Origin of the sequence: Azospirillum sp. B4 (assembly GCF_000333275.1) — a bacterium.
GTDB lineage: Bacteria > Pseudomonadota > Alphaproteobacteria > Azospirillales > Azospirillaceae > Nitrospirillum.
Genome location: NZ_BACU01000637.1, coordinates 1 through 57671 on the forward strand (window position 1 = coordinate 1; position 57671 = coordinate 57671).

The following is a 57671-nucleotide window of genomic DNA, read 5'->3' on the forward strand; positions in this document are numbered from 1 at the left end:
ACATCTATGGGCGAGACGCCCGCGAGCTGGCCGCCCTGAACGGCCCCCGCACGTGCAAGCCGGTGGTGCCCGCCGCCACCCAGCCGGCAGCCCACACGCCGGGCAGTGCGCCCAATGCCGCCCCGGCCGCCCCCGCGACGGCGGCTTCTGGCGGCGCGACCAAAGCGCCTGAGACTCCAAAGCCTTCGGCGCAGGAACAACACGGCGGGGCCGCCTCCACCCCAGCCCCCACCCAGGCCCCCTCTGGTCCGGTGGCCCCGACGCCAGCGGCGGCGACTACCAACCAAACGCGTTGACCGAAGGACGGACCGTCGCCGGGGATGAACGGATTGTGACCGTTTCGAAAGCGGTTGCAAAGGCGCCACGCCACGCTTCGCCCCGGTAGCGGTCACAGGTTCATCAAATTTTTGCCTCATTTCAGGCTTGCTTATTCATACCCCGTTGTCACAGACTGCAGCCCAGCCCTGCTAGTGACGCGGGTCTTCGGCAAGACAGATGGGGACATCCGGAATGGACGAACGGCACGCCGCGGCGCGTTTGCCTATTATTGGCTGCGACACCCCCACCGTCCCTGACGCGTCCCCCGTCGCCTCCACCGTCGCTGTCCCCACCCGCCGTGGCCTTCTGGCCGGGTTCGCCAAGCTGGCCGCCGGCGCCGCCCTGGTGGGGGGCGTGGTCGATCCGCTGCCCGCCCTGGCCAAGGCCGTTTCCAAGAACCACCACACCGGCCACGGCCACAGCGCCGCCCACGGCAACCTGATGCATGGTGACTGGTCCAACGCCCGCGCCGCCACCCGCGCCGGGTCCGACAACCGCCGTGTGCTGGCGTTCAACCATCTGCACACTGGGGAGAAGCTGAAGGTCACCTACTGGTCTGACGGCAAGTACCTGCCGACCGCGCTGCACGACGTGAACGCCATCCTGCGCGACTGGCGGACCAACCAGACCATCGCCATGGACCCGAAGCTGCTGGACCTGATGTTCCAGATGCAGCGCCGCCTGCACAGCAACGACACCATCCAGGTCATCTGCGGCTACCGCTGCCCCAAGACCAACGCCATGCTGGCCGCCAACAGCGAAGGTGTCGCCAGCCACAGCATGCACATGGAAGGCAAGGCCATCGACCTGGACCTGGCCAGCAAGCCCCTGGCCCGCATCCGCCAGGTGGCGGTGGAACTGAAGCAGGGCGGCGTCGGCTATTATCCCAAGTCCCACTTCGTCCACGTCGACACCGGCCGCGTCCGCCAGTGGGCGTGAAAGCCGGGGCGTAATGGCCGGGGGCGTAATGGCCGGGATGTAATCTCCTTCCATAGGCGGGCTTGATCGCGCTCGCGACCGCATGAGACAACCCGGCCACAATTGGACGGGGATATTTCCGATATGCGGCAGTTTCTTGGGGTGGCGTATGCCGCCGTTTCGCTTTTCCTGACACCGACGGCCCTCGCCCAGACACCGGTGCCCTTCACCGGTCGCGACCTCAGCGGCACCTATGCCTGCACGGGCGTGGACGGGCACGAGGGGCCCTACACCTCCACCGTGACGCTGGAGATGGACAAGGCGCAATCCCACGGGGTACGCGCCGGCTATCACTTCAAGATGGAGGTGCCGAACTACGGCACTTATCGCGGCGTGGCCACCGCCGACGGCGACGTCATGGCCATCACCTTCGCGCACGAGGACCCGGCCACCCAGGACTACGGCACCGGCATCGCCAAGGTGGCCAAAACCAAGGACGGCAAGCTCCGCTTCGACAAGTTCTACTATGAGGAAGCCTACAAGGGCGGGAACACCGGCACGGAAAGCTGCATTCGCGACTGACGCCCCCTCCCCAAAAAGCAAACAGGCCCCGGATCGTCGAGCCGGGGCCTGTTTCATTCACAGCATGGTGTCTTGATATCATCCGCTCCAGGAAGCGGACCGGACGACGCGGGATGTCAGGCCGCTGTTGGCCCGGCCGCCAGTTCGGCATGCAGGCGCTTTTCGTCCAGCTCCTTTTCCCACTTGCTGACGGCGACGGTGGCGACGCCATTGCCCACCAGGTTGGTCAGGGCGCGGCATTCGCTCATGAAGCGGTCGATGCCCACCAGCAGGGTCAGCGAGGCGATGGGAATGTCCGGCACCACCGCCAGCGTGGCGGCCAGCGTGATGAAGCCGGCGCCCGTGACGCCGCTGGCGCCCTTGGAGGTCAGCATGGCCACCAGCAGGATGGTGATCAGATGGCCGAAGGTCAGGTGGGTGCCGGTCGCCTGGGCCAGGAACAGGGTGGCCAGGGTCATGTAGATGTTGGTGCCGTCCAGGTTGAAGCTGTAGCCGGACGGGATGACCAGGCCGACCACGGGCCGGGCGCAGCCCAGACGCTCCATCTTCTCCATCATCTGCGGCAGCACCGTCTCGGACGAGGACGTGCCCAGGACGATCAGCAGTTCCGCCTTGATGTAGTTGATGAAGCGCAGGATGGAGAAGCCGCACAGCCAGGCGACGGTGCCCAGCACCACCAGCACGAACAGCAGGCTGGTCAGATAGAAGCTGCCGATCAGCATGCCGAGGTTGATCAGCGCGGCGACGCCGTACTTGCCGATGGTGAAGGCCATGGCGCCGAAGGCGCCGATGGGGGCCAGGCGCACCACCATGTGGATGATGCGGAAGAAGATCTTCGACAGGCGCTCGATGACCACCGTGGCCGGCTTGCCATAGTCACCCAGGTGGGCGATGGCGAACCCGGTCAGGATGGCGATCAGCAGGACCTGCAGCAGGTCGCCGCCGCCCAGCGCGCCCAGATAGGTGTCGGGGATGATGCCCAGGATGTGGTCGGCCACCGTATCCTTCGCCGCCTTGTCCACATACGTGGCCACCGACTTGGCGTCCAGGGTGTGGGGGTCGACATTCATGCCGTTGCCGGGACGCACGAACTCACCCACCAGCAGGCCGATGACCAGGGCGAAGGTGGAGATGACCTCGAAATAAATCAGCGCCTTGCCGCCCACGCGGCCAACCTTCTTCATGTCGGTCATGGCGGAGATGCCGCTGACCACCGTGCAGAAGATGACAGGCGCGATCATCATCTTCACCAACTTGATGAAGCCATCCCCAAGGGGCTTCAGCGACGCGCCGAAGGACGGCCAGACATAGCCGACGATGATGCCCAGGACGATGGCGATCAGGACTTGGAAGTATAGAACCGAGTACCAGGGCTTTTTAACTTGTTCCATGGGCACTTCTCCCTTGACCCCGTGCGGCGGGGCGTGTTGCCGGGCCCCCATCCCCGATGCCCCGGGGACCCCGCGGCCGATGCGCGGCCGTTAGGTGCGACAAGAAAGCAATTAGCGCGGAAGATCAAGGCTTAAGGCAGCATCGCGCCGGCCCGCGCTGATGAAATTTTTTGACCGATGCGCCCCGGAAACAGCACGGTGTGGCCCCAGCACCCCGCCGTGAGCGGCACAGACGTACAAGACAGGGCGGACGAGTTCTTGGGGCCGTCACTCTTCCCAAGACTTGAAGGGCCCGATCGTCAGAACACGGTCAGCTGCGGTGGCGCGGTCTTCAGCAGGTTTTCCAGCCGCTGCACCACCTCTTCCATGTTGACACGCACACGGTCCAGCTCATCCGCCGTCTTGTCGTCGATACCGGCCTCGAACAGCATCATGTCGTAGTCGGTCAGCACCTTGGTGAAGGCCTCCCGCTCATGCTGCAGGATCTCGTAGGCGCCCAGGGCGTGGACCAGCAGCTGCGGCGGATTGCGGAAGAAGGCCAGGCTGACTCGGGTGAAGGCGGCGATGGACCGCAGGCGCATGCGGATCAGCCACGACTTCAGCTCCCGCGGGGCGTCGTTGGGCCGGCTGTCGGCCTTGTCGCCGATGGTGAAGATCATCGCCTGGATTTCGTGATAGACGCTGCGCGCCTTCTTGTAATCCGGGAAGGACTGGGCCGGGCGCGCGGACATCTGTTCGAAGGACGTCACCGTCGACGACAGCGACCCCGCCAGCTCACGCAGCAGGGCACCGTGATTGACCTCCTTCTTCATGCGCATTGGGGTGGTCCCTGAAAGCGGCTCCTGGCCCTTAGCTTAACGCGCCATCCCCGTCCCCACCAGGGTATCAGGTGTATGGGGTGCCCCATCGGTGGCGGCGCCATCCGGGGCGCTACCATCCGGCGCCTCCGCATCACCATCCACCCCGTCCCGCGGGTCGTCGCTCAGGCCCAGGTCCCGGGCCGCCAGATCGGGCAGCACCAAGGTGAAGCGGGTGCCGGCCCCGGCCTCGCTGGCGGCGCGTACCGTGCCCTTCAGGCGGTGCGTCACCAGGTTGTAGACGATGTTGAGGCCCAGGCCGGTGCCGCCGGCCCCCCGCCGCGTGGTGAAGAACGGATCGAAGATGCGTGGCAGGATGGCCGCCGGTATGCCCCGGCCATCGTCCTGGTAGACCACCTCCGCCCCACCGGCGCCATCCCCCTCCGGCGCCAGCCGGCGGGCGGTCAGGGTGATGCGGCCGCGCACGCCAGCGTCGTACCCGTGCAGGATGGAATTGGAAACGAAGTTGGTCAGCACCTGGGCCAACAGGCCCGGATAGGTTTCCAGCTCCACCGGCCCTTGGCAGACCACCTCCGCCATGTGGCCATGGCGCCGCAGGTTGGGACCCAGGCTGGCCACCACCTCTTCCATATAGGCGCACAGCTCCACCCGCCGCCGTTCCTCGGAACTCTGGTCGGCCGACACCTGCTTGAAACTCTGGATCAGGGTGGCGGCGCGGCCGATATTGGCCAACATCAGACGGGCGGATTCCGTCAGTTCCCCCATGAAGTCCATCAGGTCGCTGCGGCGCAGGCGGCCGTCGCGCACCAGATGGTCGATGGCCGTCACCCGTTCGGAAACATGGGATGCCGTGGTCAGGGTCACGCCGATGGGGGTGTTGATCTCATGCGCCACGCCCGCCACCAGTTGACCCAGCGAGGCCAGCTTCTCCGACTGCACCAGGGCGTCCTGCGAGCGCTTCAGCTTTTCCAGGCTGTCGCTCAGCTCCGCCGTGCGGGTGCGAACCCTGTCCTCCAGCTCGTCGTTGGCGCGGCGCAGGGCCGCCTCGCTGGCTTCCAAGGCACGTTCCCGCTCCTCCCGCTCCTTGCCGATACGGTAGGCCACGCCGAAGGTCAGCAGCACCAGGCCGATGGCGTTGGGGGCGTAGAGCGCCGCCTCGGTCCAGATGGCGGCCGGCAGCACGCCGCCGGCGCGCAGCGACCATACGACCGCCACCCCCATGATGGGCAGGAAGCCCAGCAGGAAGAAGCGGGCGTTCACGGACCGGCGCAGATCCCGCACCGCCGCCGTCAGCGCCAACGCCGACCCCATCAGCGCCAGCACCTGGGCGATGCCGGAGCCGCGGGCGGGATCCAGGTAATGCACGGGCGTGTCCAGGATCAGCAGGCCGGTGGAGAGCAACAGCAGCCGGGCGATCCAGGGTTGGCGCCGCCGCAGATCCAGGAACTGCACGGCGAATATCTGGCCCACGGCCACGGGCAGGGTGCCCACCACCTCGCGATAATAGTGGCTGGCCAGGTCCGCCGGCAGGTGTTCCCAGGGATAACCCAGTTGGCCGTAGATGTAGGCGAGCGTGATCAGGGCGTAGAACAGCAGCGTCACCCCCACCTCCACCCCCGCCATCACCACCAGGGCGAACTGATAGGCGGCGGCAATGATGAGGACGCCGAAGGTCAGGCCATGCAGCAGGATGTCGCGCCGGTCCACCTGCGCCTGGGCGTCGCTGGTGCGCAGGTAGAGCGCGAAGGAGGCGAAGTAGTGCTCCACCCTCAGGTACAGCACCGTCCGCCCCGGCGGCAGCGTCAGCGTGAAGACGGGATAGCGGTGGGGGATGTCGGTGCCGCGCACCGCCGCGCCCTCGGCCACATGGCGCTGTTCCGCCGGCTCCAGCCCGTCGCCGGAAAAGGCGTAGAGGTCCAGCGCCCGGTAGTAGGGATAGGCGAAGACCAGCAGGCGGTTCAGGGGGGCATCGGTGGGATTGTCCAGGGTGACGCGCGCCCAGTAGGCGGAGCGCGTGCGGGCGAAGCCGGGCGTGTCCCGCGTGGCGGGAACGAAGTGCCGCGCCGCCGGGCCTGACATCACGTCCGCCAGGGTCAGCGCCCGGCCGGGATCCTCCAGGATGTCGAGATGCCCGCCTAGCGACAGATCCGGGCCGGTGACCGCCACCTCGCCCGCACGGGCGGCGGAGGTGCCCAGAACCGCTGCCACGACCAGCAACAGCAGGGTCGAGAGCAGCACCAGGACGCGGCGGGGACCGGCCGCCACCCGCGTTCCACCGTGATCCCGCCCATCGCCGCCGCGCACGCCCATCGTCCGTCCGATACATCGTGATTGGCGCCAACCATGCCCTATCCGAACGGGAAAGGCACGCCTTGCGTGTCCTGGCGCACACCGGCACGCGCGAACCGTCAAAGGACCCCCTCCCGCCACGCGCCACCCGGCACCACCCTGTTCCCGGCCATCAATTGCCACGTCCGCGGCCCCATGATAAGCGTCCGGAAGGACGGGCCACCTCCTATCCCGCGCGATCGGGAAAGGCGGGGCCGAACAGGCGGCGGGGCGCCCTTGGGCACGGGATATCGGAACGGGGGGGCCATGAAACGGCTGGCGGAATGGATAAAATCCATTGGCCCGGGCCGCCTGATCAATATGTCGCTGGCCGCCGGCATCATCCTGTCGCTGGTGTTCGTGCACGCCGAGTTCACCCGGGGCCTGAATTCCCGCCGCGCCGAGATCCGGCAGGAGATGGATATCCAGGCCATCGCCCTGGACGGCACGCTGTCGGCCATTTCCGGCCGGATCAACCGCCTGCGCGAAGGGACGCGACGGTCGCTACGGCCCCCGCCCCCGACCGACTCCGGCTTCGTGCCCAGCTTCCTCGACGCGGTCGCCCAGGCGGGTGAGGGGGAGGTGACGGTCCTGGATCATACCGGCCAGCCGGGCACCCCCGCCGACGTCCTGGGTGGTCCCCCCGCGGCGGCCGTGCTGGCCCTTTCGGACCGGGCGGTGTCCCATCGCGAAGGCCTGTCGCGGCCCGACCATGCCCACTGGCGGACGGACATCGCCGCCACCGTGGCGCTGGCCCAGCAGTTGGCCCTGGACGTCCGCACCCAGCCGGGCATCACCCGGGGCTATTTCATCGCCACATCGGGTTTGGTGGCGGTGGCGCCCTGGCGCGCGACGGACAACGCCCGTGAACTGATGGCCACCGCCTTCGATCGTGGCGCCTACCGCCTGTCCACCCAGGCGGCCAACCCAGCCGGCCGCATCCTGTGGACGGAGACGTCGGCGGCGCAGGCCGCCGTCGCCGCCCCCATCGACGATCAGGGCCGTTTCCTGGGCGTGGTCGCCTTCGACCTGGATCCCGCCCTGCTGGCCCTGCCGCTGAACACCGCCGGCGGCGCCGTCCTGCTGCTGGGATCCGATGACCGCGTGCTGTCCTCCACGGGCAGCCCGCCGGCCGATCTGTTCCAGCCGGGCGGCCCCACGCCTTTGGGCCCGACGGCCACGATGACCAAGGAGGCGACCACCACCGAGCACGCGGGCTACATCGTCACCGTCCGCCCCCTGGCCAACGCCCCCTGGCGCCTGGTGCACGTGGCCCCCCGTTCCGCCCTGACCTGGTCGCTGGTCCTGCATACCGCCGGTTCCATGGCGGGCTTCTCCAGCGTGCTGCTGGCGGTGGTGCTGCTGTTCAACATGGTGGTGCGCCGCATGGTGCGCTCGCAGGAACGGTCGGCCGCGGCGGAGCGCGAGGCGCGGTCGGCCACGGAGCAGGCGTTGGCCGAACTGCGCGCCGCCCATGACGAGCTGGACTTCCTGAACCGGGAAAAGACGCGCTTCTTCTCCCTGATCTCCCACGACCTGCGCGGACCGTTCAACGTGCTGCTGGGCATGACCAAGGAACTGGCGGACCATGGCACACGCATGGCGCCGGCGGACGTGGCCGACTTCGCCGCATCCGTGCACCAGAGCGCCGTCACCGCCCACACCCTGCTGGACAACCTGCTGAACTGGTCCCGGGTGCAGATGTCGGGCACGCCCTTCAGCCCGTCCGTCATGCCGCTGGGTGAGGTGGTGGCCGCCGCAATCCACGACCTGGGCCCCACGGCGGACGCGAAGGGCATCCGCATCCTGGACGCCTCGGGCGACCGCCACATCCTGGCCGACCGCACCATGGTGCTGGCCATCCTGCGCAACCTGCTGGCCAACGCCATCAAGTTCAGCCACCCCAACCAGGGCGTCCAGGTGACCTCCCGCGCACTGGGTGACCGGCTGGAGATCGCGGTCAGCGACCGGGGCATCGGCATGGACCCTGAGCACCTGGACCAGCTATACCGCCGCGAGGCGCAGGACAGCCGCCCCGGGACCCTGGGCGAGGTGGGCACCGGCCTGGGCCTGACCCTGGTGCGCGACCTGGTGGCCCGCCACGGCGGCGTGCTGGCCATCAACAGCCAGCCCGGCGCCGGCACCACCGTCAGCTTCACCGTGCCGTTGGCGGCCGCGCCGCGTTGAGCTTGTTCCTCATTGGCCGGGCGCCAAGCTTCCGCCGCAATTCATAGGCACTTCAGTACGATCAGAGTACTTCCGCCAGCCGTTCCACCGGCCGGCAGAGCACGGCGCCCTTGGGGCTGCGGGCGATGGGGCGCTCGATCAGGATGGGATGTTGCGCCATGAGGTCCAGCAGGGCGTCGTCGCCATAGCCGCCGGCTGGTTCGCCGGCCAGCAGCTCGTCATTGCCCCGCCGGCGCAGGATGTCCGCCGGGCGTGCCTTCATGGCCGTGAGCATGTCGGCCAGGGCGGCGCGGTCCGGCGGCGTCTTCAGGTATTCCACCACCCGGACATCGTGCCCGCCGGCCTGAAGGTCGGCCAGCACCCGGCGGGAGGTGGAGCATTTGGGATTGTGCCACAGGGTGATGGTCATGCGGATCGTTCCGGGGTCGGAGGTCGGGGCCAGGCGGGCACCATAGCGGTCCGACCGCCGTGAAGCCACCCCACCCGCGATCGTACCAGGAATGGCCGACACCGCATGTGTAACGTTACGTTTTCCGCCTTCCGCCCCGGGCCCGGCCTGGACTATGACTGCGGTCTGTTTCGAGTGAGGTGAAAGATGTGCGGCATCGCCGGTTTCCTGGGTAATCGCAACTGGACCCGTACGGCGGACCTGTCCTGGCTGAAGGCCGTGGCCGATGATCTGGCCGCCGATCGTTTGGACAGCGCCAACGCGCCCGCCGCCATCGATGCCGCGCTGGACGGGCTGGTGGCGCGCTTCACCGCGCTGATGTCCTTCCCCACCCACATGGCCGCCGTGGCCGATCCCACCACCGCCGCCCTGCTGACGGCCGTGGCCGACCGTGTCGACGCGCTGGAGGCGGCGCTGCGGTCCGGCGACGCCGCGCGCGACGTGGCGGTGGAACGCACGGCCGAGCGCCTGCGCGACTATTCCTGGCAGCTGCGCACCGAGGTGCTGGGCAACATCGGCCGCACCCTGGCCCTGCTGCCGGAGGGCGCGGCCTCCACCCGGCCTCAGCACGCCGTCGCCTGGGCCGCGGAACAGGTGCTGGAGAACCTGGACCGGCTGGAGGTGCGCGGCCGCGACAGCGCCGGCATCGCCCTGCAGATCACCATCGACCACCGCTACACCCTGGACGACCTGCCCGCCGCCCTGCGGGCGGCCGCGACCGAGCGCCTGGCCGTGGGCGACCGGCATGAGGGCCTGGCGCTGCACGCCCTGCCCGACGGCCGCACCACCGTGCGCTTCACCTACAAGGTGGCGACCCTGATCGGCCGCCTGGGCGACAACGGCGCCTTCCTGCGCGGCCGCATGCGCGCCGACGCCGTGCTGTGGGAGGTGGCGCGCCACGCCGCCAGCTTCAGCGCCATCGCCCACACCCGCTGGGCCTCGCATGGCGCCATCAGCCTGGCCAACTGCCACCCCATGAACGCCCGCCTGCTCAACGAAGATGGCGCGGGCAAAGGCGTCACGGCGCTGAGCCCCGATGCCGACGCCATGGTGGCGCTGAACGGCGACATCGACAACTACCGGGCCCTGACCGAGACCGCCATCGAGGGCACGGGCCACAGCCTGCCCACCGAGGTGACCACTGACACCAAGGTCATCCCCGTGCTGTTCCGCCTGGAGGGCGCGACGGGCAATGGCGGCGGCAACGCCGACCGCTTCCTGACCACCATCCGGCGGCTGGACGGGTCCATGGCCGTCATCCTGCAGCACCCCACCGATCCGGAACGGCTGCAGCTGGGCCAGAAGGGCAGCGGCCAGAGCCTGTTCGTGGCCGAGGTCGACGACGGCCTGATCGTGGCGTCGGAGAACTACGGCCTGGCACCCCGGGCCCGCCGCTCCATCCCCCTGGCGCAGGTGGAGCGCGGGGGCCTGGCCGTCACCCTGTCGGTCAAGGCGGGTGAGCCGGCGCTGGCCGCCCGCACGGTGGACGACGGTACCGCCGCGCCGCTGAAGGCCGACCCCATCGAGATCTTCTCCCGCGACATCTTCCGCGGCCGGCACGACCATTTCTTCGAGAAGGAAGTGCATGAGGCGCCGGCCAGCGTGCGCAAGACCCTGGCCGGCCGCTACCGCCGTCAGGACCGCCGCGTCAGCTTCGACCTGGCCGCCGCCAGCGGGCACGACACCGGTCCCTGGACGGCCTTGCGTGCCCGCCTGGCCGACCCGGCGAAGCCGCCCATCCGCCGCATCCTGGTGACCGGCCAGGGCACCGCCGCCATCGCCGCCATGGGCATCGAGCACCTGATCCGCCTGGCGCTGGACAAGGCCCCGGTGACCGTGACCAGTGCCAAGGCCTCGGAACTGTCCACCAACCTGGACGGCAGAAACCTGGACGACGCCCTGGTCATCGCCATCAGCCAGAGCGGCACCACCACCGACACCAACCGCACGGTGGACCTGGCCCGGGCCGCCGGCGCGTGGATCCATGCCATCGTCAACCGCCGCAACAGCCCCCTGGTGCGCAAGTCGGACAGCCATCTGTTCACCAGCGACGGCCGCGACATCGAGATGGCGGTGGCCTCCACCAAGGCCTTCTACAGCCAAGTGGCGGCCGGCAAGCTGACCGCGCTGTGCCTGGCCGATGCGCTGGGCACCCTGCCGGCCCAGCAGATCCATGACGAGATGGTGGCGCTGGAGTCCCTGCCCCAGCGCATCCAGGAGGTGCTGGACGACGAAGGCGCCATCGCCGCCTGCGCCAGGGCCTACGCCCCGCGCAACCGATACTGGGCGGTGGTGGGCAACGGCGCCAACAAGGTGGCGGCGGAGGAGATCCGCATCAAGCTGTCGGAGCTCTGCTACAAGTCCATCCCGGTCGACTATACCGAGGACAAGAAGCACATCGACCTGTCGACCGAGCCCCTGACCCTGGTGGTGGCCAACGATCTGGCGCCGCTGCTGGCCCAGGACACAGCCAAGGAAGTGGCCATCTTCAAGGCGCACAACGGCAAGCCCATCGTCTTCGCCGCCAAGGGCGAAACCTGCTTCGCCCCCTATGCCGAGGCGGTGGTCCACCTGCCGTCGGCCGGCGCCGGGCTGGACTTCATCATGGCCACGGTGGCCGGCCACCTGTGGGGCTTCCACGCCGCGCTGGCCATCGATGCCGAATCCCGCCCCTTCCGCGAGGTGTCGGCCGCCCTGGACCAGGCGCTGGCCGATCCGGATCGGCCGGTGACGCCGGTGGCCACCAGCCTGGCCACCATCATCGACCGCATCGCCGACGGGCACCTGGACGCGGCCCTGCCCGCCAGCTACGCCGCACGGCTGGCCAAACTGACCTCGGCCTTGCCCATGCTGGACACGCCCGGTGGCAAACCGGAGCGGGCGGCCCTGATCACCCGCGGCCAGGACCTGCTGCGCGTGGTGTTCGAGGAGACGTCACGTCCCATCGACACCATCCGCCACCAGGCCAAGACGGTGACCGTCGGCATTTCCCGTCCTGGCCGGGAGATCAGCCCGCTGCTGCTGGGGGCCTTGGCCGACCTGGGCGCCGCCCCCGCCGATCTGGCGGAGCCGGAGCGCCAACTGCTGATCGCCCTGTCCACCCTGGTCATCGGGGTGGAGGGCGGCGTGCGCTACCACCCGGCGGGTGGCCCGGGGGATGGCGCCGACGGCACGCCGCTGCTGCGCGCGGTGGAGCGCAGCGGCCGCGCCAAGGGCGTGCCCTCCCGCCACGACAGTCCGGCGCCGGCCACGGGTGGCAAGCGCCGTGTCCTGCGCCTGGGCCGGGGCATGCTGTCGGGGGGCGCCAACGGGACCGAAACCCTGGTGCTGCTGCCCTTGATGCGGGAGCCCAACTGGACGCCCAACGGCCTGTTGCTGATGCACCTGGCCCTGGTCAGCCAAGCATCGCTCCAGCAAAAGATTGCAATATTGAAAGATTTGCGCCTGTATGAGGACCTGTTCGACGCTTATCATGAGGCACAGGCGGGGGGTGCCGGGGACGGGTCTGGAACTGGGCAGACCGGTGGCTTCGCCGCCTTCCTGGAAAAGCTTCCCCCGCGTGATCTTATTCTTTCCACGCCAGCGGACCTGATCCGCCGGTCTTGAACCTGGACTTGGGGACGGTGATGCAGCGGGCGGGGCGTTTGGCGGACCGGACGGCGGTGGTGACGGGGGCGGCGGCCGGACTGGGCCGCGCCATCGCCGTCGCCCTGGCACAGGAGGGCGCGAACGTCGTCCTGCACCACCTGCTGCCGGAGGAGGCGCCGGCCGCCACCGAAACGGCCCGCCAGATCCAGGCGCTGGCTCGCACCGCCATCGTCGTGCAGGCCGACATCACCCAGCCCTCCGGCGCCTACACCGTGGCGGAGACGGCCATCGCCGCCTTCGACCATGTTGACATCCTGGTCAACAACGCCGGCTTCCGCCTGCGTCAGCCCTTCGACGGCATGACGTTGGAGTTGTTCGAGGCCACCATGGCGGCCAACATGGGCAGCACCTTCCTGATGGTGCGCCATTTGCTTCCCCTGATGCGGGCGCGCGGCTACGGCCGCATCGTCACCACGGTGGACAGCACCGCCATGGAAGGTGCCCGGGGCATGACGGCCTATGGCGCGGCCGCGTCCGCCCTGCTGGGATTCACCCGCAGCCTGGTGCATGAGTTCGGCGAACACGACATCGCCGCCAACTGCGTCTGCCCCGGCCACATGCCGGCCGACGCGAATGGCGAGGAAGAGGACTGGGCCGGCATCACCCCGGCCTACGTCTTCCTCGCCAGCGACGACGCCTACGCCATGATCGGCCAGACCCTGCGCCCCAGTCCTTAGGGGCTAAGCAGACTTTCCGAACTCCGCCCACACATGGGCGGGCTCGGAAATCTGCTGAACCATAGAGTCTGCAGGTTTCTCCAGGCCGGGCCATGTGTGGCCCGATCTGGAGGAACCTGCTTAGGCCGCCTGACGGCCCACGGTGAACACCCTGTCACCCGGCTGGATCTGGTCCGCCGGCAGGTCCGGCAAGGCGGACAGCTTGGCGTAAAGCGGGACGAAATCCCGCGCCGTGGCCTGGAACAGCTGGTCGAAGCTGTCCAGGACGAAGTAGGTTTCCTGGTAGTCGTCGATGCGGTAGCGGGTGCGCATCACCCGTTCCAGGTCGAAGGCCACGCGCTTTGGCTCCGGGCTTTCGATGCAGTACTGCGTCTCCCCGCGCGACGAGAGCATGCCGGCGCCATAGGCGCGCAGGCCCTGGGGCGTGTTGATCAGGCCGAATTCCACCATGTACCAGTAGAGGCGCGCCAGACGCTCCAGCCCGCCGTGGGCCGTGGCCTCCGCCCCCTTGGCGCCATAAGCTTGCAGATAGTCGGCGAAGACCGGGTGCATCAGCAGGGGCACGTGGCCGAAGAAGTCGTGGAACACATCCGGTTCCACCAGATAATCCATCTCGTCGGCGTTGCGGATCCAGTTGGTCACCGGGAAGCGCTTCTCCGCCAGGTGATTGAAAAAGACATCGTTGGGCAGCAGGCCGGGCACCGCCACCAGTGACCAGCCCGTGGCTTTGCCCAGCAGCCCACTGGCGCGGTCGAAATGGGGAACGCCGTCGCGGGCGTTCAGCCGCTCCAGGCTCTGCAGGAACTCCGGTGCCGCATAGCGGGGCAGCAGGGCCGACTGCCGGTCATACAGCGTGCGCCAGCGGGCGTGCTCCTCCACCGTTATCTTTTCCCAGCCCTGGGGCACGGTGTAGTCGGCGGCCATGGCGCTGTAGTCGCCCCGCAACGGGGTGTCGGACTTGCCGGCGGTGTCGACGGGCGTGCTGCTGTTCATGGCCCCTGCTCCCTGGCTGGTTGTCTGGAACCATTTTATCGCCGGATCAGCACCATTTTCTTGCGATCATGCCCTACCGTATAGGCACGCCGGCAACTTCATGCCGTTTTAAAGTTTCTCTTGGCAACGATGTGCTTTGGTCTATTTTCAGTCCCGCGCCAAGTCGGCGGCGGACGGCAGGGGCACGGCGGTGGAGTGCTTGACCACATCCAGCACGAAACTGGAACGCACGTCCTTCACCCCTGGGATCTGCAGCAGCTTCTTCATCGACACCTCGGCGAAGGCCTCCAAATCGCTCACCACCACCTGCACCAGATAGTCCATGGTGCCGGTCATGACGAAGCAGGACACCACCTCCGGTATCTGGCTGACCAGGCGGCGGAACACGGCGTCGCCTTCCGCGTTCTGGTCGATCTTGACCTCGACGAAGGCAACGACCCCCAGGCCCAGGCGGCGGCGATCCAACAGGGCGGCGTAGCCCTGGATATAACCCTGGTCCTCCAGATCCTTCACCCGGCGCAGACAGGGGGACGGCGACAAGCCCACGGCCTCCGCCAGGTCGACATTGGACAGGCGCCCATTGCGCTGCAGCGTATCCAGGATGCGTAGATCTGCCGCGTCCAGCGTGGATTTACCCATAGTGATGCCGCCTTAAGTGTTTCTTGAGCACAAGATTGCCCAATCCTGGCCAAACGCGGCAGACTTCGCAAGGAAATGCCGGGCCACCCGGCGTATCATCGACGGGAATGTTGCTTCAAACAGGGAGAGCGACCCGCATGTCCACCCCGACCGACACCACCCCCTCCTCGCCCGTCGCCGAGGCCGTCGCCGGCGGCGATCTGTGGGAGAACACGCTGGGTACCGATGGCTTCGAGTTCGTGGAATACACGGCGGAGGACACGGAGGCCCTGGGCCGGCTGTTCGAGGCCATGGGCTTCACCAAGGTCGCCCGCCACCGTTCCAAGAACGTGTCGCTGTACCGCCAGGGCGGCATCAACTTCATCGTGAACGCCGAACCGGACAGCATGGCCCAGCGCTTCGCCCGTGAACACGGCCCCAGCGCCTGCGCCATGGCCTTCCGCGTGAAGGACGCGGCCCAGGCCCTGAAGCATGCCGTGGCCCAGGGTGCCAAGGAAGTGAAGGGCACCGTCGGTCCGATGGAGCTGAACATCCCGGCCATCGAAGGCATTGGCGGCAGCCTGCTGTATCTGGTGGACCGCTACACCAGCCCCAGCATCTACGATATCGACTTCGTGCCCGTCGACGGGGCCAACCAGAACCCGGTGGGCGCCGGGCTGACGGTCATCGACCACCTGACGCACAACGTGCGCAAGGGCCGCATGGACCCGATCTCGGAGTTTTATGGCAAGATCTTCGGCTTCCGCCAGATCCGCTACTTCGACATCACGGGTGAGTACACCGGCCTGACCAGCCGGGCGCTGACCGCGCCCTGCGGCAAGATCCGCATCCCGATCAACGAGTCGAAGTCGGAGCAGGGCGCCGACAAGCTGGACCAGATCCAGGAGTTCATCGAGGCCTACAAGGGCGAGGGCATCCAGCACATCGCCCTGCTGACCGATGACATCATCGCCACCTGGGACAAGCTGAAGGAAGCGGGCGTGAAGTTCATGACCCCGCCGCCCGACACCTACTACGAAATGCTGGAAGAGCGCCTGCCCGGCCACGGCCAGCCGGTGGAGGAGTTGAAGAGGCGCGGCATCCTGCTGGACGGCAAGGACAACCGCTATCTGCTGCAGATCTTCACCGAGACGGCCATCGGCCCGATCTTCTTCGAGATCATTCAGCGCAAGGGCGACGAGGGCTTCGGCGAAGGCAACTTCCGCGCCCTGTTCGTCAGCATGGAGCGCGACCAGATCCGCCGCGGCGTGCTGAAGGTCGCCGAGTAAGCACTGTTCCGGTATCGGAATGAAGGGCGGCATCCTTACGGGTGCCGCCCTTTTTGTTTGGCCGCACGCAGGCGTATCGACATTGTCGACACATCGCTTTACCTTTACCCAACGCCGGAATGACAGGAGGCCGTGGATGCGCGTGACCGTGAAGAAGTGGGGAAACAGCGCCTCCGTCCGCATCCCCGTCGCCGTAATGGAAGCGGTGGGTCTGGAAATCGACGCCACCGTCGACATCCGGGAAGAGGATGGGCGCATCGTCATCGAACCGGTGCGGAAGGATGATTACGACATCGCCGACCTTGTTGCCGGCATCACGCCGGAAAACCTTCATGCCGAAGTCGCGTTCGGCCCGATGGTCGGCAAGGAAACCCTTTGATGACCTATGTTCCGGACGCCGGGGACATCGTCTGGCTGCAATTCAACCCGCAGGCGGGGCATGAGCAAGCGGGACACCGGCCAGCCGTAGTGCTGAGCCCGGCCAGCTATAATCGGCGTACCAGCCTGATGCTCTGCTGCCCGATGACGACGCAGATCAAGGGCTATCCGTTCGAGGTCCTGATCGGCTCCCAGCAGGATCAGGCCGTCCTGGCGGATCAGGTGAAAAGCCTGGACTGGCAGGTGCGGAGAGCAGAACTCAAGGGCAAGCTGACCGCAGCGGAATTATCCGAGATCCGTCGGAAAGCGACAGCCCTCATCGGCAAACCCTGACAGGTCACGGCCCCTCGAACCCCCGGTCGTGCAGCAGGCTGGGCACCATGCCGCGGGCCTCGTCCACCTTGGACAGGTCCAGGTCGGCCACGATGACGCCCGGGGCCTCGCCGCCGGCGTCGGCCACCACCTCGCCCCAGGGGCTGACGATCAGGGCATGGCCATAGGTCAGGCGGCCGCCGTCATGGGTGCCGACCTGGGCGGGGGCCAGGATCCAGCAGCCGGTTTCGATGGCCCGCGCGCGCAGCAGCACGTGCCAGTGGGCGCGCCCCGTGGGCACGGTGAAGGCGGAAGGCACGGTGATGATGCGGGCCCCACCCTTGGCCAAGGCCCGGTACAGCTGGGGGAAGCGCATGTCGTAACAGATGGTCAGGCCCAGGACACCCCAGGGGGTGTCGACCACGCGGGCGGCGTCGCCGGGGCGGAAGGTGGCGCTTTCGCGATAGCGCTCCCCATTCGCCAGTTCCACGTCGAACATGTGCAGCTTGTCGTACCGCGCCAGCACCTGGCCGGCCGGATCGATGACGAAGCAGCGGTTGGCCGCCCGGCCATCCTCGGTCAGGCAGGCCAGGGTCCCGGTCATGAGCCACAAGCCCGTCTCGGCCGCCAGGTCGCGGAAGCGGCTGAGCGCCGGGTGCGTCCCTTCCTCAAAGGCGCCGGCCAGCACCCGCTCCCGCCCCTGGACCATGCGGGCCACGTTCTCCGGCAGGGTGGCCAGCTGCGCCCCCTGGTCCCTGGCCTGGCGCAGCAGCACCGCCGCCGCGTCCATGTTGGCCGCGATCTCGGGCCCGGCGGTCATCTGCAGGACCGCCGCGCGCAGGGTGCCGGTGGAGGGCGCCGGCGCCACGGTCAGGCGGCCCCTGCCGCGGAACCGAGGCCCAGCTTCGCGTTCAGCGCGCCGGCGCGGTCCAGCGCATGGATGTCATCACAGCCGCCCAGCCCTTCGTCATCCACGAAAATCTGGGGCACGGTGGTGCGGCCGTCGGCGCGCTGGATCATCTCCGGCTTGCGCGACGGGTTGGCGATGACGTCGATCTCCTCATACTGCACGCCCTTGGCATCCAGCAGCCGCTTGGCGCGGTGGCAGTACGGGCAATAGGGGCTGGTATAGATCTCAACGCGGGGCATGGGCCCGAACTCCTGTTGCGAGGTCTTGCACATGATATTGGCGCAATCGTCGGCCAGCGCCAAGGATGGGTGCGCAACCCTGCCCTGATTTTAGAGGGATTCTAAATCATCTCCTCCTTCAACACCCGGGCCAGGGCCAGGACGTCCACCCGCACGGCGCCGGCCCGCGTAAGGACCCGGGCGCATTCCGCCGCCGTGGCGCCCGTGGTGTAGACGTCGTCCACCAGCACCACCCGCAGGCCCGCCACCGGGCGGCCGGGGCGAAGGGCGAAGGCGCCGGCCACGTTGCGCGCCCGCCCCTGCCGCGACAAGCTGCCCTGGCTGGGGGTGCGACGGCGGCGCACCAACAGGTCGGGCACCGCCCCCACCCCCGTCAGCCGCCCCAGCCGCAGGGCCAGCAGGGCCGCCTGGTTGTAGCGACGGGCGAACAGGCGCCAGCGGTGCAGCGGCACGGGCGCGATGACATCGGCCTCGGCCAGCAGGTCGGCCCCCGCCCTGGCCATCCAGCTGGCCAGCAGGGGGGCAGCCTCCGTCCGGTCGCCGTGCTTGAAGCCCAGGATCAGGGGGCGGCTGGCATCATCGTAAAGCACGGCGGCGCGCAGGCGGCCGAAGGCCAGCGGCGCCGCGACACAGATGGCGCAGAGGGCGCCGTCCCCCATGTCGTGGGGAAACGGCCGGCCGCAGCCGGCGCACTGTGGCGCCGTGATGAAGGTGACGCCCCGCCAGCAGGTGCCGCACAGGGTGCCGGCCGCCGCCACCGCCTCGCCGCACCCCAGGCAGCGGGGCGGCAGGATCAGATCCAGCAGGCGCATCCCCGCCCCCTGTGCCGCGGCCCCCATCCGTCCCAGCCAGCCGACCCTACCCAATCCCCCCATGCGCGCATATCCCCCGCCGATCGCGCGTCATGATAGCGCAAAGCCGACACACCCCCGCAGATTCCTGTTGCTCCGGTCCACGAAGGGCCTATACCGGCCCCATGAGCGATGCCGACAGCATGACCGTCTTCGACCGCCGCCGCGTGCGGGCCCACCGCGACCGGGCAGCATCCGGGTGGAGCGGCTTCGATTTCCTGAAAACCGAGGTGGTCGGACGCCTGGTGGAACGCCTGGGCGACATCAAGCGCGATTTCCGCGTGGCCCTGGACCTGGGCTGCCATGGCGGCGAGGCGGCGCAGGCCCTGGCGGCGGTGCCCAGCATCGCCCAGGTGGTGGCCGCCGACCTGTCCCCCCGTTTCGCGGCCGAAGCGGCCCGGCGCATGCCGGGACTGCCCACGGTGGCGGCGGACGAGGAGTTCCTGCCCTTCGCCGAGGGCAGCTTCGACCTGGTGGTCAGCGCGCTGAGCCTGCACTGGGTGAACGACCTGCCAGGCGCGCTGATCCAGATCCGCCGGGCGCTGAAGCCCGACGGCCTGTTCCTGGGCGCCATCCTGGGCGGCGAGACGCTGTTCGAACTGCGCCGCAGCCTGATGGAGGCGGAGGTGGGCCTGATGGGCGGCCTGTCGCCCCGGGTCAGCCCCATGGCCGAGGTGCGCGACGCCGGCGGCCTGCTGCAACGCGCGGGCTTCGCCCTGCCGGTGGTGGACAGCGACATGCTGACCGTCAGCTATCCCCACGCCTTCCGTCTGATCCAGGACCTGCGCGGCATGGGTGAGACCAACGCCGTGCTGGCGGGGCGCAAGGCCATGAGCCCCAGTACCCTGTTCACGCAGGCGGCGGAGCGCTACCAGGAACTCTACCCCGACGGCGATGGCGGCATTTCCGCCAGCTTCCAGGTGCTGTACCTGGCCGGCTGGGCGCCGGACGCCAGCCAGCAGCAGCCCCTGCGCCGGGGCAGCGCCAAACTGCGCCTGGCCGACGCCCTGGGCACGGAAGAGATCAACCCGCTGCGTGGCGGCAACTGACGCTGGCGGGTCCGCCCGCGAGATGGGCCCGCGAGACGGGCCCGGCACCCCATCCTTTTGAACCACGCCCACTAACGGCGCATTAACCAATGGACGCGACCCTATGAAGGCGTCGCGGAGCCCCTGCATCAGCAGTGATCGGCCTTTCGCGACGGTGACCACGAACCTTGGTCAAATGTTGGGAGAAACGTCATGGATCGCCTGGGCATTCGTCAGAAAATCCTCGTCCTGGTGGCGATGCTGGTTGGCGCCAGCCTCGCGGTCGGGGCGATCGGGGCCTGGTCGCTGAGCCACTTCCGTGACCGTCTGGCGGCCATGGACAACGCCTCGGCCCGGGCCCTGGTGGCCGAGAAGATCAACGCGACCATCCTGGCCATCGTCATGGACTCCCGCGGGGTCTACATGGCGCGCACCCCGCAGGACGCCGAGAAATTCGCCAAGCCCATGCAGGCCAACCTGGACCGCCTGGCGCAGCTGGCGGCGGACTGGCGCCAGGCCCTGCCGCCGGCGCGGCGCGCGGAACTGGACGACGCAGACGCCCAGTTGGCCGTGTTCCAGGGGGTGCGCAAGGAAATCATCCGGCTGGGCCGCGAAGCCAGCCCAGGCCAGGCGCGGGAGTACGGCGACAACGATGCCAACCGCAAGACGCGCCAGCAGTTGAACGCCGCCATCGAAAAATTGACCGCGGCCACGGCGAAGGAGGTGTCCGACACCAACGACGCGCTGCAGGCGACCTACCGCTTCAGCCTGGCGTTGATCGCCGGCGTCGCGCTGGCCGGCATCGTGCTGACGGTGCTGGCCAGCCAATGGATCGCCGGCCGTCAGATCAGCACGCCACTGCTGGCCCTGGTGGAGGCGACCGGTCGGATGGCGACCGGGCAGCGGGCGCTGGACATTCCGCACCAGGCCAAGCGGGATGAGATCGGGGAGATGGCCCGGGCCATTGACATCTTCCGCCGCACCCTGATCACCGCCGATGAGGCCGCGGCGGCGCAAAGCCAGGAACAGGCGGAAAAGGTGCGCCGCGCGGCCACCATCGACACCCTGCTGCGCGATTTCGACCGCGCGGCATCGATGGCCTTGGGAACCGTTTCATCGGCGGCGCAGGGCCTGGGCCTGACGGCGCAGGAAATGGCCAGCCTGGTGGAGGAAACCAATGGACAGGCCGCCGCCACCGCATCCGCCGCCGGCCACACCTCCGCCAACGTGCAGACGGTGGCGGCCGCGACGGAGGAAATGGTCGCCTCGATCCAGGAGATCAGCCGGCAGGTCAACCGGTCGGCCGATGTGGCGGCGGCGGCCGTGTCGCAGGCGGCGCAAACAGGATCGACCATCGCCGGCCTGTCGGACGCCGTGCAGCGCATCGGCCAGGTGGTGGCCATGATCCAGGACATCGCCAGCCAGACCAACCTGTTGGCGCTGAACGCCACCATCGAGGCGGCGCGCGCCGGGGAGGCCGGCAAGGGCTTCGCCGTCGTCGCCAGCGAGGTCAAGGCCCTCGCGACCCAAACCGCCAAGGCGACGGAGGACATCACCCGGCAGATCACCGCCGTTCAGGAGGCGACCGACAGCACGGTCAGCGCCATGGGCGACATCAGCCTGACCATCGGATCGATCAACGAGATCTCCGCCGCCATCGCCGCCGCCATCGAGGAACAGAGCGCGACCACGGGTGAGATCACCCGCAACGTGCAGGCGGCCGCCAACGGCACGCAGCAGGTCAGCGAGAACATCTGCCAGGTCAGCGACGTGGCGCACCAGACGGGCGATGCCGCCGGCCGGGTCCTGAAGTCGTCCGAGGCCCTGACCAACCAGAGCGAGGTGTTGCGTAACGAGGTGGAGCTGTTCCTGCGCCGCATCCGCGCGGCCTGAGGCTTGGTCGCGGGCCCTACAGCAGGTCCCGCAACATGGCCACCAGGGGCACATCGGCCGGGGGCATGGGATAGTCGCCCATGCGCTCCGGCCGAACCCACGCCAGAACCTGCCCCTCCAACGGGGCCGGCGTGCCCTGCCAGACGCGGCAAACGTAAAGCGGCATCAGCAGATGGAAGGTTTCGTATCGGTGGCTGGCGAAGGTGAACGGCGCCAGGCAGCTGGCGCGGGTATCGATGCCCAGTTCTTCCCGCAGCTCACGGACCAGCGCCACCTCCGGCGTCTCGCCCGCGTCGACCTTGCCGCCGGGGAACTCCCAGAGGCCGGCCAGGGTCTTGCCCGGCGGCCGCTGGGCCAGCAGCACCCGCCCGTCCGCGTCTACCAGGGCCACGGCGGCGACCAGGACGGTGCGGACCGGGTCCGTGGACTCCGGCTGCCCATTCCAGCAGGGGGTCATCTCATCGGCCATGGCATTCCCTCCAAACTAAGTCGGCGGCATGATTCCTCATGCCGCTGTAGGCCGCGACTGCGGCCGCCGGAGATTTTCGGGGAACGCAGTGGACTGAAAATCGAGGACAGGCAAGCGGGCGGATGCCCGCGCCCGCCGCCTGAGGGCCCCCTTAACTCCGGTAACTGCCGTTGATGTCGATGTAGCCGTGGGTCAGGTCGCAGGTCCAAACGGTGGCCTTGCCGCGCCCCAGGCCCAGGTCGACCTGGATGTCGATCTCCTGACCCTTCATGTGGGCGGCCACCGGCGCCTCGTCATAGCCCGGGACCTCCATCCCGTTGGCGCAAATCTGCACGCCACCGATGCTGATGACCAGCCTGTCGCGGTCGGCCTTCTCACCGGCGCGCCCCACGGCGGCGACGATGCGGCCCCAGTTGGCGTCCTCACCCGCCACGGCGGTCTTCACCAGGGGGGAGTTGGCGACGGTCAGGGCGATGCGCTTGGCCGCCTGGTTGCTGGTGGCACCGGTCACGGTCAGGGTCACGAATTTGGTGGCGCCCTCGCCATCGCGCACGATCTGCTGGGCCAAGTCCAGGCAGACGGCGTCCAGCGCCTTGGCGAAGGGGCGCAGGCGGGCGTCGTTGACGTCGGTGATGGGGGCGTTGCCGGCCTGGCCCGTGGCCACCAGGATCACCGTGTCGCTAGTGGAGGTGTCGCCGTCCACGGTCACGCAGTTGAAGCTACGGTCGGTGGCACGGGACAGCAGCTTCTGCAGCACCGGGGCCGCGACGGCGGCGTCGGTGAACAGGAAGCCCAGCATGGTCGCCATGTCGGGGGCGATCATGCCGCTGCCCTTGGCGAAGCCGTTGAGGGTCACCGTCTTGCCGTCGATGACGCAGGTGGCCACCGCCCCCTTGGGGAAGGTGTCGGTGGTCATGATGGCGCGGGCGGCGGGGTCCCAGTTGGCCTCGTCCAGCTTGGTCCAGGCCGCCCCCAGGTGCTGGGAGATCATGTCGGCCGCCAGGGGCTGGCCGATGACACCGGTGGAGGCGACGAACACCTCCTCCGGCTTGCAGCCCACCAGTTGGGCCGCCGTGGCCACCGTCTGGGTCACCAGCGACTCGCCAGCCGCACCAGTGAAGGCGTTGGAGTTGCCGGAGTTCACCACCAGGGCGCGGGCGCTGCCGCCGGCCAGGCCCTTGCGGCACCAGTGCACGGGCGCGCTGGCGGTCAGCGAGCGGGTCAGCACGCCGGCCACCGTCGTCCCCGGCGCCAGTTCCGCCACCATCAGGTCGTCCCGGCCCTTGTAGCGGATGCCGCAGTTGTAGGCCGCCAGCCGGACGCCGGCCACGGGGGACAGGGTGGGGAAAGCGTCGGGCGCCAGGGGGGAGACCTTGAGGGCCATGGGGATCGCTCCGTGTGAGGCGGACGGGGGCAGGGCGGATGGGAATGGATGGCAGCCCGGAAGGGCTGGGCAAACGGCGCAGAAAATAGGCCGAAATCCGTGACGAATAAAATCTAAAACGGGCGCCTGCCCTCCGAACGGATCCACGCACGCGGCGGCGGACAGCAAAAGGGCGCAAGACCGCCATGGCGATGCTTGCGCCCTTCGCTCGGGTCATCCCATGGGGAACCGGGTCCCCATGGGCGTTCGCGGGCTTACTGCTTGGCCGGGGCGGCCGGCTTGGCGGCGGCCGGCGGCGGGGTCAGGGAGATGGCCTGCTTGCCGGTGATGTCGAAGGCTTCGACCTTGGCGCCCTTGCGCAGATCTTCCACCACCTGGGCGGCCAGGTCCTGGGCCTCGGCCTGGGCGACCTGTTCCTTCACCTGCTCGAACGGCGGGGCCTGGCGCTTGCGGCGATCCTCAACCTTGATCACGTGCCAGCCGAAGTCGGTCTTCACCGGGGTCTTGCTGACCTCGCCCGGCTTCATGGCGAAGGCCGCGTCGGCGAAGGGGCCGACCATGTCGCCCTTCACGAAGTAGCCCAGGTCGCCGGCGGAGGCGGCCGAGTTCTTGTCGATCTGCTGTTCGGAGGCCAGCTTGGCGAAGTCGGCGCCGCCGTTGATCTGCTTGATCAGGGCCTCGGCCTCTTCCTTGGTCTTCACCAGGATGTGACGGGCGCGGACCTCGTCCTCGGCCGGCATGGCCTTGACCATCTCATCGTACTTCTTCTTCAGCAGGGCCTCATTCATGCGGGAGTCGACCTGCTTGCGGATGTAGGCCTGCTGCACGAAACGCTCTTCGGCGCGCTTCAGCTCGGCCTTCACGTCCTTGCTGTCCTGCAGCTTTTCCTTGTAGCCGGCGTCGCTCAGCAGCTTGGCGGTCACCAGGTTTTCCAGGACGCGCGGGTAGGCCTCGTTCAGATGGACCTGCTGCTGGGTCTGGGCGGGCAGCTGCTGATAGGCCATCAGCACTTCCGACCGGCGGATTTCCTTGCCGTTGACGCGGGCCACGACGGGGTCATCCACGGCCTGGGCCGGGGCGCCGGCCGCCGGTGCGGCGGGGGCGGCAGCCTTGGCGGGGGTGTCGGCGGCCATCGCGGTGCCGGCCAGAGACCCGAAAGCCGCGGTCAGCAGCGCGGCACGCAACATCTTCACATACATGGAGCTGAATTCCTCGAGGACATGGGGCTGCATCAAAAAACGGCGCGACGGCAGGGACCAGTGACGGCCACGCCGTAGCACTGCCGGGCCCTTCTTCGGCTGTCGCGCCATAAAACACGGGCCGGCCCCCCATCGCAAGGTGCGACAGCGACCGATATGGCACCCGGACGTGTCCAGATGCCGCACCCGGCGCGCGTCGGCGACCGTCCCGGGATACCGCGCCCCGAGGGTGGTCAAAGGCCCCATCAAAGCGGTTGGAAAGCAGGCGGATCATGCTATGGTCCAGCCCCGCGCGTGGGGGATCTGTCGCGGCGGGTGGGACCGGTATCGCGGTACCGGAAACGACGGGGCTTCATTGACCGTCGGGACCCGCCACCTTATCTCACAAGCGCACAGGTTGCCTTCAGTACCCGGACGGCCGGGCTGGATAACCCGGCCGGCTGTCTTCCCGTATTCGCTGTCCTTCGAGGTTTTCATGTTCGGTTCCATCGCCCGCAAACTGTTCGGCAGCGCCAACGAGCGCGTTGTCAAAAGCTTGCGGAAGGACGTCGACGCCATCAACGCGCTGGAGCCGAAGCTGGTCTCGCTGTCCGATGACGAGCTGAAGATGCGCACCGACTGGCTGCGCGACCGGCTGGCCAAGGGCGAGACGCTGGACGACATCCTGCCCGACGCCTTCGCCACCGTGCGCGAGGCGGCCAAGCGCACCATCGGCCAGCGCCACTTCGACGTGCAGCTGATGGGCGGCATGGTCCTGCACCGCGGCCGCATCGCCGAGATGCGCACCGGCGAAGGCAAGACCCTGGTGGCGACCCTGGCCGTCTACCTGAACGCCCTGGAAGGCAAGGGCGTGCACGTCGTGACGGTGAACGACTACCTGGCCAAGCGCGACAGCGGCTGGATGAGCCGCATCTATGGCTTCCTGGGCCTGACCACCGACTGCATCGTCCACGGCCTGGACGATGACGAGCGCCGCCGCGCCTATGCCGCCGACATCACCTACGGCACCAACAACGAGTTCGGCTTCGACTACCTGCGCGACAACATGAAGTTCCGCCTGGATGACATGGTCCAGCGGCCCTTCAACTTCGCCGTGGTCGACGAGGTGGACAGCGTGCTGGTGGACGAGGCGCGCACGCCGCTGATCATCTCCGGCCCGTCCACCGACGGTTCCGAACTGTATGCCGCCGTGGACACGGTCATCCTGCGCCTGGCCGACACCGATTATGAGAAGGATGAGAAGGCCAAGTCCGTCAACCTGACGGAAGAGGGCACCGAGAAGGTCGCCCAGATCCTGGCCGAGATGGACCTGTTGAAGCAGGGCGACCTGTACGACATCCACAACATCACCCTGGTCCACCACGTGAACCAGGCGCTGCGCGCCCACAAGCTGTTCACCCGCGACGTGGACTACATCGTGAAGGACGACAAGGTCGTCATCATCGACGAGTTCACCGGCCGCATGATGGACGGTCGCCGCTATTCCGAAGGCCTGCACCAGGCCCTGGAGGCGAAGGAGCACGTGACCATCCAGCGCGAGAACCAGACGCTGGCCTCCATCACCTTCCAGAACTATTTCCGCCTGTACCCCAAGCTGGCCGGCATGACCGGCACGGCCATGACCGAGGCGGCGGAGTTCGCGGAGATCTATAACCTGGAGGTGGTCGACATGCCGACCAACCTGCCGGTCAAACGCATCGACTATGACGACGAGGTCTACCGCACGGCCCGCGAAAAGCATGACGCCATCGTCAAGCTGGTGCAGGAGTGCCGGGAACGGCAGCAGCCCATCCTGGTCGGCACCATCTCCATCGAGAAGTCGGAGCTGCTGTCCGACCTGCTGAAGAAGCAGGGCATCCCGCACAACGTGCTGAACGCCCGCTATCACGAGCAGGAGGCCTACATCGTCTCCCAGGCCGGCCGCCCGGGTGCCGTCACCATCGCCACCAACATGGCGGGCCGCGGCACCGACATCAAGCTGGGCGGCAACGTCGAGATGCGGGTGGAATACGAACTGGCCGAGGTCACGGACGAGGCCGAGCGCGCCCGGCGCATCCAGCAGATCGAGGAAGAGGTGGCGGCCGCCAAGGACGTGGCGCTGGCCGCCGGCGGCCTCTACGTCGTGGGTACCGAACGGCATGAGAGCCGGCGCATCGACAACCAGCTGCGTGGCCGTTCCGGTCGCCAGGGCGACCCCGGCGCCTCGAAGTTCTTCCTGTCGCTGGAAGACGACCTGATGCGCATCTTCGGGTCGCAGCGCATGGACACCATGCTGCAGCGCCTGGGCCTGCAGGAGGGTGAGGCCATCATCCACAGCTGGATCAACAAGGCGCTGGAGAAGGCCCAGAGCCGGGTCGAGGCCCACAACTTCGAGATCCGCAAGAACCTGCTGAAGTACGACAACGTCATGAACGACCAGCGCAAGGTCGTCTATGAACAGCGTCGCGAGATCATGGCCGTCGACGACATCAAGGAAACCGTCGAGGACATGCGCCAGGACACGGTCAACACCCTGGNTGGCNAGGCCATCCCCCCCAATTCCTATGCCGAGCAGTGGAACATGGACCAGCTGCACGAGGACGTGATGCGCGTCCTGGCGCTGGACCTGCCGGTGCAGGAATGGGGCAAGGAAGAAGGGATCGCCGAGGTCGAGATCGAGCAGCGCCTGATGGCGGCGGCCAACGAGGCCTACGCGGCCAAGGAGGCCGCCTATGGGCCGGAAATCATGCGCTCCATCGAGCGCAGCCTGCTGCTGCAGCTGCTGGACCAGTCGTGGAAGGACCACCTGCTGTCGCTGGACCACCTGCGCCAGGGCATCAACCTGCGGGCCTACGGCCAGCGCGATCCGCTGAACGAATACAAGCGCGAGGCCTTCAACCTGTTCGAGGAGCTGCTGGACAGCCTGCGCGAGCAGGTGACCCAGGTGCTGATGCGCGTGCAGCTGCAGATGGCCCAGCCCGAGCTGGATCCGAACAATTTCCCGCCGCAGGAGATGCAGGAGACCCGCGTCGACCCGGCGCTGCCCCCCTCTGGCCTCCCCCCGGCCGAGGAGCCCCTGCCCCCCGGCATGGCCCGCGCCAGCGCCGGCCTGGCCTATGGTGCCGTCAACATGCCGCAGTCGACGCAGGTGGGTGGCCAGGATCCGGCCACCTGGATGAACACCCCCCGTAATTCCGCCTGCCCCTGCGGCAGCGGCCTGAAGTACAAGCATTGCCATGGCCGCGCCCCCTGAGGGGCGCGCCTGACGACGCTGTTCGAGCAGGAAGAGGAGGCATGATTCCATGCCGGTTGCCGACGATATGACGCCGGAAGAGGCCGCCCGCCCGGCCCCGCCCGCCAACGAGGACATTGTGGAACGGTTGCGCCGCCGTGCCGAGCGCGCCCGTGACCGCTACCCCGACCATGCCGAAGATCCCGGCACCCTGGTTGGCGGCCTGATCGAGGACTACGAGGCCGCGGCGCAGGAGATCGAACGCCTGCGCGCCGCCCTGAAGGACATCGCCCGGCGGTCGCTGGCCGCCATGCGGCCCGATCTGTAATACCAGCGGCACGAGATTATGATTCGTGCCGCTGTAGGACGCGACTGCGTCCGCCGGAGCGAGCACCGCAGGGCGCAGCGAGGAAGCCCCAAGACACGCATAGGGGCCACGGATGTGGCCGCCCGGCGATTGAGGGGCATTTGAGCGGTCACGATCAAATGCCGTTGGTATAAAAGGAATGCCCATGCGCACCGCCGCCCTGCTGGTTTCCTGCCTGGTGGCGGTCATGCTGGTGATTCCGGAGGCGACCATGGCCAGTTCGCCGCGCCCACCCCAATCGATCGTCGAGGGGCTGTACCAGCCCTATTTGTCCGGCCCGCACGCGGACAAGCTGGGCGGCCCGGATGCCCTGGCGCTGATCCGACCCCACGCCAGCCCGGCCCTGGCCCGCCTGCTGGACCAGGAGAAGGCCTGCGCCGTCCGCACACGCCAAATCTGCGCGCTTGATTTTGACGTCATCATCGCCGGCCAGGACTGGAACCTGTCCGGCTTCGGGCTGCAATACCGGCTGGATGGCCAGGTGGGCATCGTGACCGCCCGATTCGTCAACGGCGTCCCCTGCGCCATCGACTACCGCACGATCCTGGTCAATGGCCGGTGGGTGATCGACGATGTCATCATCCGGCAGGCCGACGGGATACCCCCCGACCAGCCCTGGTCGCTGCGGGGCGCACTGGAAGAGGCCTACGCCCACCCCCGCAAGTGATGGCGGGGTGCGTCAGTCCGGATATCGGATCTCCAGGATCTCAACCTCTTCCGGGCCCTTGGGCGTGCGCACGGTGACGACGTCACCGACCTTGGCCTTCATCAGGGCCCGCGCCACCGGTGATACCCAGCTTATGCGGTGGCGGTCCATGTCCACCTCATCCCGGCCGACGATGGTGACGGTCATGCGGCCATCGTCCACATCGGCATAGGTGACGGTGGCGCCGAAGAAGACCTGGGTGCGGTTCTTCTGCAGCTGCGGGTCCACCACCTCGGCGCTTTCGATGCGCTTGGTCAGGAAGCGGATACGGCGGTCGATCTCCCGCAGGCGCTTCTTGCCGTAGAGATAGTCACCATTTTCCGACCGGTCGCCGTTGCCCGCGGCCCAGGACACCACCTCCACCACCTTGGGCCGTTCCACCCGCAGCAGTTGATGGCGTTCGTCCCGCATGCGGTTGAAGCCTTCGGGCGTCATGTAATTCTTGGCCCCCGCCGGCAGGGGCGGCAGGTCGTCATCGTCATCGTCGTCCCCAGCGGGAGACAGGTCGGGCGTGGTGTTCATGGGGTCACTTCGCTAGTCACCCCCGCCCTCTAGCGCACCCGGAGCGTAGCGACAAGACCCCGGAGCGTAGCGATACGACCCCGGAGCGTGGCGATAAGACCACAGTCGCGGGCCACAGCGGCGCGAGTCTCCATCTCGTGCCGCTGGACCAAGGCGAACGCGAGCCTCCTCACATCTCCCGCAACGCCTTCATGAAGCCCACCACCGCGTCGTTCAGGCGGCCGGCCTCCCGCGTCAGGCTGCCGGCGGTGTCCAGCACCTCGCCCGCCGTGCTGCCGGCGACGCCGGTGGCGTCGGTCAGCGAGGACAGGGTGCGGGAGACGTGATCGGTCCCGGTGGCGGCCTCCGCCACGTTGCGGGCGATCTCCCGCGTGGCGGCGCCCTGCTCCTCCACGGCGGCGGCGATGGCGGACGCCACCTCGTTCACCTCATGAATGGTGACGCCGATGCGTTCCATGGCCGCGACGCTGAGGCCGGTGCGCTGGCCGATGTCCTGGACGTAGCGGGCGATCTCCTCCGTCGCCTTGGCGGTCTGGCCGGCCAGGGCCTTGACCTCGCTGGCGACGACGGCGAAGCCCTTGCCGGCCTCTCCCGCCCGCGCCGCCTCAATGGTGGCGTTCAGGGCCAGCAGGTTGGTCTGCCCGGCGATGTCGTTGATCATCTGCACCACGGCACCGATCCGCTCCGACGCCTCGGCAAGGCCGCCGATGGTGTCGCCTGTGGCCGTGGCCTCCGCCACCGCGCGGGCGGCGATGGACCGGGAGCGCTCGACCTGACGCCCCACCTCATCCACCGAGGCCGCCAGCTCCTGCGCGGCGGCGGCCACCGTCTGCACGTTGGAGGAGGTCTGGCTGGCGGCCGCCTGCACGCCCTGGGCCTGCAGGCTGGCGCTGCCGGTGTTGTCGGTCAGGGTGCGGGCGTCCCCCTCCAGCGTGTGGGCGGCGCTGGTGACGGCGGCGGCCACGCCGTGCACGTCCGTCTCGAACGCCGCGGCCAGACGGGCCTGCCGCGTCACCACCGACCAGGTCATCATCGGACCGACATAACGGCCATCGGTATCCCGCACGGCGGCCACGCGCAGCTCCAGCTCCTCGTTTTCGCCAGTGGCGTTCTTGAGGCTGAGGCGGCCTTGCCAGGGCAGCCGGGCGGGGTTCTTCACCACATCCAGCAGCGGGGCGGGATCGGCATGGAACAGGCCGATTCCGGCGCCCACCGGCGTGCCCCCGGCCAGCGGCCGCGGCAGGGGGGCGGCCAGCGTCTTGAGGGTGTCCAGGCTGGCGGCGTTGGCATAGGTGATGCGGAAATCCTGGTCGGCGTCGGCCAGCAGGACGTTCAGCGGCATGTCGTCCACCATCTGCTTCAAGCGGAAGACGTCGGCCACCACGCCGCGCAGGGCACCGGCGGCGCGCAGCATGCGCCCGATCTCATCCCGGCGCTGGGTGGGGCGGATCTCCACCGTCGTGTCGTTGGCCGCCAGACGTTCCAGCAGGCGGGCGACCAGCAGGGCGGGACGGCCCACCCAGCGGCTGGCCAGCCACCAGGCCGCCAGGCCCAGCACCACGGCCAGGGTGACGCTGGCCACCAGGATGCTGGTCTTCAGATGCTCCACCGCCTCGGCAAAGACGCGTTTCTGGATGCCGGTATACAGAACGCCCACGGTACGGCCGCCGGCGTCCTTGATGGGGTCGTAGGCGGTGTAGAAGGGCACGCCCAGGATGTCGGCCTCGCCCCGATAGGCCTCGCCACGACCGACGACGGCGTCATAGACGGCGTTGCGGGCCAGCGCGGTGCCGATGGCGCGGCTGCCGTCCGGCTTCATGACATTGGTGGCGATGCGCACCATCTCGCCGTCCTTGGCGGCGAAGATGGTGGCGGTACCACCCACCAGGCGCTTCACCGTGTCGACGGCGGCATCGTTGTTCTCCAGCGCGGTGTCGCCGGCATAGAGATGCCCGTCCTTGAGGCTGTAGCCCTTGCCGTAGCCTTCCAGCACATGCCAGGCCACCTGCATGTTGGCGTCCTGCCGGTCCTTGGCCAATTCCATGGTGAAGCCCGCCAGCAACACGTGGCTGATGCCCAGGCTGACCACCGTCAGCAGGGTCACGGCCCCCACGATCAACAGGGCGATACGCGCCGCCACCGACACTTCGAAGCGCTTGCGGGCTTTGGCGGAAGGGGATGGGGCGCCGGCGGCGCCCGTCGAGGGCTTGAACTGCGCGGACTGGGTTTGGAACATGGCGATACTTCCCAAATGCGGCGCCCTCAGGGGCGCCGGAGGGGGCGCACGGGCGACAACGACAGCGAAATATGAAATGCCCGCTAGGGCGGCCCTCGACCGGCCCGCGCACCGCGGAGCTGTCTTTCGGAAGGCAGCGTTCAATATAGACCGCCAATGGCTTGGTCCAGGGACAAGCCTATGCGAATTTTGAAGACTAGACCATCAGGCATGATCGTCAAGCAATCCGGATGCCTTTGAATTTTCCTTTACATGGTCTCCAGCTTCATCACCACCATCTGGTCATGTCGGGGTTTTTCTATCAAATCCCCGTCGAACGTGCCCTTCTCTGTTAAGTATTACTTCCACCGTTGGCAGAAAATCGGTTATCCAGCCAAACTAATTGGGTCCCGGATTTGGCCTTCATGGAAGATGAGGTTGACTTGTCATCTTCCGGTCCTCGCTAAATCCCGTCCTGGGAGCAACAGGCCGGAGCCAAGAAGTGGTATCGGTGGATGAGGGGGCTCCGCCAAACCCGCGTTCTTCTGTCGCGCCCCCCGGAAAGCGGCCGGCACGACCCTGTGATTTTAATGCGGGGACAGCGCTTACCTTGAGCCGCAGCCGGATATAGTATCCTGACGGCATCCCCTTTCCGCCCCGCCACCTTTGGCAAGGAACATGCCTATCGGCCAGGAAGTCCGCAATTGAACTGTCCAGTGGACACAGGCACACTTCGGCCCCAACGAAAAGCGCCCCGCAGTGGCGCCATCAATACAAGAGTAGGAGCGGCTGCATGCCCTTGCCCTCGATCAGTTTTATCCCGCGCTCTTTAAAGGGCGCCCTCAAAACTGTTCTGGCGACGAGTGCGGCTTTATGTCTCAGCGCGCCGGTTTGTCTGGCCGGCAACGGGCGGCTGCCAGACAGTATTTCGCCGCTGCGCTATGACCTGACGGTCATCCCCAACATCGACGCCGGTACATTCGCCGGTGAGGTGCACATCGACATCGACGTGGCCACGGCCACGCCCGCGGTGGTGCTGAATACGGAAAGCCTGACGCTGGACCGCGTCACCATCGACGGCAATCCCGCCACCAGCGTCACCCAGGACAAGGACACCCAGACCGCCACGCTGGGCGCCGCCGGCCGCTGGCGCCTGGGGCACACACGGTGGACATCAGCTATCGCGGCGTGATCGAGAAGACGGCGCGCGGCCTGTTCCAGCTGGACTACACGGGCGCCGACGCCAAAGGGGGGGCCGCGGCACCCGCCCGCATGCTGCTGACCCAGTTCGAGGCAGGCGACGCCCGCCGCTTCCTGCCCTGCTGGGACGAGCCCTCGGCCAAGGCGACCTTCACCCTGTCGGTCATGGCGCCGGCCGGGCAGATGGCCGTGTCCAACATGCCGGTGAAGGCGGAGGAGGCCATGGCCGACGGCCGCCACCTGGTGCATTTCCAGCCCACGCCGCGCATGTCCAGCTACCTGCTGTTCCTGGGCGTGGGCGATGTGGAGCGCGCCACCGCCCAGGCCGGCGACGTGGAGATCGGCGTGGTGGTGCGGCGCGGGTCGGTGGACAAGGCGCGCTTCGCGCTGGAGACGGCGACGGCCATCCTGGCCCGCTACAACGATTATTTCGGCGTTCCCTACCCCCTGCCCAAGCTGGATTTCATCGCCGCCCCCGGCGCCGGCGGTTTCGGCGCCATGGAGAACTGGGGCGCCATCATGGCCTTTGAGAAGGACGTGCTGCTGGACCCGGCGCTGGCCAACGAGGCCGCCCGCCAGCGTGTGTTCCAGGTGGTGGCGCATGAGATGGCGCACCAATGGTTCGGCGACCTGGTCACCATGGCTTGGTGGGATGACCTGTGGCTGAACGAAGGCTTCGCCTCATGGATGGAAGCCAAGGCCATGGCGGCCCTGCATCCGGACTGGTCGCCCTGGCTGGTGGCCATGCCGGCGATGGAGCGGGCCAAGCGCCTGGACGCGCGGGCCGCCACCCACCCGGTGGTCCAGCCCGTCAATTCCGTGGCGGAGGCGGACGAGGCCTTCGACGACATCACCTATGACAAGGGCCAGGCGGTCATCCGCATGGTGGAGGCGACCGTGGGCGAGACCGCCTTCCGCGACGGCGTGCGCCGCTACATGAAGCGCAACGCCTATGGCAACGCCACCACCCGCGACCTGTTCAAGGCGGTGGAGGACGCCGGCGCCAAGGACGCCCTGCGCATCGCCACCGATTTCGTCAGCAAGCCCGGCATCCCCCTGGTGACGGTCAACGCCACCTGCGGCGCGGGTGCCGCCCCCAAGGCGAAGGCCAAGGGCAAGGACAGGAAGGGCGCGCCGGCCACCCCGGCGGCCGTCGGCGCCACCACGGAGGTGAGCCTGCGCCAGGCGCGCTTCGCCACCGAACCCGTGACCATCCCCGACCAGTACCACCTGAGCGACCGCCTATGGCCCATCCCCGTGCCCCTGGCCACGGTGGGCACGGGCGGCAGCGGACGCACGCTGCTGACGGCCATCACCGGCAAGGCCGCCGTGCCCGGCTGCGGCCCCCTGCTGGCCAACGCCGGCCAGACGGGGTATTTCCGCGTCGCCTATGCCGAGCCGGCGTTCAAGGCCCTGGTCGACCATGTCGACCAGCTGGCGGCCATCGACCAGTTGGGCCTGCTGTACGACAGCGCCGCCCTGGGCGAGGCCGGGCAGATGGCCATGAGCGACAGCCTGGCCCTGATCCGCGCCCTGCGGCCCGACGCCGACCCGGCGGTATGGCAGCAGGCGGCCGACTACCTCCGCGACGTCGACGCCTACTATACCGGCCGGGCCCCGGGCGTGGGTCAGGGCCAGGCGGCCTTCCGGGCCTACGCCCGGGGGGTGCTGGCACCCGTGCTGTCCGCCATCGGCTGGGATCCGCAGCCGGGCCAGGGCGACAAGGTGGGGCTGGCGCGCACCGCCCTGATCCGCGCGCTGGGGACGTTCGACGCCACCGACACGGTGACGGAGGCCCAGCGCCGCCTGGCGGCCGACGCCACCGACGCCACCGCGCTGCCCCCCGGCATCCGCCTGCCCGTCATCACCGTGGTGGCCCAGCATGCCGATGCCGCCACCTTCCAGCGCCTGCACGCGCTGGCATCCGCCACCACCGACGCCCTGGCCCGGCGCCAGCTGTATGTCGCGCTGGGCGCGGTGCGCGATCCGGCGCTGGCGCAACAGGTGCTGGACATGACGCTGACGCCGGAGGTGGAGACCACCACCGCCCCGTCCGTCATCCGCGCCGTGGCGGAATCCAACCCCGACTTGGCCTGGCGCTTCATCACCACCCATGTCGACGCGGTGGAGGGCAAGCTGGACCAGATGCAGCGCTATGAGTTCTTCGCCGACATCGCCCGCCAGTCGTCCGACCTGTCGCGAATCGGCGACCTAACCGCCTATGCCGAAGGGCACGTGCCGGCCAGCGGCCGCCAGGGCATCGCCAAGGCGACGGGCGAAATCGCCTACCGCGCCAAGGTGGCCCAGGACCGCCTGCCCCAGCTAGACGCCTGGCTGGCCACCCTGCCGGCGGCGCGGTGACAGCGCCACCCACGCCGCCGATCTAAACGCCTGTACTGACCGAACGCACTGGTGGCGTCCCCCGCTTCCCGGGCGTAAGCTTCCCGTAACAAGCGGGGAGGCGCCCAGGTGCTGGTGGTGACGACCGAGGCCGTGTCAGGCCATCGCGTGCTGGCCGTGAAGGGCCAGGTGTTCGGCGTGGTCGTGCGCAGCCGGGGCCTGGCCGGCAACATCGTCGCCGCGCTGCGCACCCTGATCGGCGGCGAGATTCACGAATACACCCAGATGCTGGAGGAAGGCCGCCGCCAGGCCATCGACCGCATGGTGGCCAACGCGGGCGCCATGGGCGCCAACGCCATCGTGATGATGCGCTTCGACAGCTCGGAAATCGGCCAGACGATGAGTGAGATCGTCGCCTACGGCACCGCCGTGGTGCTGGACCCCCCGCCTTAGAGTGAAGAGGAGAGTGAAGAGGACCGCCTTAACCCAACCCTGAGACCGATCATCGGACAGAGGGCCTGAAAGCCAAGGCCCATGCCCCGGATAAGGAGACCAGCGCCATGTCCGTCCTGCATGTCCATTTCGGGTCCGGCCCGTCCCGACCCGGCGTTGACACCACCCCGATCCGGCAGCCCGCCTGCACCTGGCTGATGATCGGCTGCGCCATCGCCTTCGCCGCCATCATGGCGGTGTGGCTGATGGACATGGTCAGCGTCTTCCCCATCGGCCTGTTGGTCGGCACGGGCTTCCTCTGCCTGGCGGCCCTGGTGGAACGGGTGAACTACAAGCCCCTGGTCAACGGGCTGCCCGGCCCCGGCTGGCAGGACACGGGCGAGCGCTTCGCCGATCCCGCCACCGGCGCCCTGGTGGCCGTCTATTTCAATCCCGCCCGCCTGGAGCGACGCTACATCCGCCTGGACCGGGAACCCTGACGGCGGTCTGGCCTGGCGGCGCGCGGCCCACCATGGGTTTTCGCCCCACCATAGGGTTTGCATTGCCCGGAACTTGCCTGTATGGTGCGCGCCGCGCCGCCGGGAACCCGGCGTGCCGCCCGGCATGGACCCGTAGCTCAGCTGGATAGAGCGCTGCCCTCCGAAGGCAGAGGTCGTACGTTCGAATCGTATCGGGTCCGCCACCTTCCATTTCCACCTTGGTCTTGATCGGTCGACGCCGTCGATCGGCCGCCGCTGTGTCATCCTGCCGCCAGGACCGCCTCTTCCAGGGCCGTGCGCACCTGGCGCAGCGGGGTTCGCCAGTCCCCGGGGGCGGCTTGGCGGAACAGACGCATGGTGGGGTACCAGGGGGTATCCGTCCGCTCCAGGAACCAGCGCCAGCAGGAGTCGAAACGGTTCATCAGCCAGACCGGGCGGCCCAGCGCGCCAGCCAGATGCGCGACGGCGGTGTCGACACTGATCACCAGGTCCAGATTGGCCACCAGCGCCGCCGTGTCGGCAAAGTCGCGCACCCCCGCCATGAGGTCGATGATGGGGAGGCCGTCAGGAACGGCCGCATCCTTCTGAAGACTGAAGAAGGCCACCCCCGGCACGTCCATCAGCGGCGCCAGCAGCCGGGCGTCCAGCGACCGGCGGCTGTTGACGGCCACCATTTCCGGCAGGTCCATGCGGGAGTTGCCCACCCACACCAATCCCACCCTCAGCCGCGTGCCGGCGGGACACGACACCGCCACCCGATCCCGCCAGGCGATCGCGTCGGCGGGATCAGCCGCCAGGTAGGCCGGCGGGGCGGGAATGGTGTCGGGCCGGGTGCCGAAGGCCAGGGGCAGGCTCATCAGCGGGCTGTGCGTATCGAAGGGCGGCAGGGGATCACCCTCGGCGACGACCTGGGCCGCGCCCGCAAGACTGCGCATCAGCCGGACGAGCGGCGGCCGCACCTCCAGCACGACGCGGAAGCCCAGGGCCGCCGCCAGCGGAGCGTAGCGGCAGAATTGCAGGCTGTCGCCGAAGCCCTGCTCGGAATGCAGCAGCAGGGTGCGGCCTGCCGCGGGCTCACCTCGCCACTGGGGTTGTGGAAAGTTCCGCTTGGCCGGCGCCATCTGCCCGGTCTGCCAGCGCGCCTCGTAGTCCCGCCAGCCCAAGGCGAAGTCGCCCAGCAGCAGGCGGGTCAGGGACCGGGCCCAGATGATGTCAGCCGATGCGCCTGGCAGGGCCAGGGCCCGCTCAAAATAATCCAGCGCCTCCGCTGGCCTGCCCTGGCCGGACAGGAGCATGGCCACGTTGCCATGGGCGGTGGCGTTGTCGGGCGCCAGGCGCGCGGCCTCAAGGGCCCGGTCCAGCGCGGCGGTCAAGTCGCCCGCCGCCATCAGCACGGCGCCCAGGGCCATGTGGCCTTCGGCGTTGCCGGGCCGAAGCTGGACGGCCCGTTCCGCATGCGGTCGCGCGGCGTCCCACCGGCCTTGCGCCACCAGCACATAGGCCAAGTTGGCGTGGGCGTCCGCCAAGTCGGGCTGGATGTCCAGCGCCCGGCGCAGCAGGTCGGACGCCTCCTCCCGCCGCGTCTTGTCCCTCATCAGCACGCTGCCGAGGTTGTTGAGCACGTCGGCACGCGTCGGGGTCAGGGCGCGGGCCCGGGCCAGCCGCGCCTCCGCCTCGTCTGGCCGGTTCAGCCCGTGCAGGGCGACACCCAGGTTCATCAACGCGTCGACATGATCGGGCACGGCGGCCAGCAGGGCGCGATAAAGCGGTTCCGCCTCCGCCGGCCGCCGGTCCGCCAACAGCAGGTTCGCCAGGTTGTACAACGCCCCCCGGTGATTCGGGTCGAGGGCCAGGGCCTGGCGATAGGCCGGCGCCGCCTCCGCCCGCCCCAGGTCGCGCAGCGCGTTGGCCCGGTTGTAGTGGACATCCGCCCTGCCGGGGGTCAGCTCCGCCGCCCGTTCGAACGAGACCAACGCCTCGGCCGGGCGGCCCAGCGCCATCAGGGCGCCGCCCAAATTGTTGTGCGCGTTGGCGTCGGTGGGGTTGAGGCCCAGGGCGTGGGTATAGGCGGCCACGGCGTCCTCCAGCCGCCCCTGCCCCTGCCGGATGTCACCCAGGCCGACATGGGCCGCGACGCTGCCGGCGTCCAGGCTGAGCGCCCGCTGGAAACAGGCGGCGGCGGCGTCCGGCTGTCCCTGGTCGTCCAGCACCTTGCCCAGGTTGGTGTAGAAGAAGGCCACGTCCCCCCGGACGGCGATGGCCTGGCGGATGAGGTCGGCCGCCGGCCCCAAATGGCCGGTCTGATAGGCGATCACGCCCAGCAGGTGCAGGCTGTCGGCGTGGCGGGGCTGGGCCGCCAGCACCTGGCGGTAGACGGCCTCCGCCTCCGCCAGGCGTCCGGCGGCATGGTGCCGCGTCCCTTGCGCGAACAGCGCCGCCAGGGCCTGGGCTTCCTGCTGGTCCTGATCGGTGGTCACGAAACATCCTCACCTGTTGGCCGCCGCCGTCATTAGAGAGGGTGCCGGCAAAGATGCAAAGGGAAGATCGACCCTGGCCGCCGCCTCGGCTTGGCCCCCGGCCCAGCCCTGGGCTGGTCACCCTCGACAGCCCCGCCCCAATCGGCCATGGTGCGGTCCCGGGACACCGGCGCCCATGAGCGCCCCCCTTCCCTTCCGTCGCACCGTCTGAAGATGCCCGCCATGGCCGATACCCCCGCCCCCATCCCCGTTCCGCCGGACGCGCCCACGCCCGTCACCGGCGTCCCCGCCCTGCCGGGCGAGGTCAAGGAAACGCTGTACCTGGTGGACGGCTCCGGCTTCATCTTCCGGGCCTATCACGCCCTGCCGCCGCTGAACCGGCCGGACGGCACGCCGGTGAACGCCGTGCTGGGTTTCACCAACATGCTGATGAAGCTGCTGGCCGACGTGAAGGTGCATTCCGTCGCCGTCATCTTCGACAGCAAGCGGGAGAATTTCCGCAACGCCATCTATCCGGACTACAAGGCCCACCGGCCGCCGCCGCCGGAAGACCTGATCCCGCAGTTCGACCTGATTCGCCAGGCGGTGGACGCCTTCAACCTGCCCTGCCTGCACCTGGAGGGGTATGAGGCCGACGATTTGATCGCCACATACGCCCGCCTGGCGCGGGAAGCGGGGCGTGACTGCGTCATCGTCTCCTCCGACAAGGACCTGATGCAGCTGATCACCGACGGCGTCGGCCTGCTGGACCCGATGAAGAACAAGACCATCGGGCGCGACGAGGTGATGGAGAAGTTCGGCGTGGCGCCGGACCGGGTGGTGGACGTGCAGTCCCTGGCCGGCGACAGCGTGGACAACGTGCCGGGCGTGCCCGGCATCGGCATCAAGACCGCCGCCCAGCTGATCACCGAATATGGCGACCTGGACGCCCTGCTGGAGCGCGCCCACGAGATCAAGCAGCCCAAGCGGCGCGAGGCCCTGACCGTACATGCCGAGATGGCGCGCATCTCCCGCCAGCTGGTGAAGCTGGAGGCCCATGTGCCGGTACCCGAGCCGTTGGAGAACTTGACGGCGCGCAAGCCCGACCCCGACCGGCTGATCGGCTGGTTGCGTGAGCAGGGCTTCCGCTCCGCCATCCAGAAGGTGGAAAACGACATCCTGAAGGCCAGCGGCAACGGCAATGGCGCCGCCGCGGCACCGGCGCTGACGCTGACGCTGACCGCCACGCCCGCGAGCGGCGGCGGGGCGGAGCAGCGCACCGACGCCGTGCGCGCCGCCTACAACAGCCGCTTCTACAGCACCGAGGCCGCCCCCATCGGCGAGCCCACCATCCCCGCCCCGACCGAAATCGTGTATGAGCTGGTGCGGGACGCCGCCGCGCTGAAGCGGTGGATCGAGGGGGCGACGCTGGCCGGCACGGTGGCCATCGATACCGAGACCGACGGCCTGTACCCTGACCGGGCCAGGCTGGTGGGCTTTTCCCTGTCCCACACGCCGGGCCGCGCCTGTTACGTGCCCCTGGCCCACGTCAACCCGGACGCCCCGAAGGAGCAGATCGGCGGCCTCGATTTCGGCGAGGCCCCGCCCCCGCCGCCGCAGATCCCCCTGGAGGAGGCGCGCGCCCTGCTGGCGCCCCTACTGGCCGACCCGGCGGTGCTGAAGGTGGGCCATAACCTGAAGTTCGACATCCGGGTGCTGGCCCGCCATGGCTTCGCCCCCAGCCCGGCGGCCATCGCCCCGGTGGACGACACCATGCTGCTGTCCTACGCGCTGGGCGCCGGTGCCCACGGCCACGGCATGGATGAGCTGGCGCAGCGCCACCTGGGCCACACCTGCATCACCTTCGACGAAGTGACCGGGACCGGCAAGAACCGCATCACCTTCGACCGCGTGCCCCTGGACCGCGCCTGCGCCTACGCGGCGGAGGACGCGGACATCACCCTGCGCCTGCACCAGGTGCTGAAGGCCGACGTGCTGCGCCGCCACCTGGTGACAGTGTACGAGACGCTGGACCGCCCCCTGACGCCCGTGGTGGCGACCATGGAGCAGGCCGGCATCCTGGTGGACCGGACCATGCTGGCGGAACTGTCGCGCGATTTCGCCGGCCGCCTGGCGGCGCTGGAGCAGGAGATCCACACCCTGGTGGGCCATCCCTTCAACGTCGCCAGCCCCAAGCAGCTGGGCGAGGTGCTGTTCGACGAGATGGGCCTGCCCGGCGGCAAGAAGGGCAAGACCGGCGCCTATTCCACCGACAGCAGCGTGCTGGAGCCCCTGGCCGAGCAGGGGGTGGAGGTGGCGCAGAAGGTGCTGGACCATCGCCAGCTGGCCAAGCTGAAGTCCACCTACACCGACGCCCTGCAGCAGGAGATCAACGCCGGCACCGGCCGGGTCCACACCTGCTTCGCCCTGGCCGCCACCGCCACCGGCCGCCTCAGCTCCACCGACCCCAACCTGCAGAACATCCCCATCCGCACGGAGGAGGGACGCAAGATCCGCCGTGCCTTCGTGGCGCCGGAGGGCCATGTGCTGCTGTCCGTGGACTACAGCCAGATCGAACTGCGCCTGGTGGCGGAGATCGCCGGCGTGCCGGCCCTGAAGCAGGCCTTCACCGAGGGCATCGACATTCACGCCATGACGGCATCCCAAGTGTTCGGCGTGCCGCTGGACCAGATGACGTCGGAGATCCGCCGCAAGGCCAAGGCCATCAACTTCGGCATCATCTACGGCATCTCCGGCTTTGGCCTGGGCCGCCAGCTGGGCATCGGCGCGGGTGAGGCGGGGGCCTTCATCAAGCAGTACTTCGAACGCTTCCCCGAGCTGGCGGGCTATTTCGAGAAGACCAAGGCCGAAGCCAAGGAAAAGGGCTACGTCACCACCCTGTTCGGCCGCCAGTGCTGGATCCAGGGCATCAAGGAGAGCAACGCCGCCCGCCGCGCTTTCGCCGAGCGGCAAGCCATCAACGCCCCCATCCAGGGCACGGCCGCCGACATCATCCGCCGCGCCATGGCGCGCATGCCGGCCGCCCTGACCGGCGCCGGCCTGACGGGCCGCATGCTGCTGCAGGTGCACGACGAACTGCTGTTCGAGGTGCCGGTGGCGGAGGTGGACGCCACCATCCCCGTGGTTCGCCGCGTGATGGAAGGGGCCGCCAGCTTGAGCGTCCCCCTGGTGGCCGAGGCCGGCACGGGCCATAGCTGGGGCGAGGCGCACTGAGCGGGCTTCAGACAACCGGGGGCGGCCCAACCCCACCGCTTGGCAAAGCCGGGACGCACTATCAAATAGGAGGGGCGATGCCATGGTCGGAAGATTGGACTATCATCGCCCCATGCTCGACCCTGTCGCCCGGAGTCTCTGATGGCAAACTCCACCGTTGGCACCCTTCGCCGCGACGAATTGCCGGCCAGCCTGGCGAAAGGCCTGGACGCCGGAAAGGCGACCGACCTGTATCGGGTGGAGGTACGCCGCATCGATCCACGTGAGGCTGAGCAAATCGAACGATTGCGCCAATCCAGTCAGGCGGCCATCAATCAGCTTGATGCCGGATTGGGTACTGAGGAAGCCCGGGAATCGCTGAAGGCCGAGTTTCGCGCCCGTCGCGGCTCTTGATGGCAAAGGTCGTCTTCTCTCCTCTTTCGAAAGAGGACCTTCATGAGATCTGGGCGCACATCTACGCGGAAAATCCGAAAGCCGCAGACGACGTCATCGATGCCGTTTTCGACTTCGCGGAAAAGCTGGCGGAGTTCCCGAAGCTGGGACGGGATTTGGGGGAAATCGCCGCCGGATTGCGGAGTTTCTCCGTCCATAAATCCTACGTCGTCCTTTATCGCTTGACGGGCCGCGCCGTGGAAATTGTCCGCGTCCTTCATGGGCGCCGGGATTTCGATGCGATCTTCACCCAGATAACCGACTAGGCACCCCACGCCGCCAGCAGGGCGCGCACCACGGCGCCGGGGTCGCTTGCGCGCATCACGGTGCCCATGACGGCCAGGCCGGCGGCCCCGGCCGCGCGGGCTTGCGCCGCGTTGGCGGGGGTGATGCCGCCCAGAGCCAAGGCGCCGGGCAGGCGGGACAGCGCCTCGGGCCCCAGCGCGGGGCCATAGCCGGGTTTGGACGGCGTCTCATAAATGGGGCTGAGGGTGGCGTAGTCGGCGCCGCCCAGGCCCGCGTTCGGATGGTGGCGGGAGAGGCCGACCAAAGCCTGGGGGCCCAGGCGGGCGCGGGCGGCCGCCACATCGCCCCCGGCACCCAGGTGCACGCCATCGCACAGCACCGCCGCCGTCAGGTCGCCGTGCACCGTCAGCAGGGCGCCATGATGCCGGGCGATGGGCCGCAGCTGGCGCACCAGATCCAGCCGGTCGCTGGGGGCCAAATCCTTCTCCCGCACGCTGGCCCAGCGGCAACCGGCAGCGAACACCTGGTCCAGCAGTTGGGGCAGTGGCAGGGTCGCCTGGCGACGGTCGGTGATGACCAGCAGGGGTGGGGCGGGTAGAGGCGGCATGGGCTTCATGCCGCCTTAGGACGCGACCGCGTCCGCCGCAGCGTTTCGGGAAGCGGAGCGGACCGAAACGCGAGGAAGCCCAGCCGGCGGATGCCGGCGCCCGGCGATTGAGGGAATTGGAACACGCCTAACCGCCGATCAGCCCCAGCTCGGGGCTGGAGGCCTCCGCCCGCAGACGCTTGGGGATGCGGCCGGCCAGGCGGGCCAGACGTCCCCCGGCCACGGCGTGGCCCATGGCGGCCGCCATGCGCACGGGGTCGGTGCTTTTCGACACGGCGGTGTTCAGCAGCACGGCGTCGCAGCCCAGTTCCATGGCCAGGGCGGCATCAGAGGCGGTGCCGACGCCGGCGTCCAGGATGACCGGCACCGTGCTGCGCGCGCAGATCATTTCGATGTTGTAAGGATTGAGGATGCCCAGGCCCGTGCCAATGGGCGCGCCCAGCGGCATGACGGCGGCGCAGCCGACGTCGGCCAGGCGGCGGCAGACGATGGGATCGTCGGTACAATAGGGCAGGACGGTGAAGCCGTCATCCACCAGCTGGGCGGCGGCGGCCACCAGTTGCTCCACGTCCGGGTACAGCGTCTCCCGGTCGCCGATCAGTTCCAGCTTGATCCAGCTGGTGTCCAGGGCCTCGCGCGCCAGCTGGGCGGTCAGCACGGCGTCCTTCACCGTGGCGCAGCCGGCGGTGTTGGGCAACAGCCACGCGCGGTCGCGCACCAGGTCCAGGATGCCTTCCGCCCCGCCCCCCATGTCCACCCGGCGAATGGAGACGGTGACCACCTCGGCTCCGGAGGCCATCAGGCTATCCAGGAACACCTGCTGGTTGGGATAGCCCGCCGTGCCTAAGAACAGGAGGTAGGTGAACTGCTCTTGCCGGCGATGCGGAACAGGTCTTCAGCCACCTTGCAGCACCTTCACGATTTCTATGGCGTCGCCGTCGGCGACGGCGCGCTCCACCCAGCGGGCGCGCGGCACCACGGTGCCGTTGATGGCCACGGCGATGCCGCGGGCGCCCAGCTCCACACCGGCCTCGCCCAGCACGGCCGGCAGATCCAGGCCGTCCGCGTGGTCACGGGTCTTGCCGTTCACGGTGATCATGCCCTTACCCTCTGGTCGATTGCCCTCTGGTCCGTTCCCCGCTGGTCCGTTCCATTCTGGGGGCGCGGTCCTTGGAAACGCCCGATCCCGAAGGGCGCCAGCAGCGGGTCCACCCGGCCCGTCAGGATGTGGTCGGCCACCAGGTCGGCCGTGCCGGGGGTCAGCAGGATGCCGTTGCGGTGGTGGCCGGTGGCCATGACCAGGCCATCCACGTCCGGCACAGGCCCCAGGATGGGCGCGTCGTCGCGGCTGCCGGGGCGGAAGCCGGTCCACATCTCCTCGATAGGCAGCTCCTCCACCCCCGGCAGGGCCCGCCATGCGGCCTCAAGCAGGGCCAGCACGCCGCCGGCGGTCAGCCGGTCGTCCCAGCCCTTCTCTTCCGTCGTGGCGCCCACGATCAGCCGGCCGTCCAGCCGCGGCACCAGATAGCATTTGGGCGGCCACACCACGTGGCGCAACAGCGGCTGGGCCGCGTCCATGCGCAGGGCCAGCATCTGGCCCTTCACCGGACGCACCGGCGGCACCGCGGCATCGGGCAGGCCGGCCAGCTGGCGCGACCAGGCGCCGGCCGCCAGCACCACGACGTCGGCCGCCCTCAGCACGCCCCCCACCACCACGCCATCGGCCCGGCCACCGCTGACGGACAGGGCCTGCACCGCGCTATGCTCATGCAGGCGGGCGCCGGCCTTCAGGGCCGCAGCCTTCAGCGCCACGGCCAGCTTGCGGTTATCCACCTGGCCGTCGTCCGCACCCAGCACGCCGGCGGCGGCGCGGGGGTTCAGCCATGGCTCCCGTTCCTTCACCTGGGCGCCGGACAGCCACTTGAGGTTCAGGCCCAGGCCGCGCTGGAACTCATAGCCGGCCCGCAGCACCTCGACATCGTCGCGGGTCAGCGCCACCTGCATCGTGCCGTCGGCGCGCAGGTCGACAGGCAGACCGGTATAGGCCTCCAGCTCGGCGGCGAAGGCGGGCCAGCGGCGCTGGCTGTCCAGCGTCAGGGGCAGCAGGGGCTGTTCCCCCGGTTCCGTTTCCACCGCGGCGGCCAGCATGCCGGCGGCGGCGTGGGTCGCGCCCAGGCCGGCGGCGCCCTGGTCATGGACGTCGACGGTGCAGCCGGCCGAGGCCAGCCGCCAGGCCAGCGACAGGCCGATGCAGCCGGCACCTATGATGACCACCCGGGGAAGGGCGGCTGGCTTACGGGAAGAAATGCCCGAAGGCGGAATATGGGTCACGGTCTTGCGATCTCCCTTCGCCGGCATGATCCGGAGCAGGTTCCATGGGTCTGATCTCAGCCGCGGGCCTGAACGGGTCAGGCGGGCGGCACCCCAGTCGATGGCGGGAACCATGGCGGACGGAGCGCCGGAATTCAAGCGCCTTGGCGCCGGCGCCTGGGTGGCATGCTCACCCGCCCCGGGCGCCGACACGGCGCCGGCCCTACCCCATCAGAGATTTGACAAGTAGGCCGATTGTCTGGACTCTGCCTATCTTAGGGGTCCAGCTATCAAGGTTCACACATGTTTGCCGCCATCGGCCTGCTCGGCGTGTTCATCTGCGTGTTCGGGTCGTTCGTGATCTTCGGCGGCAAGATCGGCATCATCCTTGAGGCGCTGCCGGGCGAGTTCATGACCATTGGCGGCGCCGCCATCTGCGGCTTCATGGTCGCGAACAGCACGCATGTGATCAAACAGTCCCTGGGCGCGGTGAAACGCATCTTTCCGGGCGCGCGGTTCCACAAGAAGGAATACATGGAGCTTCTGTCGCTGCTCTATCAAATCCTGAAGACGATGAAGACCAAGGGCGTGCTGGCCATCGAGCAGCACATTGAAAAGCCCCTGGAAAGCAACATCTTCAACGCCTACCCCTCGATCATGAAGGACCCCTTCACGGTCAAGTTCATCGCGGACTATCTGCGCATGTTCTCCATCGGCGTGGACAACCCGCATGAACTGGAGGCCCTGATGGAGCAGGAGATCGACAAGGCCAAGCACGAGGACCTGCACTCCAGCCACGCCTTCCAGACCATGGCCGACGCCATGCCGGCGCTGGGCATCGTCGCCGCCGTGCTGGGCGTCATCAAGACCATGGCGTCCATCACCGAACCGCCCGAGGTGCTGGGCAAGCTGATCGGTGGCGCCCTGGTCGGCACCTTCATGGGCATCTTCCTGTCCTACTGCATCCTTGCCCCCATCGCCTCGCGCCTGAAGGGCGTGGCGGAGGAGGAAAACCAGTTCTACCACGTCATCCGCGCGGCCATCACGGCCCACCTGGCGGGCTATGCGCCCCAGGTGTCCATCGAGGCGGCGCGAAAAAAGGTGCCCACGGAATACATGCCGGACTTCAATGAGCTGGAAGAGGCGCTGTCGGCCATCAGTTAGTCGCCCTCAAGCGCCGGCGGCCCCAGTGGCATGAGCCGCTTCCCGCGCCGCTGACGAAGTCGCTGGGTTTGGGGCAAGGCGCCCGCGCCCATGCCATCCGCCGGCGGCGGACCCGCAACCCAGCCATGCCGCACCGCACCCCCGATTCGGTCTTAATGCGATTGACCTGGGGCGCCGGAGAGGCCAACTACGATGCCATGCGAATAGAGCGTCATCCCACCGGCCCGGCATGCATCACGACAGCCGCCCACGCCTGACGCTTTGCCATGGCCGCCTGTTCCTGGGCGGCCATTTTCACGAGGCAGCATCCATCGCGCCTTGCCAACGGCGCCGTCCCCTGGGGAACGGCGACGGGCGGGTGTCGGGCCGCCGAAACAACATAGGAGACGTAATTTGACCGATCAGCCGCTCGCCGGAAAAGCCGTTGCCATCCTCATCGCCAACGGCTTCGAAGAAGTGGAAATGACTGAAGCGCAGCGCGCCCTGCTGCGCGCCGGCGCCGCGCCCAAGATCATCTCGCCCGAGCAGGGCCTGGTGAACGGCTGGCACGGCACCTCCTGGGGCCACTACTTCCCCACGGACAAGCAGATTGGCGAAGTGCTGGCCGCCGACTTCGACCTGCTGGTCCTGCCGGGTGGTGAGCGCAGCGTGACCAAGCTGTCCGGCAATCCGCACACCCGCCGCATCATCGGCAGCTTCATGGACGCCGGCAAGGGCGTGGCCGCCATCAACCACGGTGTCCAGCTGCTGGCCGTGGCCCAGCGCCTGAAGGGCCGCACCGTGACTGGCAACGACGCGATCCGCGAGACCGTCGAGGCCGCCGGCGCCACCTGGGTGGCCGAGGAAGGCCAGAACATGAACATCGACCGCCAGCTGCTGACCGCCCGCGGTCCGGAAGAGGTGGTGCCGGAGTTCATCGAGACCATGCTGCGCGTCTTCGCCGACGCCATCGAGTACCGCCGCCAGCTGCAGGCCGAGAAGGCCGCCGCCGCCTAAGGTTGGGCTTTACCTGATTGAAAGAAGGGCGCGCGGCACCGGCCTCGCGCCCTTTTTTATTTCCTCAAGCGCCGGCAGGTCCATCCGGACCTTTGGCTATCCTCGTTTTGCAGTCCGCCTTCGGCTCCCTACAAACCTCGGCGGACGCGGTCGCGTCCTATTCAATTTTTTGGGTTTCCTAACCCCGCCGGTATTCCATCACCGCCCAGGTGAACAGGCCCAGCAGGACCAGCGCCCCCGCCTGGTGGGTGGCGGCCACATGCACGGGCACGAACAGAAGCAGGGTGGTGATGCCCAGGCTGATCTGCACCAGCACCATGACGGCCACGGCGATGGCCAGGCCGCGCGCCCGGCCCTGGACGCCCACGTTCAGGGCGCGGAAGGCGTAGGACCAGACCACCAGGCCGGTCAGGATGGCCAGCCAGCGGTGGGTGAACTGCACGGCGGCCGTGTTTTCCAGCAGGTTCAGCCAGGCGGGGCTGAGGTTCCACATCTCCTCCGGCGCCAGGGTGCCGTTCATCAGCGGCCAGGTGTTGTAGGCCTGGCCGGCGTCCAGGCCGGCGGTGAAGGCGCCCCACACCATGGTGACGGCCACCAGCGCCATGGCGATGCCGGCATGGCGGCGCAGGCTGGCGCGGGCGGCGTGCGCGGCGCCGCTGGCGGCCGGGAGCAGCAGCGGCAGGGCCGTTGCCAGCATGGCGACATAGATCAGCACCGCCAGCGACAGGTGGGCCGCCAGGCGGTAATGGCTGACATCCGGCCGGTTCACCAGCCCGCTTTTCACCATGTACCAGCCCAACGCCCCCTGCAGCCCGCCCAGCACGAACAGGCCCACCAGACGCGGCACCAGGCTGCGCGGAACGCGGCGGGTGAAGGCGAAGAACAGGAAGGGCAGCAGGAAGACGACGCCGATCAAGCGCCCCACCAGGCGGTGGAACCATTCCCAGAAGAAGATGCCCTTGAACTGGGCCAGGTCCATGCCGTTGTGCTTCAGCGCGTATTCCGGCGTCGCCTGGTACTTGGCGAATTCCTCCACCCAGGCGGACTCCGACAGGGGCGGCAGGGCGCCCGTCACCGGCTTCCACTCGGTGATCGACAGGCCGCTTTCCGTCAGGCGGGTGATGGCGCCGATGACCGCCATGGCGAACACCATGGCGGCGCACACCAGCAGCCAGATGCCGATGGCGCGGTAGGGCGCACGGTGAGCGGCGGCCCGGACATGGGCGGTGGGGAAAGGCGTGACGGTCACGGTGCAACGGTCCCGGTACAGGAATGACTGGGGCGGACTATAAGCCCGCCCCAGCGCCGGAACAAACCCGGCCTTACAGCCCCTTCCCGAAGGCCCGCAGCAGGAAGGCCTGGGTCAGCGCCACTTCCTTCAGCTTGTCGAAGCGGCCGGCGGCACCGGCATGGCCGGCGCCCATCTCTGTGCGCGACAGCAGGACGTGGTCATCCGTTTTCAGCGTGCGCAGCCTGGCCGCCCATTTGGCCGGTTCCCAATAGGTCACCCGCGGGTCGCTGAGGCCCGCCGTGATCAGCAGGTGGGGATAGGCCTTGGCCGCGACGTTGTCATAGGGGCTGTAGGCCTTCAGCCGCTGGTAGACCTCCGGCTCGTTGGGGTTGCCCCACTCGTCATACTCGATGACCGTCAGGGGCAGGCTGTCGTCCAGCATGGTGTTGACCACGTCGACGAAGGGAACCTGGGCCACGATGGCGCGGAACAGGCCTTCCGGCGCCATGTTGGCCACGCCACCCATCAACAGGCCGCCGGCGCTGCCGCCCTCGGCCGAGATGTTGCCCGCCTTGACGTAGCCTTGGGCCGCCAGGAACTGGGCGGCGTCGATGAAGTCGGTGAAGCTGTTGATCTTGTTCTCCAGCTTGCCGTCCTCGTACCAGCCGCGCCCCAGCTCGTCACCGCCCCGGATGTGGGCGATGGCGAAGGCGAAGCCGCGATCCAGCAGGCCCAGGCGGTTGGCGGAGAAGTAGGGGTCGATACCGTGGCCGTAGGCGCCATAGGCGTAGAGGTGAAGGGCGCCCGAGCCGTCCTTGGGAAAGTCGCGGCGGTGGACGATGGACACGGGGATCAGCGTGCCATCGCGCGCCGGGGCCAGCAGGCGGGCGCTGACATACTGGTCGGCGTCATAGCCGCTGGGGATCTCCTGGACCTTGCGGATGGCCAGGGTGCGGTCCTTCAGGTCGTAATCGTAGACCGTGGGGGGCGTCACCAGCGACTGGTAGCGCAGGCGCAGCAGGCCGCCGTCATAGTCGAAATTGGCACCGGGCCCGACCTCGAACGCCGCGTCGGGAAAGGCGATGTCGTGGGCATCGCCGTTCTTGTCCAGCACCCGCACCACCTGGGCGCCATCCACCCGGGCATAGATCACCAGCCAGTCGCGGAAGGCCATGTGGCCGGTCAGGTAGGTGCGGTCGGCGGGGGCGATCACCTCCACCCAGTTGGCCTCGGCCGTATCGGCCAGGGGGGCCTTCACCAGGCGGAAGTTGCGGTGGGTGTCGTTGGTGATGATCCAGGCGGTGTCGCCCTGGTCCTCCACATTGTACTCATGCCCCTGGCGGCGGGGCAGGACCAGGCGCGGCGCCGCCTCCGGCTGGGTGGCGTCCAGCAGGCGCACCTCGGTCGAGATGTTGTTGTGGGCGACGATGCGCAGGAAACGGCCGGACAGCGTCAGGTCCAGGCTGACCATCCAGGCGGGGTCCGCCTCCTCATACACCAGCGCGTCCTCCGACACGGCCGTGCCCAGGCGATGCCGCCATACGGTCTTGGGGCGCTGGAATTCATCCTGGCGGACATAGAACAGGTGCTGGCCATCGGCCGCCCACGCGACGCCGGGCGTGGCGTCGGCCACGCCCTCCAGCACCATCTCGCCCGTGCCCAGGTCCTTCACCCGCACGCCATAGCGTTCCGAACCGTCGGTGTCGGCGGTGTAGGCCAGGTAGCGGCCGTCGCGCGTCGTCTCGAAGTCCGCGACGCGCATGAAGTCGTGCTGGGCGGCCAGGACGTTGACGTCCAGCACCAGTTCCTCATCCGCGCTGCCGGCGGCCCAGCGCACGAAGACCGGGTAGTTCTGCCCGGCGGCGAAGCGCGACTGGTAAAAATAGCCGTCGCGGCGATAGGGGACGCCGGTGTCGTCCTCCTTGATGCGGGCGCGCAGTTCGGCCACCAGGGCCGGACGCAAGTCGCCCTCCCCGCCCAGCACCTGGTCGATGTAAGCGTTCTCCGCGTTCAGGTGGGCCAGGATGTCCGGGTCCTTGACCTCGGGGAAGGCCGGGTCGCGCAGCCAGTCGTAAGGGTCGACGCGAACCTCGCCATGCGCTGTCTTTTCAACCGGCCAGACCCGGGCAACGGGCGGCTTGGCGAAGGCGGACTGGCGGAAGGGACGGTCGGCGACGGACATGGATGGAGGCACCTGGGCTGCGCCCGTACGGGCAGAACAATGGAGCGCAACGATATGGTTAGGGCATCGCACCCGGCAAGCCGGCCCGAGCGGGAGGGTGCCATGCCCGTTATGCCGTCCCTTGGTTGCGGGCAATGACCCGTATTTCACACGCAAACGTTTATCGAGATGGAAGGGAGCTGCCATGCCGCCCCGGCGCTGGCGGCGGCCGGCGCGGCGCGCTATCCCAGGATCCACACCACCTCTGTATTTCCACACAGCATCCAGGGCAGGACATGTCGTTTCCCCATGCCATCCAGGCCGCCGTCTTCGACATGGACGGCCTGCTGATCGACAGCGAACGGCCCCTGCGCGGCGCCATGATGGCCGCCGCCGTGACGGTGGAGCGCCCCTTGACGGAGCTGTTCTACGGCACGCTGATCGGCCGGCCCTATCCCGCTGTCCGCCAGATGCTGGTCGACCATTTCGGCGGGGAAGCGTTGTTCGAACGCTTCACGGACCTGTACCGCTCCGCCATCCAGGCGCATTTCGACGCCGGCATCGCCCTGATGGCGGGCGTGGTGGAGCTGCTGGATCATCTGGACGCGGCCGGCATTCCCATGGCGGTGGCCACCAGCACCCAACGGGAGCGGGCGCTGCATCACCTGACCCAGGCCGGCATCGCCGATCGCTTCCGCGCCGTCATCGGCGGCGACGACGTCAGCCAAGGCAAACCGCATCCGGAACCCTATCTGAAGGCCGCCGCCGCCCTGGACGTCGAGCCCCGGCACTGCATCGCGCTGGAGGACAGCCACAACGGCATCCGCGCCGCGCACGCCGCCGGCATGATGGCCGTCATGGTGCCCGACCTGCTGGCCCCCACGGCGGAGATCGAGGCCCTCTGCCGGGTGGCCGCCGACCTGCACGAGGTCCGGCGCTGGGTGGCGGCTTAGAGTATCCGTTATGTGCAAGCCGCTTTTTCCTGCCAGTGTGAGCCCTTTTTGAGGAGAGCGTTGGCGAGGACGACGAGCTTGCGCATGATGGCTGTGATAGCAACCTTGGGAGGCTTTCCGGCTGCGATCAACTGGGTGTATTTGGCGCTGAGGTCTGGATTGAATCGGGCGGCGACGAGGGCCGGCATGTAAAGGGCAGTGCGGACAGTGGCGCGTCCTGCCTGGATGAAAGAGCGCCCGCGCCACTGTCCGGACTGGCGGGTGATTGGAGCGAGCCCCGCGAGACTTGCGGCTTGGCCCGGTTCCAAAGTCCCCAATTCAGGCATTTCGACCAGCAAGGCGAATGCGGTTAGGAAACCGATGCCCGGAATGCTGGTCAGGATGGCGCACCGGCTGGCCATCGCGTCGCTGGCGGCGATACGGGCTTTGATGTTCGCGTCCAAGGCATCAAGGTGGCGCTCGATCTGCTTGAGGCGGTAGCGGTTCTGACGCTTAAGCAATGGCAAGGTCAGGTTCTTCTCACGGTTTTTCGCCGCGACCCGATCCTTCACCAGCGCCTCACGGGCGACCAACATCTCTTTTAATTCAATGATCTCATCGCTATTGCCCGGCTTGGCTTCGATATCCAGGACAGCGCCCATGCGGGCCAGCATGGCGGCATCCAGACCGTCCGTCTTGGCCAGTTTCCCGGTCGCCTCGGCAAAGCGCCGCGCCTGGCGGGGATTGACCTTGGCCGCAGGAAGCCCCGCCCGGGCAAGCGCCCGCTCAAAGGCCCGGTGATAGGGCCCGGTGATAGGGCCCGGTGGGTTCGAACACCACCCGTGCGACGTCTTGGCCGCACCAGGCGACAAAGGCGGCATGACCGGCTTTGTCGTTGCCGAACCGCCGCTTGGCACCGTCGGACAGGCGATAGGCGTCCAGGGTGTCTTTCGAAACATCCACGCCGATGGTAACTTGGCTCATCTTTTCCGTGCCTCTGCTTGTCATACGGGGCTTTCTCCCCGGTATCCGTTCAGGCCAATGGAAAAGACGAGGGCGATCAAACTCTAACTCGGCTCGTTAACAGCCTGCGGTCACTCGATCCGTCCCTCGCCGCTGGGAGAGGGGTGCAGCCCTCTCCCAGCGATTCCATCGTCGCCCGTCGGCACGGAAATTCATAAGACAAGCGGGATGCGATCACGTGTGATCGCATCCCGCTCGTAACCTATTCATGATAGAGCGGATTTACACGATCAGGTGATTCCACCTGATCGCGTTCCGCTCTAACCCGCCCTCAAGCGCCGGCGGGGCATCCGCCCCTTGGCTATCCTCGATTTCCAGTCCGCCTCCGGCTCCCCGTAAATCTCCGGCGGACGCGGTCGCGTCCTACAGCGGCACGAGTCAAAATCTCGTGCCGCTGGTTTGAGCCCACGCCTCAGGCCGCGGTCGTTTCGGCACAAGAAAAAAGGGCCGGCAGCAAACGCTGGCGACCCTTGGGGTTCCCCTTGCGGGGTTACGCGCGGAACTCAGACCGTCAGGTTCACGAAGGCGCCACGGGTGCGGCCCGTGTCCGAGGCGGACTTCACCTGGTCCTGCGTCGGATTGAAGTTCTGTGTGAAGCTGCTGCTGCTGCTCGTGGACGAGTTGTTGTCCGTGTTCGCCGCGTCCGAACTGTTGTCCGACGTTCCCTGGGTCTTGACCGGGGAGATGGCCTGGACCTGCGAGTTGGTGACATCCGCGGTCGAACCGGCGCCGGACGAGAAGAACGTCGCGCCGTACCCGGAACTGTAGAAGTTGATGCCGCCGATGGACATGGGACTGGCCTCCTTTGACCATGCTTACATATATGCCCATTTCGGAAGATGGACAAGGGCGACGGCGGCAGAATTTACCCATCGCCACCGCCCTTTCCCTGGCCCTGGACTCAAAACAGGCACCCGAGTCTTGCAGATAGAAAGGCTTACGACTTGCCCTTCGCGTGATAGCTGATGCGCCACACCGTGCCGCCGACATCGTCGGCCACCAGCAGGCTGCCGTCGTGCGCCGTGGCCAGGCCCACCGGGCGGCCCCAGACCTGGGCGGGGTTGGTGCCGGCCACCCAGAAGCCGGTGGCGAAGTTCACGTAGTGGCCGGCCGGCCGGCCGTGGGTGAAGGGCACGTAGACGATCTTGTAGCCCGTCGGCTTGGCCTTGTTCCACGAGCCGTGCAGGGTGACGAAGGCGCCGCCCTGGTAGTCGGCTGGGAACTGGTGGGCGGTGTAGAACAGCAGGCCCAGCGGGGCGGAGTGGGCGTCGAACAGCAGGTCGGGGACGATGGCCTTGGCCACCAGGTCCGGCCGCTTGTCGGCGAAGTCCGGCTGCGGGTGGTTGCCGATGTAGGAATAGGGCCAGCCATAGAAGCCTTCGGGCTGCAGCCGGGTCATGTAGTCGGGCACCAGGCCGTCGCCCAGGCCATCACGCTCATTCACCACGGCGTAGAGATCGTCGGTGCCGGGGTAGAACTGCAGGCCCACCGGGTTGCGGGTGCCGGAGGCGAAGACGCGCTTCACCGAACCGTCCATATTGAACTCGGTCACGGTGGCATGGGGCTTCGGGTCCTCGGCGATGTTACTCATGGAGCCGATGCCGACGAAGAAGCTCTTGCCGTCGGGGGCGAATTCCAGGGTGCGGGTGGGGTGGCCCTTGGGCTGGCCCAGGGCGCCGTCCGGCGTCACCTGGACGCGGTCGCCCGCCGGCTTGGTGTCGCCGTCCTTGTAGGGAATCTTCCAAACCGCCTTGATGTCGCCCACCCACAGATAGCCGTCGTGGAACTCGATGCCGTAGGGGCGGTCGAATCCGCCGGCGAAGGTGATGACCTGGTCGGCCTTGCCCGTGCCCTGGCTGTCGCGCAGCAGGGTGATCTCACCCGGGTTGGCCTGGCGCGCCAGGAAAACGTCGCCGTTGGGCGCCACGGCCAGGTTGCGGGCGCGGCTGAGGCCGGTGGCGAAGATGGAAACGGTGAAGCCCTTGGGCACGTTCAGGGTGGCGCCGGCCGGGCGTTCCACCTCTTCCGACGAATTGCCCACGCCCTCGGTGGCATAGGGGGCCGGCAGGTCGGCGGCGCGGATCTGGATGCGCTGGCCCACCTTCTGTTCAGGATTGTCGCTGGGGGACGCCGCCCCGGCGGAGGACCAGGCGGGGGCGAGAGCCCCCAGGCCGAGGCTGAGGGCGGACAGGACGGCAAGGCTGCTGCGGCGCATGGGTCGCTCGAAAAGTGCGGGGGTGGTGATAACGTTGTCACTGTCGGTGACTTTAACCATGATCGCAAGATCGCAACTGGGACTATGCCGGATTGCCGCGCCCGGCCACGGCGCTTGTGTCCCGCAGGGGTGGTCCCAGGGCTGGCGCCCGGTGTGGTCCTGGACGGGCCGCCCCGCTTGGGGCAATGATTCAGCCAGATATGCAACAAGCCGAGGCCTTGAGACCATGATCAGCCTGCTGATGAACATCCTGTGGGTGGTGCTGTTCGGCTTCACCGGGGCGCTGGCCTGGTTCATGGCCGCGATCCTGATGGTGATCAGCATCGTCGGCATCCCCTGGGCCCGCGCCGCCTTCAACATGGGCCTGTTCGTGCTGTGGCCTTTCGGCCAGGTGGCGGTGGACCGCCGCCTCCTGACGGGGCAGGAGGACGTGGGCACCAGCCCGCTGGGCTTCCTGGGCAACGTTCTGTGGTTCCTGTTCGCCGGCTGGTGGCTGGCGCTCTACCACCTGGTGGCGGGCCTGCTGTGGTGCGTCACCATCATCGGCATCCCCTTCGGCTTCCAGCACTTCAAGTTCGCCGGCCTGGCGCTGGCCCCCATCGGCAAGGCCATCGTGCCGGTGGAGACCATGGGGATGAGGTATTAAGTTCCTCTGACGCCGGCAGGGCCGTCCGGCCCTTTGGCTATCCTCGCTGCGCCCTCCGGTACTCGCTCCGGCGGCCTCGGTCGCGGCCTAGAAAAACTGAAAAGTGCGTTGGTCGCTTAACAACGGATAGGCTCCAACAAGTCCGGGATGCGGTCGCGGTCGACGGCGTCCAGGAACTCGTCGGCCAGGCGGTCGGTTTCGGCCACGGCCTGGCACCAATAGCGCTGGCGCTCCGCCGGCGGCAAGGCCCTGAAGTCGCGGCGGTCGGGGATCTTGCCGTGGGGCAGGCCGGCCAGGAACTCAACCGACGGGCACAGCAGCAGTGTCCGGGCCAGCGAGGCCGCCGCCGGACGCCGCCAGGCCAGGGCCTTGTCGAACCAGCCCGGCACCACCTTGGGTCCGAAATGGGGGAACAGCACCAGGTCACCGCCCGGCGCCTCCGGAACGGACGGCCCCGGGGTGAAAGGGATGTCGAGGTGATAGTCCATGATGCCGCCGTCCATGTAGGCGCCGGGCCCGGCGCCGCCGATGTCGCGCACCAGTTCCAGCAGGAAGGGGATGGCGCCGGACGCCATCAGCACGTCGCCCAGGTTGGCCGGCGTCAGGGGCACGCGCCGGGTGGGAAAGCCGGCGGCCAGGTCGAAGGGGTCGGCGCCGCGTGGATCGGCGAACAGGGTGCGCTGGAAGAATAGGGGCAGGCTGCGGCGGCTGACCAGGTTGGCCAGACCCGCCGCGCCGATGCCGGCGGCCAGCCATGCGGGGTGGCGGGCGCCGAGCACGCCCCGCCCCCGCACCGCCAGCACCGACAGGCGCATGCACGGATGCGCCAGGATCTCGCCAGCGCCCTTGCGGCCGCCTTCATCTCCACCAGCGGGTGACCCCAGGATGATGTCCAGGAAGGCCCGGCTTTCCCGGGTCAGCGTCCGCATGGTGGTGTCCGACGGCACATAGGCCAGATAGGCCTCCTCGAACCGGCGCAGGACCGCCGCCGGGTCCTGGCGCGCCATGGCGGCGAAACGCCAGCTGCCGATGGAGCTGCCCACCATGGCCAGCGGCTGGACGCGGCCCTTGAACCAGCGCGACAGGATGGCCCGGTCCAGGCGGGTCAGCGCCAGCCATTTGGGCCCGCCGGAGGCGCCGGCCACGGTGCCGAACAGGGCGTCGGACGCGCCGTCGCGGCGCAGGCGGGCCATGGCCTCGGGCCCAGCCAGGAAACGCAAGGCTCGCACCACCCCATCCTCCTTCCAAACCGCCGCAAATACGCCTTGAAACGGCGCTTAAACCCGCGCATGGCTTCGCGCCCGGACCATCCGCTATGATGGACCCGGAGGCCCGTCCGCGAGATTCGGGACCTGGGCGCTCAGCCTATAGCCATGTGATTGTTATTCAAGGAGTTGCCACCATGTCCACCCCCCACAAGCGCGCCATGGAAGCCGTGCTGGAAGCCGCCGACCTGGATATCAAGGCGGCCCTGGAGGAACGGGGGATCAGCGACAAGCATTCGGAAGAGGCCGACGACACCATCCTGGACGTGGCCATCCTGCATGCCTGGCGCATCTTCGTGCGCATCAACGAGGCCCAGGGCCTGACGGTCGACCCCGGCCTGTTCGTCGACCTGGCCAGCGAACTGGCCGAGGACATGGCGGA

Annotated in this window: 49 protein-coding genes, 1 tRNA gene, 2 pseudogenes and 1 riboswitch (1 of these 53 running past the window's edge); of the genes and pseudogenes, 27 read left to right on the plus strand and 25 right to left on the minus strand. The window is 68.3% G+C overall.

Features of this window, described 5'->3' with window-relative positions; translation table 11 throughout:
• From I55_RS38025 to I55_RS28405, 3 genes and pseudogenes are all read left to right on the plus strand, one after another.
• Positions 1-296, plus strand: a pseudogene (locus I55_RS38025) (hypothetical protein); the annotation flags it as partial.
• A gap of 214 nt (positions 297-510) precedes the next feature.
• Complete coding sequence (locus tag I55_RS28400) at positions 511-1257, plus strand: DUF882 domain-containing protein (protein ID WP_252181347.1); 747 nt, start codon at positions 511-513, stop codon at positions 1255-1257.
• Between the two features lie 123 nt (positions 1258-1380).
• Positions 1381-1818, plus strand: a complete 438-nt coding sequence (locus I55_RS28405; RefSeq protein ID WP_044564162.1) for a hypothetical protein — start codon at positions 1381-1383, stop codon at positions 1816-1818.
• Positions 1819-1934: 116 nt separating this feature from the next.
• Here I55_RS28405 and I55_RS28410 read toward each other — a convergent pair whose 3' ends face one another.
• The 3 genes from I55_RS28410 to I55_RS33650 all read right to left on the minus strand — a co-directional run bounded on the left by I55_RS28410 (position 1935) and on the right by I55_RS33650 (position 6337).
• Positions 1935-3209, minus strand: coding sequence for a dicarboxylate/amino acid:cation symporter (locus I55_RS28410; protein ID WP_044564093.1), 1275 nt, complete (start codon positions 3207-3209; stop codon positions 1935-1937).
• Positions 3210-3508: 299 nt separating this feature from the next.
• A complete protein-coding gene (locus I55_RS28415) occupies positions 3509-4027 on the minus strand; it encodes a hypothetical protein (protein WP_044564094.1) in 519 nt (172 codons plus the stop codon).
• A 36-nt stretch (positions 4028-4063) separates the two neighbouring features.
• Positions 4064-6337, minus strand: coding sequence for a sensor histidine kinase (locus I55_RS33650; protein ID WP_049974600.1), 2274 nt, complete (start codon positions 6335-6337; stop codon positions 4064-4066).
• Between the two features lie 285 nt (positions 6338-6622).
• Between I55_RS33650 and I55_RS33655 the strand changes: the two genes are divergently transcribed.
• Positions 6623-8542, plus strand: a complete 1920-nt coding sequence (locus I55_RS33655; RefSeq protein ID WP_049974601.1) for an ATP-binding protein — start codon at positions 6623-6625, stop codon at positions 8540-8542.
• Between the two features lie 61 nt (positions 8543-8603).
• Here the strand turns inward: I55_RS33655 and I55_RS28430 are convergent, their stop codons facing one another.
• Positions 8604-8951 carry an ArsC/Spx/MgsR family protein gene (locus I55_RS28430; RefSeq protein ID WP_044564095.1) on the minus strand — a complete coding sequence of 116 codons (348 nt, stop codon included), beginning with the start codon at positions 8949-8951 and terminating at the stop codon, positions 8604-8606.
• Between the two features lie 186 nt (positions 8952-9137).
• On the opposite strand from I55_RS28430, the gene I55_RS28435 reads away from it, so the two are divergent.
• Together I55_RS28435 and I55_RS28440 are read left to right on the plus strand one after the other, a co-directional pair.
• Positions 9138-12596 (plus strand): SIS domain-containing protein, encoded by a 3459-nt coding sequence (locus I55_RS28435; protein WP_049974602.1) that lies wholly within the window; start codon positions 9138-9140, stop codon positions 12594-12596.
• On the plus strand, positions 12593-13315 hold the full coding sequence (locus I55_RS28440; protein WP_044564096.1) for an SDR family NAD(P)-dependent oxidoreductase: 723 nt from the start codon (positions 12593-12595) through the stop codon (positions 13313-13315). The genes I55_RS28435 and I55_RS28440 overlap by 4 nt, the downstream gene beginning before the upstream one ends.
• A gap of 120 nt (positions 13316-13435) precedes the next feature.
• Here I55_RS28440 and phhA read toward each other — a convergent pair whose 3' ends face one another.
• Together phhA and I55_RS28450 are read right to left on the minus strand one after the other, a co-directional pair.
• Positions 13436-14308, minus strand: coding sequence for a phenylalanine 4-monooxygenase (phhA, locus tag I55_RS28445; protein WP_044564097.1), 873 nt, complete (start codon positions 14306-14308; stop codon positions 13436-13438).
• Positions 14309-14455: 147 nt separating this feature from the next.
• Entirely contained in the window at positions 14456-14947 is a 492-nt protein-coding gene (locus I55_RS28450; protein ID WP_044564098.1) for an Lrp/AsnC family transcriptional regulator, read from the minus strand.
• A 137-nt stretch (positions 14948-15084) separates the two neighbouring features.
• Here I55_RS28450 and hppD point away from each other — a divergent pair, with 137 nt between their 5' ends.
• From hppD to mazF, 3 genes are all read left to right on the plus strand, one after another.
• Complete coding sequence (gene hppD / locus I55_RS28455; protein ID WP_044564099.1) at positions 15085-16215, plus strand: 4-hydroxyphenylpyruvate dioxygenase; 1131 nt, start codon at positions 15085-15087, stop codon at positions 16213-16215.
• A gap of 136 nt (positions 16216-16351) precedes the next feature.
• Positions 16352-16594 (plus strand): AbrB/MazE/SpoVT family DNA-binding domain-containing protein, encoded by a 243-nt coding sequence (locus tag I55_RS28460; protein WP_044564100.1) that lies wholly within the window; start codon positions 16352-16354, stop codon positions 16592-16594.
• Positions 16591-16926: an endoribonuclease MazF gene (mazF, locus tag I55_RS28465; RefSeq protein ID WP_083901495.1), complete on the plus strand. Its 336-nt coding sequence runs from the start codon at positions 16591-16593 to the stop codon at positions 16924-16926. The genes I55_RS28460 and mazF overlap by 4 nt, the downstream gene beginning before the upstream one ends.
• Positions 16927-16930: 4 nt before the next feature.
• Here the strand turns inward: mazF and I55_RS28470 are convergent, their stop codons facing one another.
• From I55_RS28470 to I55_RS28480, 3 genes are all read right to left on the minus strand, one after another.
• Positions 16931-17779, minus strand: a complete 849-nt coding sequence (locus I55_RS28470) for a nitrilase-related carbon-nitrogen hydrolase (protein ID WP_083901496.1) — start codon at positions 17777-17779, stop codon at positions 16931-16933.
• Positions 17776-18054 carry a glutaredoxin 3 gene (gene grxC / locus I55_RS28475; RefSeq protein WP_044564167.1) on the minus strand — a complete coding sequence of 93 codons (279 nt, stop codon included), beginning with the start codon at positions 18052-18054 and terminating at the stop codon, positions 17776-17778. The genes I55_RS28470 and grxC overlap by 4 nt, the downstream gene beginning before the upstream one ends.
• Positions 18055-18155: 101 nt before the next feature.
• Entirely contained in the window at positions 18156-18866 is a 711-nt protein-coding gene (locus I55_RS28480; RefSeq protein WP_307718736.1) for a ComF family protein, read from the minus strand.
• A 164-nt stretch (positions 18867-19030) separates the two neighbouring features.
• Between I55_RS28480 and I55_RS28485 the strand changes: the two genes are divergently transcribed.
• Both I55_RS28485 and I55_RS28490 read left to right on the plus strand, forming a co-directional pair.
• Positions 19031-19954, plus strand: a complete 924-nt coding sequence (locus I55_RS28485) for a methyltransferase domain-containing protein (RefSeq protein WP_044564103.1) — start codon at positions 19031-19033, stop codon at positions 19952-19954.
• Between the two features lie 192 nt (positions 19955-20146).
• Positions 20147-21826: a methyl-accepting chemotaxis protein gene (locus tag I55_RS28490; protein ID WP_049974603.1), complete on the plus strand. Its 1680-nt coding sequence runs from the start codon at positions 20147-20149 to the stop codon at positions 21824-21826.
• A gap of 16 nt (positions 21827-21842) precedes the next feature.
• On the opposite strand, the gene I55_RS28495 is transcribed toward I55_RS28490, so the two are convergent.
• The 3 genes from I55_RS28495 to I55_RS28505 form a co-directional block, all read right to left on the minus strand.
• On the minus strand, positions 21843-22283 hold the full coding sequence (locus I55_RS28495; RefSeq protein ID WP_044564169.1) for a (deoxy)nucleoside triphosphate pyrophosphohydrolase: 441 nt from the start codon (positions 22281-22283) through the stop codon (positions 21843-21845).
• A gap of 163 nt (positions 22284-22446) precedes the next feature.
• Positions 22447-23679 (minus strand): bifunctional glutamate N-acetyltransferase/amino-acid acetyltransferase ArgJ, encoded by a 1233-nt coding sequence (gene argJ, locus I55_RS28500; RefSeq protein ID WP_044564104.1) that lies wholly within the window; start codon positions 23677-23679, stop codon positions 22447-22449.
• Between the two features lie 254 nt (positions 23680-23933).
• The gene (locus I55_RS28505; RefSeq protein ID WP_064742551.1) at positions 23934-24878 is read right to left on the minus strand and encodes a peptidylprolyl isomerase; all 945 of its coding nucleotides are present in this window, start codon (positions 24876-24878) and stop codon (positions 23934-23936) included.
• Between the two features lie 475 nt (positions 24879-25353).
• Here I55_RS28505 and secA point away from each other — a divergent pair, with 475 nt between their 5' ends.
• The 3 genes from secA (at position 25354) to I55_RS28520 (ending at position 29123) form a co-directional block, all read left to right on the plus strand.
• Positions 25354-28110, plus strand: a complete 2757-nt coding sequence (gene secA, locus I55_RS28510; protein WP_044564106.1) for a preprotein translocase subunit SecA — start codon at positions 25354-25356, stop codon at positions 28108-28110.
• Positions 28111-28159: 49 nt separating this feature from the next.
• A complete protein-coding gene (locus I55_RS28515) occupies positions 28160-28417 on the plus strand; it encodes a hypothetical protein (RefSeq protein WP_148294031.1) in 258 nt (85 codons plus the stop codon).
• 184 nt (positions 28418-28601) lie between these two features.
• Positions 28602-29123: a hypothetical protein gene (locus tag I55_RS28520; RefSeq protein WP_148294032.1), complete on the plus strand. Its 522-nt coding sequence runs from the start codon at positions 28602-28604 to the stop codon at positions 29121-29123.
• Between the two features lie 12 nt (positions 29124-29135).
• Here I55_RS28520 and greB read toward each other — a convergent pair whose 3' ends face one another.
• Positions 29136-29684 carry a transcription elongation factor GreB gene (greB, locus tag I55_RS28525; protein ID WP_044564109.1) on the minus strand — a complete coding sequence of 183 codons (549 nt, stop codon included), beginning with the start codon at positions 29682-29684 and terminating at the stop codon, positions 29136-29138.
• Between the two features lie 169 nt (positions 29685-29853).
• Entirely contained in the window at positions 29854-31920 is a 2067-nt protein-coding gene (locus I55_RS33660; protein WP_049974604.1) for a cache domain-containing protein, read from the minus strand.
• Between the two features lie 772 nt (positions 31921-32692).
• Here I55_RS33660 and I55_RS36475 point away from each other — a divergent pair.
• The 5 genes from I55_RS36475 to I55_RS28550 all read left to right on the plus strand — a co-directional run bounded on the left by I55_RS36475 (position 32693) and on the right by I55_RS28550 (position 36574).
• Positions 32693-33091, plus strand: coding sequence for a hypothetical protein (locus I55_RS36475; protein ID WP_148294033.1), 399 nt, complete (start codon positions 32693-32695; stop codon positions 33089-33091).
• Positions 33067-35460 (plus strand): M1 family metallopeptidase, encoded by a 2394-nt coding sequence (locus I55_RS28535; protein WP_049974606.1) that lies wholly within the window; start codon positions 33067-33069, stop codon positions 35458-35460. The genes I55_RS36475 and I55_RS28535 overlap by 25 nt, the downstream gene beginning before the upstream one ends.
• Positions 35461-35568: 108 nt before the next feature.
• Positions 35569-35892 (plus strand): heavy metal-binding domain-containing protein, encoded by a 324-nt coding sequence (locus I55_RS28540; protein WP_044564110.1) that lies wholly within the window; start codon positions 35569-35571, stop codon positions 35890-35892.
• Positions 35893-35999: 107 nt separating this feature from the next.
• Positions 36000-36371 carry a hypothetical protein gene (locus I55_RS28545; protein WP_044564111.1) on the plus strand — a complete coding sequence of 124 codons (372 nt, stop codon included), beginning with the start codon at positions 36000-36002 and terminating at the stop codon, positions 36369-36371.
• Between the two features lie 126 nt (positions 36372-36497).
• A tRNA-Arg gene (locus tag I55_RS28550) sits at positions 36498-36574 on the plus strand.
• A gap of 57 nt (positions 36575-36631) precedes the next feature.
• Here I55_RS28550 and I55_RS28555 read toward each other — a convergent pair.
• Positions 36632-38848 (minus strand): tetratricopeptide repeat protein, encoded by a 2217-nt coding sequence (locus tag I55_RS28555; protein ID WP_044564112.1) that lies wholly within the window; start codon positions 38846-38848, stop codon positions 36632-36634.
• A gap of 222 nt (positions 38849-39070) precedes the next feature.
• On the opposite strand from I55_RS28555, the gene polA reads away from it, so the two are divergent.
• The 3 genes from polA to I55_RS28570 all read left to right on the plus strand — a co-directional run bounded on the left by polA (position 39071) and on the right by I55_RS28570 (position 42759).
• Entirely contained in the window at positions 39071-42061 is a 2991-nt protein-coding gene (polA, locus tag I55_RS28560; RefSeq protein ID WP_083901499.1) for a DNA polymerase I, read from the plus strand.
• A 141-nt stretch (positions 42062-42202) separates the two neighbouring features.
• Complete coding sequence (locus tag I55_RS28565) at positions 42203-42454, plus strand: hypothetical protein (RefSeq protein WP_044564113.1); 252 nt, start codon at positions 42203-42205, stop codon at positions 42452-42454.
• The gene (locus tag I55_RS28570; RefSeq protein WP_044564114.1) at positions 42454-42759 is read left to right on the plus strand and encodes a type II toxin-antitoxin system RelE/ParE family toxin; all 306 of its coding nucleotides are present in this window, start codon (positions 42454-42456) and stop codon (positions 42757-42759) included. The genes I55_RS28565 and I55_RS28570 overlap by 1 nt, the downstream gene beginning before the upstream one ends.
• Here I55_RS28570 and I55_RS28575 read toward each other — a convergent pair.
• The 4 genes from I55_RS28575 to thiO form a co-directional block, all read right to left on the minus strand.
• Entirely contained in the window at positions 42756-43346 is a 591-nt protein-coding gene (locus tag I55_RS28575) for a thiamine phosphate synthase (protein ID WP_044564115.1), read from the minus strand. The two genes, I55_RS28570 and I55_RS28575, sit on opposite strands and share 4 nt — an antisense overlap.
• 127 nt (positions 43347-43473) lie before the next feature.
• Positions 43474-44199 (minus strand): thiazole synthase, encoded by a 726-nt coding sequence (locus I55_RS28580; RefSeq protein WP_044564116.1) that lies wholly within the window; start codon positions 44197-44199, stop codon positions 43474-43476.
• A 42-nt stretch (positions 44200-44241) separates the two neighbouring features.
• Positions 44242-44445 carry a sulfur carrier protein ThiS gene (gene thiS / locus I55_RS28585; RefSeq protein WP_044564117.1) on the minus strand — a complete coding sequence of 68 codons (204 nt, stop codon included), beginning with the start codon at positions 44443-44445 and terminating at the stop codon, positions 44242-44244.
• Positions 44442-45677: a glycine oxidase ThiO gene (gene thiO, locus I55_RS35125; RefSeq protein ID WP_307718737.1), complete on the minus strand. Its 1236-nt coding sequence runs from the start codon at positions 45675-45677 to the stop codon at positions 44442-44444. Before thiO ends, thiS begins: the two co-directional genes overlap by 4 nt.
• A riboswitch (TPP riboswitch) is annotated at positions 45672-45783 on the minus strand. Its footprint overlaps the gene before it by 6 nt.
• A gap of 176 nt (positions 45784-45959) precedes the next feature.
• Here thiO and motA point away from each other — a divergent pair.
• Entirely contained in the window at positions 45960-46820 is an 861-nt protein-coding gene (motA, locus tag I55_RS28595; RefSeq protein ID WP_044564118.1) for a flagellar motor stator protein MotA, read from the plus strand.
• A gap of 393 nt (positions 46821-47213) precedes the next feature.
• Positions 47214-47816: a DJ-1/PfpI family protein gene (locus tag I55_RS28600; RefSeq protein WP_044564119.1), complete on the plus strand. Its 603-nt coding sequence runs from the start codon at positions 47214-47216 to the stop codon at positions 47814-47816.
• 178 nt (positions 47817-47994) lie between these two features.
• Here I55_RS28600 and I55_RS28605 read toward each other — a convergent pair whose 3' ends face one another.
• Positions 47995-49065, minus strand: a complete 1071-nt coding sequence (locus I55_RS28605; protein WP_044564120.1) for a heme A synthase — start codon at positions 49063-49065, stop codon at positions 47995-47997.
• Positions 49066-49138: 73 nt separating this feature from the next.
• The gene (locus I55_RS28610) at positions 49139-51229 is read right to left on the minus strand and encodes a S9 family peptidase (protein ID WP_044564121.1); all 2091 of its coding nucleotides are present in this window, start codon (positions 51227-51229) and stop codon (positions 49139-49141) included.
• Between the two features lie 275 nt (positions 51230-51504).
• Between I55_RS28610 and I55_RS28615 the strand changes: the two genes are divergently transcribed.
• Positions 51505-52161: an HAD family phosphatase gene (locus I55_RS28615; RefSeq protein WP_044564122.1), complete on the plus strand. Its 657-nt coding sequence runs from the start codon at positions 51505-51507 to the stop codon at positions 52159-52161.
• An 8-nt stretch (positions 52162-52169) separates the two neighbouring features.
• Here I55_RS28615 and I55_RS28620 read toward each other — a convergent pair.
• The 3 genes and pseudogenes from I55_RS28620 to I55_RS28630 form a co-directional block, all read right to left on the minus strand.
• Positions 52170-53124: pseudogene (locus I55_RS28620) on the minus strand (IS110 family transposase).
• A 542-nt stretch (positions 53125-53666) separates the two neighbouring features.
• Positions 53667-53954, minus strand: a complete 288-nt coding sequence (locus tag I55_RS28625) for a hypothetical protein (protein ID WP_044564123.1) — start codon at positions 53952-53954, stop codon at positions 53667-53669.
• A gap of 146 nt (positions 53955-54100) precedes the next feature.
• A complete protein-coding gene (locus I55_RS28630) occupies positions 54101-55378 on the minus strand; it encodes a sorbosone dehydrogenase family protein (RefSeq protein ID WP_044564124.1) in 1278 nt (425 codons plus the stop codon).
• Positions 55379-55604: 226 nt separating this feature from the next.
• On the opposite strand from I55_RS28630, the gene I55_RS28635 reads away from it, so the two are divergent.
• Positions 55605-56024 (plus strand): YccF domain-containing protein, encoded by a 420-nt coding sequence (locus tag I55_RS28635; protein ID WP_044564125.1) that lies wholly within the window; start codon positions 55605-55607, stop codon positions 56022-56024.
• 116 nt (positions 56025-56140) lie between these two features.
• On the opposite strand, the gene I55_RS28640 is transcribed toward I55_RS28635, so the two are convergent.
• Positions 56141-57253: a patatin-like phospholipase family protein gene (locus tag I55_RS28640; protein ID WP_148294035.1), complete on the minus strand. Its 1113-nt coding sequence runs from the start codon at positions 57251-57253 to the stop codon at positions 56141-56143.
• 173 nt (positions 57254-57426) lie between these two features.
• Between I55_RS28640 and I55_RS28645 the strand changes: the two genes are divergently transcribed.
• Positions 57427-57671, plus strand: partial view of a hypothetical protein gene (locus I55_RS28645; RefSeq protein ID WP_044564126.1) — the 5' portion only. 16 nt of this gene lie beyond the right edge of the window; only the first 245 of its 261 coding nucleotides appear in the window; its start codon is at positions 57427-57429; the stop codon falls past the right edge of the window.

Coding starts and splice junctions, on each gene's coding strand:
- I55_RS28400 (WP_252181347.1), top strand. CDS start 511: ATGGACGAACGGCACGCCGCGGCGCGTTTGCCTATTATTGGCTGCGAC.
- I55_RS28405 (WP_044564162.1), top strand. CDS start 1,381: ATGCGGCAGTTTCTTGGGGTGGCGTATGCCGCCGTTTCGCTTTTCCTG.
- I55_RS28410 (WP_044564093.1), bottom strand. CDS start 3,209: ATGGAACAAGTTAAAAAGCCCTGGTACTCGGTTCTATACTTCCAAGTC.
- I55_RS28415 (WP_044564094.1), bottom strand. CDS start 4,027: ATGCGCATGAAGAAGGAGGTCAATCACGGTGCCCTGCTGCGTGAGCTG.
- I55_RS33650 (WP_049974600.1), bottom strand. CDS start 6,337: ATGGGCGTGCGCGGCGGCGATGGGCGGGATCACGGTGGAACGCGGGTG.
- I55_RS33655 (WP_049974601.1), top strand. CDS start 6,623: ATGAAACGGCTGGCGGAATGGATAAAATCCATTGGCCCGGGCCGCCTG.
- I55_RS28430 (WP_044564095.1), bottom strand. CDS start 8,951: ATGACCATCACCCTGTGGCACAATCCCAAATGCTCCACCTCCCGCCGG.
- I55_RS28435 (WP_049974602.1), top strand. CDS start 9,138: ATGTGCGGCATCGCCGGTTTCCTGGGTAATCGCAACTGGACCCGTACG.
- phhA (WP_044564097.1), bottom strand. CDS start 14,308: ATGAACAGCAGCACGCCCGTCGACACCGCCGGCAAGTCCGACACCCCG.
- I55_RS28450 (WP_044564098.1), bottom strand. CDS start 14,947: ATGGGTAAATCCACGCTGGACGCGGCAGATCTACGCATCCTGGATACG.
- hppD (WP_044564099.1), top strand. CDS start 15,085: ATGTCCACCCCGACCGACACCACCCCCTCCTCGCCCGTCGCCGAGGCC.
- I55_RS28460 (WP_044564100.1), top strand. CDS start 16,352: ATGCGCGTGACCGTGAAGAAGTGGGGAAACAGCGCCTCCGTCCGCATC.
- grxC (WP_044564167.1), bottom strand. CDS start 18,054: ATGCCCCGCGTTGAGATCTATACCAGCCCCTATTGCCCGTACTGCCAC.
- I55_RS28480 (WP_307718736.1), bottom strand. CDS start 18,866: ATGCGCCTGCTGGATCTGATCCTGCCGCCCCGCTGCCTGGGGTGCGGC.
- I55_RS28485 (WP_044564103.1), top strand. CDS start 19,031: ATGAGCGATGCCGACAGCATGACCGTCTTCGACCGCCGCCGCGTGCGG.
- I55_RS28490 (WP_049974603.1), top strand. CDS start 20,147: ATGGATCGCCTGGGCATTCGTCAGAAAATCCTCGTCCTGGTGGCGATG.
- I55_RS28495 (WP_044564169.1), bottom strand. CDS start 22,283: ATGACCCCCTGCTGGAATGGGCAGCCGGAGTCCACGGACCCGGTCCGC.
- argJ (WP_044564104.1), bottom strand. CDS start 23,679: ATGGCCCTCAAGGTCTCCCCCCTGGCGCCCGACGCTTTCCCCACCCTG.
- I55_RS28505 (WP_064742551.1), bottom strand. CDS start 24,878: ATGTATGTGAAGATGTTGCGTGCCGCGCTGCTGACCGCGGCTTTCGGG.
- I55_RS28515 (WP_148294031.1), top strand. CDS start 28,160: ATGCCGGTTGCCGACGATATGACGCCGGAAGAGGCCGCCCGCCCGGCC.
- I55_RS28520 (WP_148294032.1), top strand. CDS start 28,602: ATGCGCACCGCCGCCCTGCTGGTTTCCTGCCTGGTGGCGGTCATGCTG.
- greB (WP_044564109.1), bottom strand. CDS start 29,684: ATGAACACCACGCCCGACCTGTCTCCCGCTGGGGACGACGATGACGAT.
- I55_RS33660 (WP_049974604.1), bottom strand. CDS start 31,920: ATGTTCCAAACCCAGTCCGCGCAGTTCAAGCCCTCGACGGGCGCCGCC.
- I55_RS36475 (WP_148294033.1), top strand. CDS start 32,693: ATGCCCTTGCCCTCGATCAGTTTTATCCCGCGCTCTTTAAAGGGCGCC.
- I55_RS28545 (WP_044564111.1), top strand. CDS start 36,000: ATGTCCGTCCTGCATGTCCATTTCGGGTCCGGCCCGTCCCGACCCGGC.
- polA (WP_083901499.1), top strand. CDS start 39,071: ATGGCCGATACCCCCGCCCCCATCCCCGTTCCGCCGGACGCGCCCACG.
- I55_RS28565 (WP_044564113.1), top strand. CDS start 42,203: ATGGCAAACTCCACCGTTGGCACCCTTCGCCGCGACGAATTGCCGGCC.
- I55_RS28570 (WP_044564114.1), top strand. CDS start 42,454: ATGGCAAAGGTCGTCTTCTCTCCTCTTTCGAAAGAGGACCTTCATGAG.
- I55_RS28575 (WP_044564115.1), bottom strand. CDS start 43,346: ATGCCGCCTCTACCCGCCCCACCCCTGCTGGTCATCACCGACCGTCGC.
- thiS (WP_044564117.1), bottom strand. CDS start 44,445: ATGATCACCGTGAACGGCAAGACCCGTGACCACGCGGACGGCCTGGAT.
- motA (WP_044564118.1), top strand. CDS start 45,960: ATGTTTGCCGCCATCGGCCTGCTCGGCGTGTTCATCTGCGTGTTCGGG.
- I55_RS28610 (WP_044564121.1), bottom strand. CDS start 51,229: ATGTCCGTCGCCGACCGTCCCTTCCGCCAGTCCGCCTTCGCCAAGCCG.
- I55_RS28615 (WP_044564122.1), top strand. CDS start 51,505: ATGTCGTTTCCCCATGCCATCCAGGCCGCCGTCTTCGACATGGACGGC.
- I55_RS28625 (WP_044564123.1), bottom strand. CDS start 53,954: ATGTCCATCGGCGGCATCAACTTCTACAGTTCCGGGTACGGCGCGACG.
- I55_RS28630 (WP_044564124.1), bottom strand. CDS start 55,378: ATGCGCCGCAGCAGCCTTGCCGTCCTGTCCGCCCTCAGCCTCGGCCTG.
- I55_RS28635 (WP_044564125.1), top strand. CDS start 55,605: ATGATCAGCCTGCTGATGAACATCCTGTGGGTGGTGCTGTTCGGCTTC.